The sequence below is a fragment of the Arthrobacter hankyongi genome (assembly GCF_022012395.1).
In the GTDB taxonomy this organism is placed as follows: domain Bacteria; phylum Actinomycetota; class Actinomycetes; order Actinomycetales; family Micrococcaceae; genus Crystallibacter; species Crystallibacter hankyongi.
This window is the reverse complement of record NZ_JAKLTQ010000023.1, coordinates 1-57,671: the sequence shown is the minus strand read 5'-3', so window position 1 is coordinate 57,671 and position 57,671 is coordinate 1. Positions and strand designations below refer to the sequence as shown.

Sequence of the window (57,671 nt, the reverse complement as noted above, 5' to 3'; positions counted from 1 at the left end):
ACCTGGGGCGGTAGCAGCGGAACTCTTGACGTTGCCGTTGGCCCGTCCAGTCCGGGATGCACGCCATCCAGCCTCGACCCCAGCAAATACAACGGGCGCACCTTCGAGGTCGTCAAGGCAGAACTGGAAGCGAATGGTTGGCGCGTCGAGGCCCACGAGCAGTCCGCGGCGGAGGCGCCGGGCGTGGTGCTGGCCGTCAGCGCAAACTGTACGTCGGATGGCGAGGCAGTCGCGACGGTCGTCTATTCCACCGGACCAACAGGGCCTCAGGTGCCAGATGTCATCGGGAAGTCTGTGGCCGATGCTGAAGTTATCATATCCGGTCAGGGCCTGGTACCACTGCGAGGCGAGGACCAGTTCTCTGGGGCGCCCCAAGGTACGGTTGTCGACCAGAATCCGAAGGCAGGTACCGCAGCTCCTCCTCAGAGCACTGTGACCTACTACGTCTCCGCAGGGCCTGGCACTACTACGCCAACCTAAACACCTGCTCGGGAACCGGCCAACGTCTTCGGCAGTGGGCCAGCATGCCGGCGTCGCCCGGGAGACTTTTCGTTGTGAGCGCTGACGGTGTTGCGGTGCCCTGTTCAGCCCGGACAGGGAGGGGCATCATGGTGGCATCTGTCCTGCGCCGGCCGGGTTGGCCGGTAAGGGACGGGCAGCCGGATGACGGAGGTGCATGGTGGATGCTGCCGTGGGCTTGGCGGAGGCGATCGATGCGCTGCGGGAGGAATTGTCCGCTGCCGCGGCACGCAGCGAGGGGCAGGCAATGCGGTTCGGCCTGGAGCCGGTGGAGTTAACGCTCCAGGTGGCGCTGACCAGGACTGCCGCCGGCAAGGTCGCCTGGGTGGTCGTTGACTCCGGTGCCGGGCATCCCGAGGCCGTTACCCAGATGCTGACGCTGAAACTGGTGCCTCTCTGGAAGACAGCGGAGGGGTCCTTGACCACGGACTTCACCATCGCGTCACCGGGCGCCGCCGACGACGGCACCGGACGTGGCCATGATGTCCAGGATTCTCCGGCGGCCCCGGCCGGCGACTATGTCAGGCCTGAACCGGGCGAAGACAAGGCCATGGACCGCGCTCCCCTCGATAGCCCGCCTGTCGTCTTCCGAGGAGGGTTGCTCGGGGCGGAGCAAGAGGAATCTTCGGGTCCGGCCTGGGATGAAGAACCGCAGCGGGACACGTCGTGGTCCGAGCCTGAGGGGCCCGCGGCTCCCGCTGCGAGTGGAGAAGCCGATGACCGACGCTGGGTCAGCGCCGAACTGGAGGACCATGACCCCGCGGCGCCGTTGCTAAGCGGAGAGACGTACACCCTCGCCTTTGGCGTGGATGTGGAGGAGAATCCCCGGGCCGCGGCCAACACCCTTCTGGGTTACACCTTCGCCGCGGGGGAGAACCTGGCTGTGCTCTCCGTCCACGTCGAGAGCGATGACTTTGACATCGGCGATAACAGCCGTCCGCTCCGCCTGCCCCGCAGTGGACCATCGAAGGGCAAGGCGCGCTTCGACATCACCCCGCTCAGGGACGGGCCCTGCGTCGTGACCGCGACCATCCATAAGGAGGGGAATTTCATCCAGGAAATGGAGATCACGTTCCATGTGGGCCTTACCGCCAGGCCCGTGCAGGTCACGGCCCGGGGGCGCCCTTCCCAGGCTGCGTTCGTGCTGCAGCCGCGGGACATCGGGCTGTCCATTGAACCTGCGCCGGGCGGCGGCTTCCGCTGCGACGTCCGGGGAGCGGTGTATGGGCGCGCCCATCTCCCCATCCAGGACGCCGAACTAGCCGATGCGCTCAAGCAGCTGCGGACGGAACTGCTGAAGGTCGTGACCCAGACGGACGACGCTGGCACGCCTGTCTTCCAGCAGCGCCTGGACATCGCTGACGCTGACCGCGATCGTGCCCTGGTGGTCCTGGCGAAGGCGGGGTACGGGCTGTACCGCAAGATCTTCTATCATCCGGCGGCCGATGCCCAGACCAAGCGCATCGGCGACTGGCTGCGCGAGCAGACCGCCCCGGAAAGCGGCGTCACCACCCTCCAGGTGGTCTCGCAGGGCTTTCCCATTCCCTGGGGTCTTCTTTATGTCGCAGACAAATGGGATGAAAACGGTGTCCAATGGGAACGCTTCCTGGGGATGGGCCACGTCATCGAGCAGATTCCCCTGCAGAATGACATGGCCACCCCGGATGGCGTGATTGCCACGGACCGGCCGGATCTGTCACTGAGCGTCAATATTAATGACGAGATCGATACCCAGATGCGTGCGGATTTTGTTGCCCGCCAAGGCCGGTACTGGGCGGACACCTGCCGGTCCCGTGCCGGTATCCGCCTGACCACGCGCAGACTGGGGAACGAGGTCATCAGGGCCTTGCAGAACGAGGCGACCGATGACCAGATCCTGTACCTGTACTGCCATGCCGGGGCTGCCGGCCTCGACGATCCCGGCGGCCCGGACGCCTCTTGGCTCAAGTTCTCCGGCAACGAGAAAGTCCGGCTCGAAGACCTCAACCTGACAGCTCCTACGGATGTCCCGCTGCGCGGCCACCCGCTCATCTTCATCAATGCCTGCGAATCCGCTGAGCTCTCGCCGTTGTTCTATGACGGGTTCGTACCGTATTTCATGGCAAAGGGTGCCCGCGGGGTTATCGGCACCGAATGTAAGACCCCGGCACTTTTTGCGGCCGAATGGGCGAAAAGGTTCTTCGACATGTTCATGGATGGTGTGCCGTTGGGCGAACTGTTCCTGAAGCTGCGGCGGGAGATGTACCTCGACCACGGAAACCCCCTCGGCCTGCTGTACGGCGTGCACTGCGACGGGGACACCTACCTGAAACCGGCTGTGCCGTCGCTGCCAGCCGTTGGGCCGGGGTGAAGCCCGACGGCGGCGAACGGATGTCCCGCCGACGACTCATGAGCTCCGCAACTATCAAAAGGACGGGCAGCTATGACACTCCGCCAGGTACCCGGCACCGACGTGACTTACCATCTGGTGTGCTTTGACAAGGAAGGCAGGGAACGGCCCGAGGGCGCCGGCACACTGGCCAGCAGCACGCTGCGCGCGCTCGCCGCGGTGCAAGGGACGGATGAAAAAATCAGCGATGTATTTTTCCTCAGCCACGGCTGGCAGGGGGATATTCCGGCAGCGATCGACCAGTACGATCGCTGGCTCGGCACCATGGCCGCACGCGCCGAAGACCGCCGCTCCGCCAGGACTCGCCACCCCGGATTCCGTTCTCTGGTTATTGGCTTGCACTGGCCGAGCAAGCCATGGGGAGACGAACGTGTGCCATCCCCGTCCGCCAGCGGTCTGCTCTCCGACGAAGCTGAACCGGCTGCGCCGATGAGCATCGACGAGATGGTGGACGTCAACGCTGAGCGCCTCGCCGATACACCGGCAGCCCGCGCCGCCCTGCACACCATCCTGGAAACCGCCCGGCGTGACGAGGATGCAGACAGCCTTCCCGAAGACGTGCGCCAAGCCTACGAAACGCTGCGCATCGAGGCAGGCCTGACTTCGGACGGGGACATGCTGCCTCCGGCGGCAGGCGGCGTCGAGGCCTGGGACGCCCAAGCGGTCTATCAGCAGCTGCGCCAGGAGCAGGACGGGGAATCCCAGGGTCTGCTCGGCGGCAACGCCGGTGGTGCCGGCGTGTCCAGCAATATCCTCTCGCCGCTGCGGCAGCTCTCGTTCTGGAAAATGAAAGACCGCGGGCGGATCTTCGGTGAGACCGGCGCCGCTGACCTGTTGCGTCTCCTGCAGGAGTCCGCACCGCAAACGACGCGCTTCCACCTGATGGGGCACAGCTTCGGCTGCATCGTGGTCTCCGCCGCCGTGGCAGGAACGGCCCGGAGCAGGCTACTGCGGCCTGTCGACTCACTGGTCCTAGCCCAGGGGGCGCTGTCCTTGTGGGCGTACTCTGCGAACGTTCCCGATTCTCTAGGCAAACCGGGGTACTTCCACCGCATCGTCGACGAAGGCCTGGTCCGGGGGCCGATCGTCACGACGCGGTCCCTCCACGACACGGCCGTCGGCAAATACTATCCGCTGGGGGCCCAGCTGGCCTCCCAGTACCTGCTCGGGGACCTGCCCAAGTACGGCGGCATTGGAACCTACGGCATTCAGGGGCTAAACACGGTCAGCGATGATGTGCCCATGGCCCCGACCGATTTCAATTACGCCTTCCGGCCGGGGCGGATCTACAATCTGGACGCCCGGAACTTCATCTCCCACGGGGACGGGCCCTCCGGCGCCCACAATGACATCGCCCACCCAGAGGTCGCGCACGCCGCGTGGCAGGCCGTCTTGGCCGTACCTGAACAGACTTAATTGCCTTACGTAGACATCCTTGCCGGTGCATCGTCGTGCCGATTCCGGAGCGGAAGTGCTCCACCCAAGCCTTCGACGGCGGCCGCCACCCTTCACGCGTTGCGGGCCATCTCAAGGCAGGGGAGGGAGTATCGCAGCGCCGGGTGCCACGGTGCGGACGACGACGCCGGCTGGCCGTGATTGATAGGCACCTCCGATGCTTGACAGCAGATCAGGAAGCCTTTGCCAAGCGGGCGGTAATGGCGCGGTCAGATGACCAATCCCAGCACTGATCCTTCCCGGATGGTAAGGGCTTCGATCGCCAGATCCTGGAAGATGACGGTGATCAACTACAGGCTCCCGGCGTTGAGATTTCCCTGCTCAGGTCCGCGGTAGCGCCAGCCGAAGACATGAGGATCTCGCCGGGGTCGTTCGCCTGGACGCAGAAATGATGTGCATGTCCCGCCACGAGGTGCCCGGCCTCTGTCGAAGCTAGGTACCGCGCCTCAGGTCGCCGAGCCAGTCCGTGTGCCTACCCTAATCGGGCGGTCCATCAGCGGACTGAAGCTGGCAACGATAGTCCGGCCACGCGATGGATGCTGTCGGATTGCCGTGCAGATGGTTACTAGTGTTCGCTGGAGTGCTTGTTGAAGACGATCCTGCAGTATTTTGCGTCCTCGGGATCGTACTTGCAGCCTTTAAGCGCGGCCTCGCCTGCCAGGCTCGCGTATCTGGCGGCCGCCGAGCCCCAACCGCGGTAAGGCTTTGAAAGGGCGACTGCCAGATACTGGTTGAGGGCGACTCCGGCCGAGACGCAGTCGTAGGCACCATTCGACTGGTAGAGGTTGCATCGGTCGAGGGCGCCCCATTTCGCCTTTTCCGCGTCTGACGACCAGGCGCCGTACCAGTCCTGGGTGGACAGTGAGAAGGCCATGGAGACGTAGCGGTTGGCCTGCGGGACCGGCGCCGCGGACGCCGCCAGGCCGACTGTCGTCAGTGGGGCTGTCAGCAGCAGTGCTGCCAGGGCTAGACGGGGGCGGTTTCTCGTTTTCATGATGGGACTCCTTGGATCCCGCCCCGGTTTGGCGGAGCGGCGAAACAGGTCACCTTGGATCTTGTGAATGTCGGGCCAGAACGGCGGGGCGGGTATCAGCGCCGTCCGCTGTGACACGTGGCCGCGGCGTGCCTGCAACGGTCCTTGCTACAAGCCCTACATCCCGTCCGGGGCTGCGGCCATAATGTCCGGCAACAAAAATCGTTCCGTTCCGTTGTGGGGCCGCAGCGCTCAAGCGCCGAACCGGCACAGTGTTTGAGGCCCTTGGGGGAGGGTCAGCGGATGCCCCTGACCTCGTGAACGGAGTACTCTAACGGCCTCTGCGATGACAGGTACAGCTGATGATCAGTTCCAAGCGACCACCAGGCGGGCGGCCTGGGCAGGCACGGTGGGGTCCATTCCGGTCAGTTCGGTAAACCGCCGCAGCCGGTTCATCAAGGTGTTGCGATGGCAGTACAGGCGGGCCGCGGACTCGGCAATGCTGCCGGTGGACAGGTAGGACTGCACGGCTTCCATCAGGCGCTCCCGCTCCACGCGTCCGCAGCCGGCCAGCGCCGTATCCACCTCCGGCGCGATCGGCAGGCCTGCGGCGGTCAGGCGGAGCCGGGCGATGCGCGGCCAGGCCCGCCCGAGTGTGAGCGCTCCGCCGTCCGCCGGCTGCACCAACTGCGCGAGGTCGCGCGCGATCCTGGCTGCTTCCCAGAGTCCGTCGAGCCCGTCCACGCGCTCGACCTGCCCGCAGTGGAGCCGGCTGATCCGGTCCGCCGCTTCGTGCAGGGGTGAACCGGCGCGTTCATCCAGCGTCCAGAAGGCCACCAGGGCATCCGGCAGTGGGTGGGTGAAGACTTCGGCGCCGCGGCGGGCGGCCTGGGCGACGACGACGCGCAGCGCCGCGGCGTCTTCGGCGGCAGCCACGGCCACGCCGAGCGGCGCCGTCCGGTCCAGTCCGAGCTCGCCGGCGATACGCTCGACCAAGGCAGGCGCCGGTGTCGCCGGGCCGAAGATTGCCGCAACGTAGCCCTGCCGCACCGAGGACGCTTCATGGGCCATGCGCTGGCGCTCGGCCATGTAGGTAACCTGGGTCTGGGCCGCATAGGAGTCCACCACCTGCCACACCGTTTCCGCCCGGTGCACGAGCAGCACCGCATCCTCCGGACCGGCCAGCCCTATCAGTTCGCTCCACAGCACGGTGAAATCCAAGCGGATAGCCGTCATCAGCGACTCCACCGGGATCCCGGCCCGGGCTCGGGAGACGCCCACTTCCAAGGCAATGTTCTGCCGCTCGGCCAGCAACCGATTGTTGTCGGTTCCGGGGCGCAGGCTCTCGATCAGCGCTTGGAACGATGCGGCCCCGGTGCGGCGGATTTCGCTGGCCGGCAGCGCTCCGTCCCGGTAGTCCTCCAGCTGCAACACGCGGTCAAGGAAGGCATCGGTCAGCACGTCCACCGAGAGCCGGTCCAGCAGCTGGTTCCAGCGGGCTACTGCGACTGAGTCGTTAAATCCCTGTTTCTGAAGTGTTTCCACCGTGATCCAACCCCCGATAAATGTGCTTTTGCCCATTCTAGCGGTTGAATTCCGCGAGGATCCGTCAGTGTGTGATGGGCGCCACCCTGCCATGCTGTTGGATATTCACCCGAAGCCACGGCGATCGCCTGACGCCGGCTGGCTACAGCACGAAGTGCGGAGGCAGCATGAGCCAGACCCTGAACCTCGAGGCCGGGGCAACCCGGTCCATCACCGACAAGGAGGCCATGAAGGTCTCCATCGGAGCCCTGATCGGCACCGCCATGGAGTGGTACGACTTCTTCCTCTTCAGCGCGGCCGCCGCCCTGGTCTTCAACGTCCAGTATTTTGCCAATGAGAACGCCACCGCCGCGGCGCTGGCCTCCTTTGCTACCTTCGGCGTGGGCCTGGTGGCCCGTCCGCTGGGCGGCATGATCTTCGGCGCCATGGGCGACAGGATCGGCCGGCGTAAGACGCTGATGGTCACCATCGTGGGCATCGGAGCGGTCACCGGCCTGATCGGCCTGCTGCCGACCTACGCAGCCATCGGCATCGCTGCGCCGGTGCTGCTTGTGCTGCTGCGCGTTGCCCAGGGCCTGTTCGTCGGCGGCGAATGGTCCGGTGCCATGACGATCGTCGTCGAAAACGCTCCGCTCGAGCGCCGCGCCCGCTACGCCGCGCTGCCGCAGGTCGGCTCACCGATCGGCACCATCCTCTCCTCCGGCGGGTTCTTCCTGATGACGCTCTTCTTCTCGCAGGAGAACTTCGACGCATTCGGCTGGCGCATCCCCTTCCTGGCCGCCATTCCGATGCTGCTGATCGCCCTGTACATCCGCAGCCGGCTCGATGAGTCTCCAGTCTTCACCGAGCTGATGGAGCACGACCAGGTGGAGAAGGCTCCGATCCGCACCACCTTGGCCCAGTCCTGGAAGCAGATCATCATCGGCATGGCTGCCGCACTGCTCGGCGTCGGCGGTTTCTACCTGGTCACCGCGTTCGTGGTCTGGTACGGCGTGAACGTCCTGGGCTACTCCTCGCGGCTGATGCTGCTGGGCGGCATGATCGCCGCGATCGTGGAGATTCCGGTGCTGATTGCCGGCGGCCGGCTGGGCGAGCGCTTCGGCGCCAGCCGGGTCATCCTCTGGGGTGGACTGGCCTCGGCCGTCGCCACCCTCCCGTCCTTCCTGCTGATCACCAGCGGAAACGAGGTCCTGGTAGTGGTCGGCATGACGCTGGCCGTGGCAACGCTGTCCTTCCCGTATGCCGCTTCGGGTACCGTGCTTACCGGTCTGTTCCCCGCCCGTACCCGGTACACCGGCGTCGGTTTCGCCCAGAACACCGCCGGCATGCTTTCCGGTTTTGTCCCGCTGCTGGCCACCGGACTGGTCGCTTCGGCCGGAAACCACTGGTGGCCGGCCGCCGCGATGCTGGTGTTCCTGAGTGTCTTCACCGCCGTCGCCGGGGCGGTCGCCCCGCGGCTGAGCGTGAACCTGCCGGGCTTCAAGCACTAGCCAGGACCATCCACATCCGGTGCCGCCGCCGAGCGGCGGCGGCACCGTTCCTCCACCATCGAATCGAAGGAAACCGCAGCCCATGCCCCGCACCGCCGGCCACCTGATCGTCCGCCAGCTAGAGCAGCACGGCGTCCGCCGCGTCTACGCCGTACCCGGGGAGAGCTTCCTCGACGTGCTCGACGGGCTCTATGACTCACCCATCGAAACCGTGGTCTGCCGGCATGAGGGCGGAGCGGGGTTCATGGCGTTGACCGAAGCGCGGCTGACCGGAACGCCGGGGATCGCCATGGTGACCCGCGGGCCCGGCGCCGCCAATGCCATGATCGCCGTGCATACTGCCTGGCAGGACGCCACCCCGCTGGTGCTCTTCGTCGGACTGGTTCCGGTGGCCGACCGGGAGCGGGACGCCTTCCAGGAGTTCAGCCTCTCCGGCTGGTTCTCCACCACGGCCAAGCGGGTGATGGTGCTCGACGACGAACGCCGGGCCGCGGACATGGTCGCCGAAGCGATGCGGCTGGCTGCCAGCGGCCGGCCCGGCCCCGTGGTGGTCGGCCTGCCCGAGGACGTCCTGGTGCGGCCCACCGCTGCCGCACCGGTGACGCCGCATGCACTGCCGTCCACGGCCCCTTCGCCGGCTGCCACGGACAAACTGGCAGACCGGCTGGCCGCCGCCGAGCGGCCGCTGCTGGTGGTTGGCGGCGACGGCTGGTCCGGATCTGCCGCGCGGACATTGGCCGGGTGGGCCGAGCAGGCGCATCTGCCGGTGGCTGCGGACTGGCGGGCGTACGACGCCGTTCCCCACTCCTCGGCTGCCTGGGCCGGCTGGCTCGGCTACGGCCGCGCGGACACCCTTGCCGCCCGGCTGGACGAAGCGGATTTGCTGATCTTCGCCGGCTGCGGCCGCTCCGATGTGCTCAGTGACGGGTATACCCGGGGACTTCAGGCGCCCACCGTCGTCGTGCTGTCCGATCCGGAAGCCGCCACCCACGCCGGCCGGATCGACCAGCACATCCTCGCCGGTCCGGACGCCTTTGCCGCGGCTTTGCCGGAGAGCGGGAAGGCACGGGGCCCCCGTGGACCGGAGTGGATGACGGAGCTGGCAGCCGACCAGCGGCGGTATGCCACTGCCCGCCCGGACTACGGACCCGGTTCCGGCGCCCGCGGCGTCGACCTGGGTGAAGCGTTCGGTGACCTCGAACGCCTGCTGCCGGCAGACAAGATCGTCACCTACGGGGCCGGCAATGCCACCTTGTGGGGACACCGCTACCTCACCCACGCCGGGCCGGGGACGCTGGTGGGACCGCGCAACGGGGCCATGGGCCTGTCCGTTCCCGCGGCCGTGGCCGCCGCGCTCGTGCACCCGGACCGGCAGGTGGTGGCGGTCTGCGGCGACGGGGACTTCCTGATGAACGCCCAGGAACTGGCGACGGCCGCTGCCCAGGGGGCCGCCCCGCTGGTCATCGTGGTGGACAACGGCATCTACGGCACCATCGTGCAGCACCAGCGCGCGCACTATCCGGGGCGTCCGTCCGGGACGGCGATGGTCAATCCGGACTTCGCCGGGTGGATGCGTACCTTCGGCGGGCACGGCGAACGGGTCGAATCCACCGCCGAATTTGTCCCGGCATTGGAGCGTGCGCTGGCCAGCGGGCGCCCGGCCCTGCTGCACCTGCTGCTGGATCCGGAGACCATGCCGCCGGGCACCGCCAACGAAGCGGTCCCCGCGGGCGAGGACGCGCCGGCCACGGTTGTTCCGGCGGGGGCCAGCCGATGAAACTGGACCTGATCCTGCGCGATGCCAACATTCTCACGCTGGAACCGGAACACCCCCGGGCGCACAGTGTCGGCGTGATGCACGGGCGCATCGCCGGTTTCGACGACGACCTGGCCGGCTGCACCGCCACCCGGGACCTTTCCCTTGGCGGGGCAACCGTGGTGCCTGGCTTCATTGACGCGCACTGCCACACCACTTGGTGGGGGCTGGGCCTGTCCGCCGTCGACCTGGAACCGGCCCGCGGGCTCGACGAACTCTACGCCCTGCTGGAGGCCGAGGCACGCCGGCTGGACGCACTGCCCGGCGGGCAGCCGGACGCCTGGATCAACGGCACCGGCTTCAACCACAAGAACCACGGCGGATTGTTCCCGGACATCCGCCGGCTGGACGAGATCACCGGCGACCGCCCGCTCTACCTGCGGCACGTCTCCGGGCACCTGTCCATGACGAACACCGCCACGCTGCGGCTGGCCGGGGTGTTCGAGGACGGCTTCACGAACCCGGTGGGCGGGGCCGTACTGCGCGGAGCCGATGGCTACCCGACCGGCGTCGTCGAGGAATCCGCCCAGGCCCTGATCCAGGACCTGCTGCTGCCGTACCCGGTGGAGCGGATTGTCCAGGCACTGGACGCGGCCACCTCCCGCTACGCCGCCGAGGGCATCACCAGCTTCACCGAAGCCGGAATCGGCGGCGGCTGGATCGGGCACAGCCCGGTGGAGGTCCAGGCCTACCTGGCCGCGCGCCGGACGGGGAAGCTGCACGCCCGCGCCCAGTTAATGCCGGCGCTGGATGCACTGCGTCCGCTGGAAGCCAACGCCCGGGACATGCACGGCACCGGGACCGGCCGCGGCCTGGACTTGGGCGCCGTCGCCGGGTTCGGCGATGAGTGGGTCTCGCTCGGACCCGTCAAGGTGTTCATGGACGGCTCGCTGCTCGGGGCCACCGCAGCGGTGACCGAGGACTACTGCGGGCACCAGCACAACACCGGCTACCTGCTTGATTCCCCCGAGGCCTACCGCGAACGCGTCGACGCCGCCTACCGGGCCGGCTGGCCGATCGCGCTGCATGCCATCGGCGACGCCGCAATCGATCTGGCCATCGAGATCATCACCGCCTGCCAGGACCGTTACGGCCGCAACTTCCTGCCGAACCGGATCGAGCACTTCGGCATCGCCCGCCCGGAGCAGGTGGCCGCCGTCGCCGCCGCCGGGATCGCGGTGACGCCGCAGGCCGCGTTCATCGGTCCACTGGGCGACCAGTTCGCCGCGCTGGTCGGCCCGGCCCGCGAAGGCTGGCTCTACCGCGGGCGCTCGCTGGTGGACGCCGGGGTGCTCCCGGCTGGCTCCTCCGACCTGCCGGTGGCGGACAACAACGTCCGCCGTGCCATGCAGTCCAGTGTGGACCGGCGCACCGACGGGGGACTGGTGCTCGGCGGCGCGGCCGAAGGCCTGACTCCGGAGGAGGCCCTGCGCAGCTACACCGAGTGGGCCGCCATCGCCACCGGGAGCGGCGCCGAGAAAGGCACGCTGCGCCTCGGCAAGCTCGCCGACTTTGCCGTCCTCTCCGGCTCCCCGCTCGACGCGCCGGACATCTGTGCCCTCGACGTCCTGGCGACCATCGTCGGCGGCCGCTTCACCTACAACCAGCTCGATGCCGGCGGCGCCGGCATCCACATCGACCATCTGATCGGAGCACAAGGATGACCAACACCGCCACCACCCGGGCCACCAGCCACCGGAACGACAGCGCCGCCGCCGAACGTGCCGCATTCCTGGCCGACTTCCGCTCGATGAGCAGCTTCGGCGCCACTGCCGGCGGAGGCGTGGACCGGCAGGCCGCCACGGTTGCGGACGGACAGACCCGCAACTGGTTCCGCGGGCTCGTCGAGGGCCACGGCTTCGAGGTCCGCTACGACGCCGTCGGCAACCAGTTCGCGCTGCTCGAACTGGTTCCCGGGGCCCCTTACATTGCCGTCGGGTCGCACCTGGATTCGCAGCCGCTCGGCGGACGTTTCGACGGCGCCTACGGCGTGCTCGCTGCCGCCCATACCGCCATCCGGCTTGCTGCACGGGCCGCCGCCGGCACGCAAGCCCCGAAGTTCAATATCGCCGTCGTCAATTGGTTCAATGAGGAAGGCTGCCGCTTCAAGCCCTCCATGATGGGAAGCTCCGTCTTCACCGGCAAACTGGCCGCAGAGCAGGCGCTGGCCACCACGGACCCGCACGGCATCAGCGTGCGTGAGGCGCTGGAAGCCATCGGGACCATCGGCGATTTCTCGCTGGACGTTGCCGCGTACCTGGAAATCCACATCGAGCAGGGCCGTTCGCTCGAAGACCACGGGCTGACCATCGGACTGGTGGAATCGACCTGGGGTGCCAACAAATACGAGTTCGTGGTCCACGGCGAGCAGGCGCACACCGGCGCCACCGTCATCGCCGACCGGCAGGACGCGCTGCTCGGCGCCTCGCTGCTGGTGGTCGCCGCCCGCGAGATCGCTGATGAGTTCAGCACCCAGGAGCACGCCGTCATTACGTCCTGCGGCGAGTTCACTGTGTTCCCGAATTCGCCCGTGGTCGTGGCCAGCCGGGTGAACCTACTGGTGGATCTCCGCAGCACGGACGCAGAGGTCCTGGCCGCGGCGGACGCGGAGCTGCACCGCCGTGTCAGGGCCATCGAGCAGCGCGCCAAGGTGCGGATCGAGCGCGGCGCCGAGCACATCTGGGCCGCCAAGGCCTACGACGCGGCGGGCATGCAGTTGGCCGCCGAGTGCGCCGAAGAACTGGGCCTGCCGCACGGCGTCGTGCGCACCCTGGCCGGGCACGACTCGACCAACATGAAGGACAAGGTGCCCACCATCATGCTCTTCGTGCCGAGTGTCGAGGGCATCAGCCACAACGAGAAGGAACTGACCAGCGACGAGGACATGCTCGCCGGAGTGGACCTGCTCACCGAATTGCTCGGGCGCGTGCTGGCTGGAGGGTTCGTCGAGGCGTAGGTCCGTGGCGCTTGCTGGGCCGGTGTGACCAATCAGATAGCGATCCGACTGGACAGTACGGTCGGCCTGAATGCTTGAATGGCACGGGGGCAATCGACGCTGACACGGAGCGGCAGGGGCTGGGCCGTCCAGGTTCCGGGCGTTGATCCGTGAGCCGGGCATCCTCGCAGGCCTGCAGGATTGCCGGCCCCCTCGATTCCCTGATCCTTACCGTGCCAGGAGCATATTCATGAGTTCGATGCAGTACGACGACAGCCCCATCCGGACGTTGTCCGGCCCGGTGCGGGTTTTCCGGGACGTGGCGCCCACCCCGCGGACTCCTGCCCCCCAACGGTGGAACCACCCGGTGGGCGTCCTGCTTGCCATGATGGGTCTTGCGGTCCTGATCACCTTCGTCCCGGTCCTGCCGCCCACGTTTGGTTTGTTCACCGGCCTGGCCGGCTTCGTCCTTGCGGTCCTCAGCATGGTCAGTCGTTGGTGGTGGTGGGCCGACAGCCGCGAGCGTGCGGTTGCCGAGGCGGTGTGGGTGGCCAGGCAGTCCGGCTACCGCATCGACGCTGACGGCGGCCAGCTGCGCTGGCTCGATCAGGATGGCAGGGTGAAGCGCGCTGCGGTCGTCCGCGGCGACGGCGGTTGGAACCTGATGCTCTGCCGCCTCGCCGCGTAGGGTATCCGCTGCATCCAGTTGGCCGCCTCCGAGCATCCTCATCCAGGCCACACAGGTATAAAATCCCCCTAGGGATTCGAAGCGCGGCCGGCCCAGCGGAAATGCCGGGACGTCCCCGCCTTGGTTCTCGGCAATACATGTCCTCCTGGCGTCGGTGCTCCGTGCGGCGGCAGGCACAACGGTTCGCTCAGCGAGCAACGCGGCGGGGTCCGTCTCCGGGCTGGCTTCCTCGCATGAAGTCGAGTACTCGTCACGATCGAGGATGATTCGGAGAACCTCGAGGTGCACGTCGTCCGGCTGGAACACCACTTCCGGCCGGCCTCCGGCCGATGGTGCGGGGGTACGGCCTCCTCATAATTGGACATCCCATGCGACCTCTCGTCATTCGCAGTGCCATCGTCGCCTCGCTCGGCGGTCTGATCTTTGGTTTCGACACCGCCGTGATCTCAGGGACCACCACCTACCTGGCCCTGGAGTTCAACCTCAGCCCGGCGGGCCTCGGATTCACCGTGGCCACCGCGCTCATCGGCACCATTCTGGGCGCCCTGACTGCCGGGATACCGGCGGACAGGTACGGACGCAAGAAGATGCTTTTCCTGATCGGCGCGTTGTTCGTGGTCGGTGCAGTGGGCTCTGCGCTGGCGACGAACCAGATCGTGTTCATCATCTTCCGGTTCCTTGGCGGTGTCGGGGTGGGGATGGCCAGCGTGTGCGCCCCGATCTACACGGCCGAGATCTCTCCGGCCGCCCACCGAGGACGTCTGGTGGGCCTGGTGCAGTTCAACATCGTGCTCGGCATCCTGCTGGCGTATCTGTCCAACTTCCTGATCCGGATGGCCCTGCCCGCCGATGTGGCGTGGCGCTGGATGTTCGGTGTGATGGCGATTCCAGCGATCGTCTTCCTGTTGCTGCTGTTCACCGTGCCCGAGACGCCGCGCTGGTTGTTGAGCGCCGGCCAGGATCAGCAGGGAGCCGAGGTCGCGCGCCGGCTGTGCGCCACCCAGGCCGAATTCGACCTGGAGATCAGCGAGCTCCGCGCCTCGCTGGCCGCAGCCGAGAATGCCCCCACGGTCCCGTTCTTCACCGCCCAGCACCGCAGGGTCATCCTGATGGCCGTGGCCATCGCCGCATTCAATCAGTTATCAGGCATCAACGCGATCCTGTACTACGCCCCCGCGGTGCTCATCAAGGCGGGTGCGTCCACGGACGCCGCCTTCCTGATGGCGGTCGCGGTGGGGCTGATGAACCTGGTCGCCACCATGGCTGCGCTGGCGGTTATCGATCGGTTCGGACGGCGCCGGCTGATGCTGGTCGGTTCGATCGGCTACCTGATCAGTCTTGGCTTCCTCGCCGGCGTGATGTTCTATTACGAGCCGGTCTTTACGCCAACCTCCAGCATCCTCGTGCTGGTCGGTCTGCTGGTGTTCATCGCTGCCCACGCCTTCGGCCAGGGCGCAGTGATCTGGGTGTTCATCTCCGAGATCTTCCCCAACCGCATCCGCGGCCGCGGCCAGTCGCTGGGCAGCCTGACCCACTGGGTGTTCGCGGCAATCACCTCCTGGGCGTTCCCTCCGGTGATCGCGATACTGGGCGGCGGCTGGGCCTTCTCGCTCTTCTTCATCTGCATGATCGGGCAGCTCATCTGGGTCCTGAAGGTGATGCCGGAGACCAAGGGCGTGCCGCTGGAGGAGATGGAAGAACAACTCGGACTCTCGCACTGGCGTACCTCCGCCTGAGCGAACCGCAAGGAGGCAAGCCATGAGCGGTCCCAAGGTCCTGTCCCTCGGCGAGGCGCTTGTCGACGTGGTGCACCAGGACGGGAATTCGGCGGAGCACGTCGGAGGCAGCCTGCTCAACGTGGGGTGCGGCCTGGCCCGGCTGGGCCACGATGTCACCATCGGTACCTGGTTTGGCCGTGACGAGAGGGGCGGCCGGATCGTCGAGTGGGCGCGCACCGCGGGCGCACGACTGCACGAAGGCAGCGACGGCGCCGAGCACACCTCGGTGGCCTATGCGACCCTGGACGCCGCAGGCAGCGCCTCCTACGACTTCGACCTGACCTGGAAATTGCCGGCCTTGGCCGACCTCGACGACGTCAACCACCTGCACACCGGAAGCATCGCGGCCACGCTCGAACCGGGCGGCACCCAGGTACTGGAGGCGGTTCGGGCGGCCCGGGACCATGCCACGGTCTCCTACGACCCAAACGCCCGCCCCGCACTGATGCACTCTCCGCAGGCCGTGATGCAGCGCATCGAGGAACTGGTCTCGCTCGCGGACCTGGTCAAGGCGTCCGAGGAAGACATCGAATGGCTCTACGGCGACAAGCCGCTGCAGGCGGTCATGCGGCACTGGCGCGCCCTGGGACCTGCCATGGTCGTCATCACCCGCGGCCCATGGGGAGCGTGGGCGACGCTGGGTTCGGACCGCGACATGCTGGTCGTGGACCAACTGAACGTCAAGGTCGCCGACACCGTCGGCGCCGGCGACTCGTTCATGGCCGGGCTCATCTCCGGGCTGCTGGAAGCCGATCTGCTCGGCGGGGCCCGGCAACGCGGCAGGCTCCGCCAGGCGCGCTGGGCCGATGTCCAGCCGGCCCTCCACCGGGCCGCCGTCACCTCGGGCCTGACAGTCAGCCGGGCCGGGTCCTACGCCCCGGACCGGGCCGAGGTGGAGGCCATGCTCGCCCATCCGCCGGATTTCGACTGAACTGCAGGCGGTGTCATCATGCGGGATAAGGGCAGTGCGAAAGGCGCGATGACGGGCGCCGGCAATGAATCGGTGAATCACCCGTCATCGGCCCGCCGTTGGGTCCACCGTGCAGCCCCCAACATCACCAGGCCCGCGGTCGTCCTGCTGAATGCGTACCAAACCGAATATGCGATCTATGGCACCGTACTCGTGAGCGCCCTGATCGCCATCGGCTGGAAGTACAACACGGACCTGGAAGTGTTCTTGTTCACGCTGGGAACGGTCGTCGTCTTCTGGCTGGCCCACATCTACTCCGGCGTGGTCGCCAGCAACCTGTCAGCAGAACACCGCGGCAAGGCGGTTTGGGCCGCGGTGCTCGCGTCCGCCCGGCATTCCGTGGGCATGATGCTCGCGATGCTCCTGCCAGCCGTGTTCCTGCTGCTGGCAACTGTTGGTGTGCTCGACGAGTACGTCGCCTACTATCTGGCGCTGTGGGTTGGCGTCGTGCTGCTCGCGGTGTTGGGGTGGGTCAACGCTGCCAGGCGCAGCAGCCACTGGACCCTCCGCGTCCTCAGCTCGGCCACTACCTCAGCCTTGGGCCTGGGCATTATCTGGCTCAGTACGCTCGTGCATTGACGCGAGGCCTCTGGCCCGGTCAGGCAGGAACGGGTTGGTCCGGGACCGTGGCAGTCTCCTTGGGGCGCAGGGCCCGCAGGACGAGCTTGCCCAGCTCACCGAGCAGCAGCAGGATTACTGCCGGCAGCAGGCAGACGACCCACTGGGGACCGGTGAGCGGTTCGGTACCGAACAGGTCCTGCAGCACCCGCATCTGGGTGATCAGCATCGAGCCGACGACGGCCCAGGCGAACGCCCAGAGCAGCTTCGGGTTGGACACCGTGGAAGGTCCGAAGGCGCTCTCTTCGGGATAGCGCAGGTTGAGCGCGAGGGCGATGTTCATCAACGCCAGGCCCACCACAGCCATGGTCTGGCCAGTCTCAAGCGAGTCGTAGCTGGTCTTGCCGATCTGCACGAGGAGCAGCGTCGAGGCCGCCATGAACAGACCGGCGACGAACAGGCGCACCATCATCGACCGGACGATGATCGGCTGGTTGAACGGCCGGGGCTTGCGCTCCATGATGCCCGGCGTCGCGAGGTCCAGTCCCATCACAGCGCCAATGGGTGCGACGACCGCCATGTGGATCCACAGCACCTGGGCCGGACTGAGCAGGGCCGTACCGGCGATCGCGAATGCCGAAGATCCGATGAACGCCAGGATGAACATGAACAAGTTGGCGACCTGGATCCGCACGAACTTCTGCAGGTTGTCATAGACCAAACGGCCCTGCTCGACCGCGCTCACGATAGTGGCGAAGTTATCGTCGGCCAGGATCATCTTTGCCGCGCCCTTGGCGACGTCGGTGCCCGTGATGCCCATCGCGATCCCGATGTCGGCTGCGGCGATCGCCGGCGCGTCGTTCACTCCGTCGCCGGTCATCGCGACGATGTTTCCCTTGCGCTTAAGCACCTCGACCAGTCTGACCTTGTGCTCGGGTGCCACCCGGGCGATCACCCCGATGCCGTCGATCTGGACGTCGGCCTCCGCATCACTCATGGCAGCGAACTCGGCGCCCGTCACCGCGCGGCCCTCGATGCCCAGCTCATCGGCGATTGCCGCTGCGGTGATTGCGTGGTCGCCGGTGATCATCCGGACCCGGATGCCGGCACGCTTCGCCTCGGCGATGGCGGCCACCGCCTCGGCACGCGGCGGGTCGACCTCGCCGATCAGCGCGGAGATCTCCAGGTCCTGCATCAGCGCCATGAGGTCAGCCGACGGATCGAAGGTCGCCGGGTCGAACTCCCGTTGCGCCAGCGCAAGCACCCGCCGGCCCGTGCCGGCGATGTGCTCGTTGGCTGCGAGCACCTTCGCCCGCATCTCCTCGGTGAGGGGCTCGGCACGGCCGCCCGGCATCCGGCCGAACGACGATCTGTCGAGCAGCACGTCGGGCGCCCCCTTCACGTAGGCCCTGATCACGGGCCGGCCGTCGGCACCCGGCATCAGATGGAAGGTGGCCATGAACTTGTAATCGGAGTCAAACGGGACCGAGGCCACGCGCGGATTGTTCCTGCGGAACTCCTCGACGTCGACTCCGCCCTTCTGCGCGAGCACGTACAGCGCGCCCTCGGTCGGGTCGCCGACGACTTCGCCGTCCTGGATATCGGAGTCATTGCACAGCGCGCACGAGAACATCACGTAGTCCAGGTCACGCTCGGCGTCGCCGCTCGTGCGTTGGACCTGGCCGTCGAAACTGTAGCCCTCGCCGCTGACTGTATAGCGGTGCTGCACGGTCGCGATCTCGCGCACCGTCATCTGGTTCAGGGTCAGGGTACCGGTCTTGTCGGAGTTGATCGCCGAGGTGGAACCCAGCGTCTCGACCGCCGGCAGGACCTTCATGATGGCGTTCTTCCGGGCCATGTTTATCGAGCCAACGGACAGGATCGTGGTGACGACGGCGGGCAGCGCATCGGGGATCGAGCCGACGGCCAGCGCCACGCCGATTCCGAAGAGCACGGCGAAGGATTCGCCCTGGGCCAGGCCCATGACCACGATCGCGGCGAAGGCGAAGAGGGCCGCGATGATGATGAAGATGGTGAGCCGGTCGACCTGCTTGGTCAGCGGGGTCTTCTCCGCCTTCTGCCCGGCCAGCATGCCGGCGATGTGGCCGACCTCCGACCCCATGCCTGTGGTGGTGACGAGGATCTCGCCATGGCCCCGGGTCACATTGGTATTCATGAACGCCATGTTGAGCCGGTCGCCGAGGGCTACATCGGCGCGGGCGACGGGCTCGGTGTCCTTCTCTACCGCAACGCTCTCGCCCGTCAGGGCGCCCTCCTCGATCTGCAGGGTTGCCGCCAGGATGACCCGGCCGTCGGCGGGGACGCGGTCGCCGGCGTCGACCACCACAATGTCGCCGGGCACGATTTGCTCGGCTCCGACCTCCATGATGCCGCCGTCGCGGCGCACCTTGGCCACCGACTTCATCATCTTCGCCAAGGACGCCGCTGCCGCTTCGGCCTTGCCTTCCTGGTGATAGCCCAGCCATGCGTTGAACAGCGTCAGCAGCGCGAGCCCCACGGCCGTGCCGTATTCCTGGATCAGCAGGCTGACCACCGCGGCGACCACGAGCACGATCTGCATGTAATCCAGGTAATGCTTGAAGAACCGTTTCCAGACCGGCTCCCGCTTGGCCGCGGCCAGAACGTTCGGACCGTGCTGCTGCAGCCTCTGCTGTGCCTCGGCTGCGCTGAGTCCCTGCACCGGGTCCACGCCCAGGCTGCTGGCAACGGCTTCGGGCGCAAGGGTGTACCAGGCCACGTCTGCGGCGGCTTGGTCCGCCACCGCCGAGGCTTTGGCCTTGTCGTTCATGACTTCCTCCTCATCCTGGGGCACCGCTCCGAACGGTGCGGCGGTTCGATGTCGGGTCGCCGGGTCTTCTCCTGGGCGCTGGCTTGGACCGGCGGAGCCACCCGGAGGAAATACGAGGTCGGATCGGGCGTGCGGAACCCGATCCGCGCTTGATCGTGGCGGCCCCGCGGCATGGTTTTGGTCCCGACCTGTCTGTCGGCGCCTTTCGTCTTGCCCACGAGCGGCCTCCTCGTCGACTACATCCGAGGTCGAATCAAGCAGCCGCACCACGTCATCCGAGCGGACCGACTCTTTCGTCCGTGGAATGGGGAAGAGCCTACGTACTCTCGTACGGCGTCGTGCCACTTTCAGTGTTGCCACCGGCCGCAGCCAGGTCAACCGAAGAAGGCGGAAAGCGCAGCGGTATTCAGTCGGGGCGGCAGCGGTGAACTCCGTGGAATGCAGCGTCCGCCGGTTAGCCGGACGTTTCGTCACGCCCCTTCGCTGCCGCTGCCTGCTCCGCCTTCACGGCCCGGTAGATATTGCCGTGGATCATCTCTGCGCCAAGGAGCTCGATCACCCCGTCCCTGCCCAAGGTCGCCCGCACCGCGGGCTTAAGCCGGGCGATTCGCAGGTTGACGCCGGACTCCCGGGCAAGCTGCACGATGTCCGTCATCTTGGCTGCGCCTTGGGAGTCGACGAAATTGATCCCCTCGCAGTCGAGCACGATGCCGGTGAGGTCCGGCGTCGAGTGGATGACCTCACGCAGACGGTCCTCCAACGCGTCGGCGGTGGCGAAGAAGAGGCCGCCGTCGAGGCGGATCACGGCCACGCCTGGAAACACCTCGTCGCCGGGATGCTCATCGGTTTCACGGAAGACCTGGGTTCCCGGTTCGCGGCCGAGGGCCGGCATGTCCGGGTGGGTGGCCACCCAGACCAGCCAGAGGAGCGAGAGCCCGATCCCGATGGCAACGCCCGCGAGCACACCGAAGACGAGCGTGCCAAGGATGGCTGCAACCGCTACCCAGAAGTCGAACCTCTGCACCCGGGCAAGCCGCCGCATCTCGTGCACGTTCATCATGCCCATGACAACGGCTTCGATGATCAGGGCCGCCAGGACCGGCTTGGGCAGGTTCGAGAAGAGCGGCGCCAGGACGAGCAGCGTGAGTAGAACGGTGACACCCGAGGTGATGGAGGCCAGGCCGGTCTTCGCCCCGGAGTGGTCGTTCAGCGAACTCGCGGACAGACTCGTCGAGACCGGCATCCCCTGAAATACTCCTGCGGCCGTATTGGCGAACGACTGGGCCGTTGACTCCTGGTTGATGTCGATCTGGTAGCGGTGCTTGGCCGCGAACGCCCGTGCGTCACCGGCGGTTTGGGAGAAGCCGATCAGGACCAGCGCCACCGCCGCCAGGGCCACCGTGCCCGCGTGGTCCCACAACAGCCGGCCGTCCGGAATCGCCAGCGATGGCAGCCCCCTGGGCACATCACCGACCAGCGCCACCCCCTTGGCCCCGAGATCGAACAACGCCGCAGACAGCAATCCACCCACGACCAGGACCAGGGCGCCGGGGACTCTGGGCGCGATCGCCCTCAACCCGAAAACGACGACCAGCGCGATGACGCCCACGATCACGGTCGCCTGCTGCGCCTCACCCAAGGTCCCGAGCCAGGACCGCAGTTCCTGGATCGGATTGGAGCCGGTGACCTCGGTACCGGTCAGCTTCGGGAGCTCGCCAATGACCACGTCGATCGCTGCGCCGAAGAGGAATCCGGTCACTACGGCCCGGGAGAGGAACTGCGCAATCCAGCCCATCTTGAAGACGGCAAGAAGAAGGAAAAGTATCCCTGACGCGAGCGTGATCCCGGCAACGAACGAGGCGACATCGTGCTCGCTGGTGATGCCTGCTGCGAGCACGGCACTCGCGGCCACTGCCGCCAGGCCTGAGCTCGGACCCATCGAAATCTGCCGGCAGGTGCCGAAGATCCCGTACACGATGGCGCCGGCAGCAGCCGCATACAGGCCGTTCTGGAGCGGAATCCCGGCAATGCCGGCATACCCCAGGTTCTTCGGAACGATCAGGGCCGCGACGGTGGCCCCGGCGATCAGGTCGCTCCGCAGCCACACGCGGCTATAGGAACGGAACTGGCCGGCGAGGGGCACAAAGGCCGCGCTCCGTCGCTGCGACTTTTTCATGCCCTAGTCATACTCTCCGGCAAGGTTGTTCTACCAGAGTCCCTCATTCACTGGTTGTCCCGCTCCGGAGCGCATGTGTCCGGCCTCGGCGCCGTGTTGGAGCTTGCCGGCCGGTGCAGCGCTCAGGTGGCGGGCATCGCCGTCCGGACGGCGTCCTCGGGCTCGGGGTCGATATAGGTGATGCGGCGTGGCGGGGGCGCCAGCCTGGCTTTGAGCTGCTGGTTCTCTGCCTCCAGGGCTTCGGCATGGTCGCAGAGGTCCAGGATGATCGTGGGGTCTTCCGCGAGCAGGCGCGGTGCGGTACGGCGGATTCGTTGGGTCAGGGCGCTCATGGTTTCTCCAAGGAATAGGAGCGAGTGGCGATGGTGGGGCGGGTCCGGACTGGCTCTGTTGCTGCGTCCCGGCCGGTATTCACGGGTGCTGTCGGCTCAGTCTCCGGAGGAAGCGGCTGCGATTGCCGCTGCCTCTACGATGCCGCCTCGAGGTGATTGCAGTCCAGACCGGCGGGCAGTGAATTGGGTCACAGGGCTGATGCACCCCGGTGGCCGCAGTGATTCCTGCGGACGGACCCTTGCCCTGCGGCCGCCTTAGGGTGTCGAATCTGATAACAACGGCGGGGACGATGGCGACGATGCCAGGAGGTATTCATGTCGGTGAAAGGCGCGGGTGGACCGGGGAAGGGTCCGGGCCGGGGAGGTTCTGATCCGAGACGGGCCGAGGCGTCTGCCGGGGCACCGGTCGACCAGCCGGACAAGATCCGCAACGTCGCCCTGGTGGGCCGCTCCGGCGCGGGCAAGACGACGCTGGTCGAGGCGCTGCTGGCCGCCACCGGCGCCATCGGGCGCATGGGATCGGTTGCCGACGGGACCACGGTGAGCGATTCGGATCCGTCCGAAATCAGGCAGCATCGTTCCGTGACGCTCTCGGTGGTCCCGCTGGCGCTCGACGACGTCAAGGTGAACCTGCTGGACACTCCCGGCTATGCGGACTTCACCGGTGAGCTGCGGGCTGGGCTGCGCGCCGCGGACGCGGCGCTGTTCGTGGTCTCCGCCGTCGACGGCGTCGACGCGGCGACCACCGCGCTGTGGGGCGAGTGCGAGCGGGTCGCGATGCCGCGCGCGGTGGTGATCAGCCGGCTGGACCATCCGCGGGCGGATTACGACGGCGTCCTGGCCGCCTGCCGGCGGGCCTTCGGCGACTCGGTGCTGCCGCTCTACCTCCCGGTGCGCACCGGCGGGGCCGTGACGGGGCTGCTGGGCCTGCTGTCGGGGACGGTATCGGACTACGCCGAAGGGGATCCGCAGCCGGCCGTGCGGCAGGCCGACGACGGCGAAATGGCCGCCGCTCAGTCCGCCCGGGGCGCGCTCATCGAAGGGATCATCGCCGAGAGCGAAGACGAGACGCTGATGGACCGCTACCTCGGGGGCGAGCAGATCGCCTTCGACGTGCTGGTCGGCGACCTGGAGACCGCCGTCAGCCGCGGTTCCTTCTTCCCGGTGCTGGCCACGTCGGCGGAGGCCGGCGTCGGCATGGCCGAACTGCTGCAGATGCTCACCCGGGCGTTCCCGTCACCGCTCGAGCGCGAACTGCCGGAAGTGGCGGGGATCGACGGCACCCCTGCCGGGCAGCTGGCCTGCGATCCGGAAGGACCGCTGGCCGCCGAGGTGGTGCGCACTACCGTCGACCCGTTCCTGGGCCGGGTCTGCCTGGTCCGGGTGTTCTCCGGCACCCTGCGTGACGATGCCGCCATCCACGTGGGCGGACACGGGCTGGCGGACCGGGGCCATCCGGACCACGACAGCGACGAGCGCATCACCCACCTGCATTCCCCGCTGGGCTCCGGCCTGCGGCCGGTCCCGTACTGCGTTGCGGGGGACATCTGTGCCATCACCAAACTGGCCAGTGCCGAGACCGGGGACACCGTGTCGTCGCGGGAGGCACCGTTGCTGATCGAGGCCTGGGAGATGCCCGAACCGCTGATGCCGGTCGCCGTCGAGGCCGCTTCGCACGGCGATGAAGACGCGCTGGCCAGGAACCTGTCCAGGGTGGCCGCCGGGGACCCGACGCTGCGGGTGGAGCGCAATGCCGAAACCCACCAGTTGATCCTTTGGTGCATGGGCGAGGCCCACGCCGAAGTGGTGCTGGACCGGCTGCGGGACCAGGGCGTGAAGCTGCAGACCGTCGAGGTGGTGACGCCGCTGCGGGAGACGTTCGCCGCCGGTGCGGCCGGCCATGGGCGGTACGTCAAGCAGTCCGGAGGCCACGGCCAGTACGCCATCTGCGACATCGAGGTCGAACCGCTCGGGCGCGGGGCGGGGTTCGAGTTCGTCGACAAGATTGTCGGCGGAGTGATCCCCGGGCCGTTCATCCTTTCGGTCGAGAAGGGCGTCAGGGCGCAGATGCAGAAGGGCGTCGCGTCGGGCTTTCCGGTCGTGGATATCCGGGTGACGCTGGTGGGCGGCAAGACCCACAGCGTGGATTCATCCGATGCGGCGTTCCAGTCGGCCGGGGCACTGGCCTTGCGGGAGGCGGCCTCCGGGGCGCGCATCCAGCTGCTCGAACCTGTCGCGGCGGTGACCATCAGCGTCCCGGACGAGTATGTCGGGGCGGTGATGAGCGATCTGTCCTCCCGCCGGGGGCGCCTGACCGGGACCGCTCCGGTCGACGGGGACCGTACCGAGATCAGCGCCGAAGTTCCGGAGGCAGAGCTGCTGCGGTACGCCGTCCAGCTGCGGGCGCTGACCGCCGGTACCGGCCGCTTCCGCCGCAACTACCTCAGGCACGAGCCGGTTCCCTCGAACGCGGCCCCGGCCGCCGCCAACGCGTGAGTCCGCCGAAGCCCACCATGGACCAGATGCCGGAGGGTGCCGGTCAGCCGAGCAGGTCGTCCACGTAGCACCAGCGCCAGGACTCGCCGGGTTCGATACTGCGCATCACCGGGTGGCCCGATTCGTGGAAGTGCCGGGTGGCATGCAGGCCGGGGGAGGAATCGCAGCAGCCGACGTTGCCGCAGTCCAGGCAGAGGCGCAGGTGTACCGGCGTGGTGCCCTCCCGCACGCAGTCCTGGCACTGAGGGGAAGCCGGAACCGGCTTGGCGGAGGCCTGCTGCAAGTGCCAGCAGCCGCCGGCCAGGCTCGGGGGAGCGGCCAGCGACGCACCGCTGCGGATGCCGCCGTCGAGCGCGGCGTCGATCATGGATTCCTCGACGTCGAGCCGTTCCAGCACCTCGTCCACCACCTCGGCCGGGTAGGCGCCGGTGCGCCTCAAGTCCAGGACCTCGGCGCGTTCGGCGTCCAGCATGGCGGCCCGGAGCTGGGCATAGCGGCGGCTGGGGGTGCGGGTTTCGTCTTCCGGACGGCCGAGGCGCTCCCACGCGGCCAGGCTGCGTTCCTCGGTCCGGCGCTGCAGCATGGCCAGGACTTCCGGCGGGTCCTCGGGCACGGTCATGGTTTGGAGCCGCTCGATGCCGGCCGCCGTGGAGCGCTGCAGCAGGGTTGCCTGGACCAGTGCATCCTCCAGCGGGTCCGGGCCGCGCAGTCCCAGCCTGCGCACCAGCCACGGCAGGCTGAATCCCTGGAGGACCAGGGTGCCGGCCACCACGACCAGGGCGGCGAGGACGAGGACCGGCCGGTGGGGCAGGTCCGGCGGCAGGACCAGCGCCGCGGCCAGCGTGACCACGCCGCGCATGCCGGCCCAGGATACGACCGCCGGCACCCGCCAGGACGGCGCCGGGTCCGCCCTGCCGACGGCCGGAATGAGCCGCGGAAGGTAGGTCGCGGGAAAGACCCACACCGGACGCAGCACCAGGACGGCCAGCAGGATCGCAGCGCACGTCCACCCGGCCCCTGCCGGGCCGAGCGGGTCCGACCAGGCGGCATCGATGATGGACCGGACCTGCAGGCCGATCAGCAGGAAGACCGCATTCTCCAGCAGGAACTGGACCGTCGCCCAGTTGCTGCGCTGGCTCAGCCGGGAAGCGCCACCGGGCATGGCGGGCGTCCGGGTGCCGATCACCAGGCCGGCGACGACGACGGCGAGCACGCCGGAGGCGTGGATGGCTTCGGCAGGAATGAATGCCACGAACGGAGCGGCCAGGGACAGGGAGGTGTTGATGGCCACGTCGCGCACCTTGCGTCGGATACGCAGCAGCAGCCAGGCTGCCGCCGCACCGCAGGCGACTCCGCCGGCGACGGCCAGCACGAACGCGGCGGCGACCTCGGCCACGGCGACGCTGCCGGCGATGGCGGCAATCGAGGCCCTGAGCAGGACCAGTGCGGTCGCATCGTTGACCAGGGACTCGCCTTCCAGGATGGCCACGATCCGGCGCGGCATGCCCACCCGCCGGGCAATCGACGTGGCAGCGACCGCGTCCGGCGGCGCCACCACGGCGCCGAGGGCGAAGGCGGCGCCCAGGGGAATGTCCGGCAGCAGCCACCAGACCACCAGCCCGACGGCGATGGTGCCGAAGACCACGTAGCCCACGGAGAGCAGCGCGATCGAGCGCTTGTTGGCTTGGAACTCCACCACCGACGTGCGCAGTGCCGCTGCATAGAGCAGCGGCGGAAGGATGCCGATCAGGACCAGCTCGGGAATCAGGGCCACCGGGGGGATGAAGGGCAGGTATGAACCGGCGATTCCGGCCAGCACCAGCAGCAGCGGAACGGAGATGTTGAAGCGGCGGCCCAGGGCACTGCCGGCGCAGACCACCACGACCAGGACCACCAGCCCGACGGCGACTTCCATCCCTCCATTCTGGCAGGAGTCCTGCGCCGGGGGTCAGCCGTTCCTGCGCAGGAATGTCGAAACCCGTTCCGCCAGCGATGCCCCCACTTCCTGAGCCCCGAGCTTCACACCCGCGACGGCGAAGGAATGGTCGCCACCCTCGCGCCATTCCAGGGCCGCGTTCGGGCCGATGCGGGCGACCACGCTCTCGAGCAGGGCTGGGGTCGCGAACGGATCCCGTGTGCCTTGGAGGAAGAGCATGGGCAGCCTCAGCCCGTAAAGGTGTTCATCGCGGAGCTTCTCCGGCTTGCCCGGAGGGTGCAGCGGGTAGCCGAGGTAAACCAGCCCGGCCGCGGGCATACCCTCTGCCACCGCCATCGAGGCCATGCGTCCGCCGAAGGATTTTCCGGCGGCCCAGACGGGTCCGCCGCCTGCCCGGGTTATGGCGGCGTCCATTGCCGCGCGCCAGGCGGAAATGGCTGCCGGTGGCCGGTCGGGAAACTTCCTGCCCGCTTCGCGGTACGGGAAGTTGAAGCGGAGGGTGGCCACGCCGTCGTCGTTCAGGGCCCGGGCGAAGCCGGCCAGGAACGGATGGTCCATGCCGGCTCCGGCTCCATGGGCTACTACCAGCGTGGCGAACGGACAGTCCGGCCGGGCATAGACGCCGGACACCGCGGTGACGCCGACGGTGATGGTAACGGGTGACTCGCTGGCAGGCATGTATCAATCATGCCCGGACCGCTAGGATGCACGGTCATGACCTACATCAGGCAACTGGGCGAGGTCGGCCGCGGCGACCTCGCGCTGGCTGGCGGCAAGGGCGCCAACCTGGGCGAACTGGTGCAGGCGGGGCTGCCGGTACCGGCGGGCTTCGTGCTGCTCACTACCGCCTACGAGGCCTTTATCGAGGCGAACGGGATCGCGGCGCAGATCCTCGAGCTCGCGGCGCTCCCGCACGGCGCCGCGCTACAGGACTATGAGCAGGCCGCGCTGCGGATCCGGGAGCTGTTCACCGGAGGCAGGCTGCCCGCGGACGTCGACGTGGCACTGCGCGCAGCCTATCGCGGGCTGGGCGGGGAGGGCGCCGCGGTGGCGGTGCGCTCGTCTGCCACCGCCGAGGATCTGGCCTCCGCCAGCTCCGCCGGCCAGCAGGACACGTACCTGAATATCCGCGGGGCCGAGGCCTTGGCGGCGGCGGTCACTGCTTGCTGGGCGTCCCTGTGGACCGCCCGGGCGATGGCCTACCGTGCCCGCGCGGGCATCGACCCGGCCGCGGTGCGCCTGGCCGTTGTCGTGCAGGACATGGTCGACGCCGAGGCTGCCGGGGTGATGTTCACCGCCAATCCCGCGAACGGGCGCCCCGACCAACTGGTCATCAGCGCGGCGTGGGGGCTGGGGGAGTCGGTGGTGGGCGGTTCGGTGACCCCCGACGATATCGTCGTCGAGGCCGGTACGGGCCGCATCCTCTCGCGGCACACCGGCGACAAGCAGGTGATGACGGTCCGCGTCGAACGCGGCACCGCCGAGCAGCCGGTGCCGGGCGAACGCCGCCGGCAGCCGGTGCTGGACGATACTGCGGCGGCCGTCCTGGCGCGCCTGGGCGAACAAGCTGCCGGCCGGTTCCAAGCTCCGCAGGATATCGAGTGGGCGCTGGCCGGCGGAACCTTCTGCCTGCTCCAGTCCCGGCCGGTCACCGCGCTGCGCGCGCCCAGCGGAGAGGTTCCCACCGAGTGGCCGGTCCCGTATCCGAAGGGGATGTATTTCCGTGCGAGCATTGTCGAACAGCTCCCGGACCCGCTCTCGCCGCTGTTCGCCGACCTGATCGAGGGTTCCGTGATCCGGTCCCTGCGCGCCCTGATGACGCGGTCCTTCGGCGGCAAGCCCCTGCATGAAGGCGATCTGGGATTCCCCACGGTCAACGGGTATGCCTACTACTTCTACAGCACCACCGGGATGCTGCGCATGCTGGGCAAAACGCTGCCGGCGGTCCGCGCGCTGGCTCGCGGGGACGCGCAGCTGGGCATCGCGGGCTGGCGGGACTACGCCCATCCGCGCTACGAGCAGCAGGTTGCGGGCTGGGCCGCGCAACCGGCAGGGGACCTGTCCGGGTCCCGGCTGCTTGAGGGTGTCTCGGCCCTGCTGGACGCCGGCACCGCGTACTACACCGCGGTGCAGTCGGTCATCCCGGCCGCGGCCACCAGCGAGACCTGCTTCCGGCAGTACTACGACCGCTGCGTCCGGCGCGAGGGCGACCCGCCCGCGCAGACCTTCCTGCTCGGTTTTGACAGCGAGCCCATCCGCGCCGAGAAGTCCCTGTTCAGCCTGGCGGCGTGGACCCGGGACCAGCCGCGGCTGGCCGAGGCTCTTCGGGACATGCCGGCGGCCGCGCTCGCCGACGTGCTGCGCGGCGGCACAGTGCCGGACGGGCCGGAGCTGGAATGGCGGCAGTGGCGGGAGCGGTTCGTCCGGCACCTGGACCGCTTCGGCCACGCCGTTTACAACCTGGACTTCCTTACCCCGGTGCCTGCCGACGATCCGGCGCCGCTACTGGCGACCTTCAAGTACTACTTGGATGGACTCGGCAGCAACCCGCACCTGCGCCAGCAGCGCTCGGCCGACCGCCGCGAGGAGGCCACCCGGGACGTGCTGGCCCGGCTGGGGCCGGCACGGCGGGCGGCGTTCACCAGGCTGCTGCGCTGGGCCCAGTCCGCCGCCCCGGTGCGCGAGGACGCGCTGGCCGACATCGGCCTGGCCTGGCCGCCGATGCGGCGGATGCTGCGGGAGCTGGGCCGGCGGCTGGTGGACGCCGGTGTCATCGCCGAGCCTGCCGATGTCTTCTGGCTGCGTCTGGCAGAACTGCGCAGCGCCGTAGACTTCGGTCTGGCCGGCACGGACGGGACCGGGCCGGCCATCACCGGGGCGCAGCGCCCGGTGATGGTGGACGCCGTCGAACGGCGCAGGATGCGCTGGCGGGGCCAACGCCAGGCCGCGGCCCCGCAGATGCTGCCCATGATTCCATGGCTGGAGCGGGCCGTCGCCGGGCTGATGCCTGCGGGCTCCCAGCGCCAGAGCGGCGACGTCATTCACGGCGTCGGGGCCAGCGCCGGGCGGGTGAGGGCCCCGGCGTGCGTGCTGGCCGGCCCCGAGGACTTTTCGCGGATGCGTCCGGGGGATGTGCTGGTAGCCCGGATGACGACGCCGGCATGGACCCCGCTGTTCGCCATCGCCGCGGCCGTGGTGACCGACGTGGGCGGGCCGCTGAGCCACAGCTCGATCGTCGCCCGCGAGTACGGCATTCCCGCGGTGTTGGGCACCGGCGTGGCCACGCAGCGGATCGCCAGCGGCCAGCAAGTCGGCGTCGACGGTGACGCCGGCACCGTGACGACCGCCGGGCCCGTTTCCCACAGCGCGGAAGCAACGCCGCAGTAGCCACTCAAGAAGCCTGCCGCTACTCGAACGGGGCGGGGTCCCCGGCCCCGCGGCGTACGATCTCCGGGTAGCCGCTGGAGAAGTCCACCACTGTGGTTGGGTCGGGACCGCACTCGCCGGAATCCACCACGGCATCCACTTGGTGGTCGAGCCGCTCCTTGATCTCCCAGCCCTCGGTGAGCGCTGTCTCCTCGCCGGGCAGCAGTAGGGTGCTGGACAGCAGCGGTTCCCCGAGGCCGTCCAGCAGGGCCCGGACGACCCGGTGGTTTGGAATCCTGACGCCGACGGTCTTCTTTTTCGGATGGAGCATCCGGCGGGGCACTTCCTTGGTGGCCGGCAGGATGAAGGTGTAGGCGCCGGGCGTGGCGGCCTTGATGCTGCGGAAGATCTTGTTGTCGATATTGACGAACTGCCCCAGTTGGGCGAAGTCCTTGCAGACCAGCGTGAAGTGGTGCTTGTCGTCGAGCTGGCGGATTGTCCGGATCCGGTCCAGCGCCTCCTTGTTGCCCAGTTGCGCGCCGAGGGCGTAGCACGAGTCCGTGGGGTAGGCGATCAATCCGCCGGCCTGCAACAGCTCGACGATCCGGCCGATGGTGCGCGGCTGGGGATCCTGAGGGTGGACGTCGAAGAATCTGGCCATGGCACGAGCGTACGGCCCGGCACGGATTCGTGCATCGGGTAACTGGTTTCGTGCGTCTGATCAGGCGTTTTGTTTCACTGGGCTTGGCATCCCGGGACAGCAGGTAGGATGGATGAGGGCCTTCCGCCAACATTGTGCCGGCGGAAGCGCCCCGAGCAGCGTCCTGAATGACGCGCTGGCACGGCGCCTTTGCGCCGCAATGGCCTCCCCGCGGTGCGGGAATGCATCGCCCGTCGGCGGCTTCACCGCACCGGTGAAAACTACCTGCGCCCAGGTCGTGCGCGCCCAAAATGCGCCGCGCGCCGGCCGCTCAGCGCTGCCCGGGCCGCAGTACCGGGCAGATAGCCGGCATGGATGTGTAACTGGATGGATGCGTAACTAGTGAGGAAGAGAGCTTATTTGTGGTGGATTTCTTATCGGACAGGCTCAGGCCTATCCTGTTCGCCGGCTGGCAGCATTTCAGCCTGGTGGTGCAGTGCCTGATCCTGGCCACCATCCTGGCGGTACTGATCGCCACCTTGGTGTACCGGAACAAGGCGATGGTCTCCGCGGCCAATTCCGTGTCCGCCATCGGGCTGACCATTCCCTCATTTGCCCTGATCGGGCTGCTGGTCGCGCCCTTTGGCTTCGGCGTGACCCAGGCGGTGATCGTGGTCGCGTTCTATGCCATGCTGCCGATCCTGCGCAACGCCGTCGTCGGCCTGTCCGGAATCAGCCCCAGCGTGGTTGAGGCCGCCCGCGGCATTGGCATGAGCCGGCTGCGCACCCTGGTCCAGGTGGAACTGCCGATGGCCTGGCCGGTCATCCTCGCCGGAGTGCGCGTTTCGGCCCAGATGGTGATGGGCATCGCCGCCATCACCGCCTATGCCCTCGGGCCCGGGCTGGGCGGTTTCATCTTCTCCGGCCTGTCCCGGCTCGGCGGTGCCAACGCGCTGGAGTCCGTCGTGACCGGCGTCGGCGGCATCATCATCCTGGCCCTCATTCTTGATTTCCTTCTGGTCGGCCTCGGCCGGCTGACGACCCCGCGAGGTATCCGTGTCTGAATCCGTCATTACTTCCACTCCCGCTCCGGCCGCACGCCCGGAAGGCGTCACCGGCGCCAGCATCCTGCTGGACCAGGTCACCAAGCGGTATCCGGGCCAGAAACGGCCTGCCGTCGACGGCCTCACGCTGGAAATTCCGGCCGGGAAAATGGTGATGTTCGTCGGCCCGTCCGGCTGTGGCAAGACCACCACACTGAAGATGATCAACCGGCTGATCGAACCGACCGAAGGCAGCATCATCATCAATGGCGAGGACGTCACCCGGATGAACGGTGACGAGCTGCGCCGCAAGATCGGCTACGTGATCCAGGCCGGCGGTCTGTTCCCGCACCTGAGCGTGGCCGCCAACATTGCGATCGTGCCGAAGATGCTCGGCTGGGACAAGGCGCGCATTGCCGCCCGCGTGGACGAGCTGCTGGAGATGGTGTCGCTGGATCCGGCCATCTACCGGAACCGCTTCCCGAAGGAGCTCTCCGGCGGACAGCAGCAGCGGGTCGGCGTGGCCCGGGCCCTGGCCGCGGACCCGCCCGTCCTGCTGATGGACGAGCCCTTCGGCGCCGTGGATCCCATTACCCGCCAACGCCTGCAGGACGAGATGCTGCAGATCCAGTCCGAACTGCACAAGACCATCGTCTGCGTCACCCATGACTTCGACGAAGCGGTCAAGCTGGGCGACTGGATTGCCGTGTTCGACGCCGGAGCACAGTTGGTCCAGTACGACACGCCCGAACGGCTGCTGGCCGACCCGGCCAACGAGTTCGTGGAGAACTTCATCGGCTCCGGCGCGGGGCTGAAGCAGCTGACCTTGTCCCGGGTCAGCGACGTGGACCTGGCCGAAGCAATCATCGGCCGGCCGGGGGAGCGGGCGGCCGACGTCCTGGAACGCATCACTGCGGCCGGACACGGCCATGCCGTCATCGTCGACGACCGCGGCCGGCCCCTGCAATGGCCGTCGCGGCGCCAGCTCGGCCGGATGGAGACCATCAGCGCCGCGGCCGACCCGCAGCTTCCGGTAGTCGGCATGCGCGCCACGCTCAATGACGCCCTGGACACCATGCTCGTGTCCAGTGCCGGGGCGGCGCTGGTGACCGGACGGCGCGAAACCTTCCAGGGCGTCATCGATGTGGGAACGGTGATGGACGCCATCAACAAGGCCCACGAACTGGCGGCGATCGAGCCCGAGAACGCCCCGGTGGGAATCAATACCGGCAGCCTCCAGACGACGGCGGCGGCCGGGACCGGTGCCGGCGGCGAACAGGCGGGCCGGTGAAGGGCCCCGGGGCATTCGCCGGGTCCACTGCGGCGCCCCAGGCGCCGGAACTGGACACCGCGGAGCTGGACGGCGGGACCGCCGCGGCAGCGGACGCCGGTCTCGAGGCCGGCACGGCGTGGCGATCCTGGCGCGGCCTGATCTTCCAGCTGGTGGGCATCGTGGTGGTGCTGCTCGCGGTGATCACCTGGCTGCTCACCGCGCCGCTGTCGCCGACGGAGCTGACCACCCTGGCACCCGCGGCGCTCTGGACTCATACCGTCGAGCATCTGCAGCTGACGCTGCTGTCCGCCGTCATCGTGCTGCTGGTGGCCATTCCGCTGGGGATTGCGCTGACCCGGCCGCGGCTGCGCTTCCTGACCGGCCCGGTCCTTGCGGTCGCCAATATCGGCCAGGCTGCACCCTCGATCGGACTGGTCGTGCTGTTCGCCTTCTGGCTGGGCTTCGGGTTCCGGGCCGCCTTGCTGGCCCTGGTCCTGTACGGCGTGCTGCCCGTGCTCCGGAATACCATGGTGGGCCTGCAGCAGGTGGACCAGCGGCTGGTCGAAGCCGGACGCGGCATGGGCATGAGCGCTGCCGCGGTCCTGTTCAAGGTGGAGCTGCCCATGGCCGTGCCGGTCATGCTGGCCGGCATCCGTACCGCTCTAGTGCTGTTGGTGGGAACCGCCGCTCTGGCCGCCTTTGTCAACGGCGGCGGACTGGGGCTGCTGATCACCACGGGCGTTCAGCTGAACCTGCCGGCCGTCCTGGTTGCCGGGGCGGTACTGGTGGCATTGCTGGCGCTGTTTATTGACTGGGCGGGACGGGTGGTTGAACACCTGGCCCGGCCGAAAGGACTGTAGATGCTGGACTCTTTGTTGAACCGCCGGGCGCGATCATCCAAGGCTGCCGGCCGGCGGCGGGCCGGAACAGTGGGCCTGCTGGCCGCCGCCGCCCTGCTATTGTCCGGCTGCGGGCTGGCCCCGGCGGCGTCCTACGTGCCGGAGGCGGCGCCGGGCAGCATCCAGCCGGTACCAGGCGCCGAAGGCGTTCCGGTGAAGGTCACCGGCCGGAACAATACTGAAAGCCTGATCCTGGCCAAGATGGCTGTGCTCGCTGCCCAGGCAGCCGGCTTCGAGGTCTCGGACCTCAGCAATGTTCCGGGCAGCCAGCCCACCCGGTCGCTGATGCTCGCCGGCAAGGCGGACATCATCTGGGAATACACCGGGACGGCCTGGCTGTCCTTCATGGGGCACGACTCCGGCATCCCGGACCAGAAGGCCCAGTGGCAGGCGGTTCACGACGAGGACCTGGCGAACGGGCTGACCTGGGGTGCCAAGGCACCGCTGAACAACACCTATGCCCTGTCCGTCACGAACGAAACAGCGAAGAAGTACGGCCTGAGCAAGCTCTCGGACATCGCCAAGCTGCCGGTGGACCAGCGCACCTTCTGCGTCGAGCCGGAATTCAATTCCCGGCCTGACGGCTTCGGACCAATGCTCAAGCATTACGGTTTGGACCGCGGATCGGCCAGCGGTGTTCCGGAAGGCAATATCGGCGTCTACGATGTCGGGGCCCTTTACACTGCCACCGACAGCGGCCAGTGCACCTTCGGGGAGGTCTACGCCACGGACGGCCGGATCGACGCGCTCGGACTGACCGTGCTGAAGGATGATCAGCAGTTCTTCCCGGCCTACAACGTGGCGCCGGTCTTCAACTCCCGGACGCTGGCGGCGCATCCGCAGCTGGCGGGGATCTTCGAGCAGATGTCGCCGCTGCTGACGGACCGGACCATGCGGAAGCTGAACCTGAAGGTCGACGTCGAGGGGCAGGAGCCGGCGGACGTTGCCTTCGAATGGATGAAGGAGCAGGGCTTCCTCAGCGACGCCCAGCGCTGACGCCCGGCCCGCCGCGGACGCGCGGAAACAGCGGGACCCCCTCCACCGGAGGGGGTCCCGCTGTGCTGTCGGGTGCGGCCGGAGGCGTCAGTAGGCCTTGACCCGCTGCTCCACGATGAGGTGGATCAGGGCGAAGGTCTTGTCGTCGTCGATCGCCTTGAGTGCTGCTTCGAGGGCGGCGGGGACTTCGGCGTCGGTTTCGACGCGGATGCCGTAGCCGCCGAAGGCCTGGGCCATCAGGGCGAAGTCGGGGTTTTTCAGCTGGGTGCCGGAGATCCGTGCCGGGTAGTGGCGTTCCTGGTGGGTGCGGATGGTGCCGTATTCCTGGTTGTCCATCACGATCACCAACGGGGTGGCCCCGTACTGGGCGGCGGTGGCCAGTTCCTGGCCGTTCATCAGGAACTCGCCGTCCCCGGCGATGGTGACCACGCGGCGGCCGGGGTTCGCCAGCGAGGCGGCGACGGCGGAGGGGATGGAGTAGCCCATCGAGCCGTTGCGGGCCGAGAGCATCGAGGCGTAGGCCTGGGTGGGGAAGTAGCGGTGGGCCCAGTTGGTGTGTTCCCCGGCGCCGAGGGTGACCATCGCGTCCCCGGGCAGGGTGGGGACCAGGTTGGCGATCAGGGTGTCCATCCGGGCCTTGCCGGGAGAGGGTTCGGCCGGGGGCAGGGCGGCGAACTTTTCCTGTTCGGTGCGCATCCGTTCGGTGAAGGCCCGCCAGGAGTCCTTGGCGGGCAGTTCCATGGTGAGCAGGTCGCGGACGAACACGTCGGGTTTGGCCACGATCTGGTGGGAGACCGGGCCGGAGCGGCCGCGCAGCGAGGGGTCGATGGTGACCAGGAAGTTCTTCTTGGACCAGTCCTGGCGGACCAGGAAGCCGTCGGTGATCACATCGCCGGGCACGGTGCCGACGAAGACCAGCAGGTCGGTTTCCTCGAGCAGGTCGTAGGTGGGTTTGGGCCGCCCGTAGCCGATCGGGCCCACGTAGGAGGGGGAGTCGAAGGGCACGGTGCCCTCGCAGCGCCATTCGGCGGCCGCGGCGATCTTGTGGTCCTCGAGCCAGTGGGTCAGGGCGGTGGCGCCTTCGGCGGTCCAGTCGTTGCCGCCGACGACGAAGAGCGGCTTCTCGGCCTCGAGCAGGGCCGCCTTCAGGGCCTTCCAGTCCGCGACGGTCATTCCGCCCTGCGCGACGGGGATCACCGGGTGCAGGGCGGCGTCGATGGTTTCGCGGATGATGTCCTCGGGCAGGCCGACCACGACCGGGCCGGGGCGGCCGCTCATGGCCGCGAACATGGCCTCGGCGACGATCTCGGAGGCGCGTTCGGGGTGGTCCAGGACCATCACGCGCTTGGCGCCGGTGTCGAACCAGGCCTTGATGTCGAATTCCTGGAACGCCTCGCGGTCCCGGTGCTCGAACGGGATCAGGCCCACGAACAGGACCATCGGGGTGGAGTCCTGCCAGGCGGTGTGCAGGCCCACGTGCGCGTTGGCCGCGCCCGGGCCGCGGGTGACCATCGCGACCCCGGGGCGCTGGTTCATCTTCCCGTCGGCCTCGGCCATGTACGCCGCGCCGCCCTCGTGCCGGCAGACAACGGTCTCGATCTGCGAGTGGTGCAGCCCGTCCAGCACGTCCAGGAAGGACTCCCCGGGCACCACATAGGTCCGCTCCACCCCGTGGGCCACCAGCGAATCGACAATCACATGCCCGGCCGACTTCAGCGTCTTCTCCCCGGACGCCGGATTGTCCGGCGCATCAACTTGAACCTGTGTCATCTGGTGTCTACTTTCCCGTACAGATCTGTCATGGCCACCGGCGGCGCGGCATAGTGCGAGTGCATGAATTCGAACCACCGTGATTGAGCAAAATTACATGATCGAATGTGGTAGGCGGGAGCCGGGCAAGAAACACAGTGGTAATGAATGTGACCCGATTCATAGGTGTGATCCGGGTCCTGCGCGAAATTCCATCCCCTTCGGTGCCGCTACGGGACTTCCCAGGCCACCTCGCCGGGGTCCTTGTCCGGCCGCCAGCCGCGCCAGACCGGCTGCCGCAGCCGGCCCTCGGCGGTGCGCCCGGTGTGCTTCACCTCGCCGACCAGCCGCGGGGACACCCATTCGGCGTCGCGCTGGTCGGCGGCCGGAACATCCTGCACGGCCGGTGTTTTGCGGGCCAGCGGCACCAGCCGGTGCGCCGCGTCGTCCAAATCCGCCCTGCTGAAGCCGGTGCCTACCCGTCCGGCGTAGGCCAGACGCCCGCCGTCGTTCACCGCCAGCAGCAGTGATCCGATACCGCCGGCGCGGTTGCCGGCGCCGTGCCGCCAGCCAACGACGACCACCTCCTGATGGGTCTGGTTCTTGATCTTGATCCAGGTGTGGGCGCGCCGGCCGGACAGGTAAACGCTCGACAGCTTCTTTGCGATGATGCCTTCCAGGCCAAGCTGGTCCGAGGCGGCCAGGGCTTCCCGTGCGGTGCCGGTGAAGGCTTCGGGCAGCTGGACGAAGCGTCCCGGTGCCACCGTGTCGAATAGTGCCTGGCGCCGCATCGTATAGGCCGAGCGCATCAAGGCCTGGCCGCCCGCGTACAGGGCATCGAAGAGGATCAGGTACACCGGTGTGGTTTTGGCGGCGGCGGCGACCTCCGCATCCTTGGCCAGGTTCATCCGGTTCTGCAGCCGGCCGAAATCCGGCCGGCCGCCGGGCGCGAGCGCGACGATTTCGCCGTCGAGGACCGCCGGGCCGTCCACCAGGCCGGCGAGTTCCTGCAGTTCCGGGTAGGTCCCGGTCCGGTCCAGACCCTTGCGGGTGACCAGGCGGACCGCGCCGTCCTGGACCGTGGCGATGACCCGGACGCCGTCCCACTTCATCTCGCAGGCCCAGTCTTCCTCCGGATCGAGGTCCGTCAGGATTCCCGTCGTGGCGAGCATGGGGGAGGCATCGGGCAGGTCCCCCCGGATGCGCGGCTCGTCCCGGTCGCCGAGGGCCGGCTGGTCCTTCATCAGGTGGATCAGCCAGTTGTTGCCGGATTTCCCCATGCCGGGCGCGTTGATCAGCGCGTAGCGCCGCGGCAGGGAGCCCAGTCCGCCGCCGTCGCGCCCGTGCAGGACGGCAATGACTTCCTTGCCCTCGCGCCATTTTTCGAGCTCGTATGTCCCGCTGTCCCAGATCCTGACCACGCCGGCACCATACTCGCCCTTGGGGATGGTGCCCTCGAAGCTGCCGTAGTCGAGCGGATGGTCCTCGGTCATCACCGCCAGCCGGTTCTCCTCAGGATCCAGCGGCGGCCCCTTCGGCACTGCCCAGGACACCAGTACGCCCGAATGCTCCAGCCGGAAGTCCCAATGCAGCCTGCGGGCATGGTGCTCCTGGATCACAAAGCTGGGTGCGCCGCCGGCAGCCTGGCTTTGCCCGGTGCCGGAGCCGGCTTCGGGGACCGGTTCGGGCGTCTTGGCGGCGTCCCGCATGCGCCGGTACTTGGCCAGCTGGTCGGAATCCAGGCCAGCGTGCCCGGCCGGAACGCCGTCATCCTTCCCGCCGGACGTTCCGCTCCAGCCCTGCGCAGCGATCGGGTCGATGCCGGCCGCCACCCGCTCCATGACGTCGCGGTAGTCCAGCTGCGCCAGGCCCGGATCCTCAAGCTCCGCCCAGGTCCGCGGTGCCGCCACGTTCGGATGCGGCCGGCCCCGGAGCGAATACGGACAGACGGTGGTCTTGGAGCCGTTGTTCTGGCTCCAGTCCACCAGCACCTTTCCCGTCCGCAGGGCCTTCTTCATGTCGCTGACTACCAGCGTCGGATGCGAGGCTTCCAGAGCACGCGCCAGTTCGTGCGCGACCTCGGTGACCTCGGCGCTGGTATGCCTGCCATCCAGTGGGGCATACAGGTGGATGCCCTTGGATCCGGAGGTCACCGGCACCGCATCGAGCTCCATCCCCTGCAGGATCTCCCGGCACAGCAGGGCCACTTCCACGCATTCCGGCAGGCCGGTGCCTTCGCCCGGGTCCAGGTCCAGGACCAGCCGGTCCGGGTTCCGCGGCACCAGATCCGGGCCGAAGCGCCACTGCGGGACGTGGATTTCCAGCGCCGCCACCTGTCCGAGCCAGGCCAGCACCGCCGGATCGTTCACCAGCGGATAGGTGTTGACGTGGTCCTTGTGGCGGATCTCGGCCCGCGGCACCCACTCGGGTGCGGAATCCTCCAGATCCTTGCGGAAGAACGGATGGCCCGGCTTGCCGGCCGTGCCGACGCCGTCCACCCAGCGTTTGCGGGTCGCGGGCCGCCAGGCGGCCTGGGGGATGAGCACGGGTGCCACTGCGGCGAGGTACTGCAGGACATCGGCCTTGGTGGTGCCCGTTTCCGGGTACAGCACCTTGTCCAGATTGCTGACCTTCAGTCTCCGGCCGGCCACAGCGACCAGCTGTTCGTGAGCGCGGGGCGACATCGTGGTGGGACTCCTTTCCTGCCCTCACTGTGCACTCTGCTCCTAAACCGGCCGTGAGGCTAGTGCAACTGCCGCCCTGGTGCTTGAATGATCACCATGAGGGCGATCTGGACGGGAGCCGTCACCTTCGGGCTGGTCAATATTCCGGTGCGGCTCTACTCCGCCACGGCTGACCATGACATCGAACTGCACCAGGTGCACGACGCCGACGGCGGACGCATCCGCTATGAGCGCCGCTGCGATGTCTGCGGGCGGAAAATCGACTATGAGCATATCGACAAGGCTTTCGACGACGGCGAAAACACCGTGGTGCTCACCGACGAAGACCTGGCCGTGTTGCCGGCCGAACGCAGCCACGAGATCGAGGTGGTCCGGTTCGTGCCCAGCGAGCAGATCGACCCGCTGATGCTCGAACGCAGCTACTATCTGGAGCCGGATCCCAATGCGGTCAAGGCCTATGTGCTGCTGCGCCGGACGCTGGAGCAGACGGACCTGACCAGCATCGTCAAGTTCGCCCTGCGGCAGAAGACGCGGCTGGGGATCCTGCGCGTGCGCGGCAACGTGCTGCTGCTGCAGTCGCTGCTCTGGGCGGACGAGGTGCGCGAAGCCCAGTTCCCCGCCCTCTCCTCCCGGGTGCGGGTATCGGCACAGGAACTGGAGATGTCCGCCGCCCTGGTCGGCCGCTACTCCGAGGATTTCGACCCGGAGGACTTCCAGGACGACTACCAGGTGGAACTGCGCCGGCTGATCGACGAGAAGCTGAAGCAGGGTGCGGCGCTGGATACGGAGGCCACCTTCGGAGCCGCCGAGGAAGAGGAAGGCGCCGGGGACCTCGTGGATCTGATGGAGGCGCTGCGCAAGAGCCTGGAGCGGCGCGGGGCCGGCGCCAAGGAGCGGCCTGCTCGGAAATCGGGGGCGCCCAGCCATACGAAGGGTGCGGCCGCCCGGCGCAAGGGCGCCTGACGCCTGCCTGACCGGTTGCCTTCGGTGGCCGGCCGGCATCATGCTGGTCACCACATGATCGGCAGGCTGACCACCCGGCAGGAGGAACCGTGAAGAACGTGCTGCCTTTCAAGGCCATCGAGCGGCTGGAGTCCCTGGACACCCTGGATATGCCGGCGATCGGCGTGCAGCGGCTCGTCCATGCTGTCCTGCCGCCCGGGTGGCTGAAGGACGTGCTGCACGGGGTGCCGCAGGGACATCCGTTGCATCCGGTGGCCGTCCAGCTGCCGCTCGGCACCTGGAGCTCGGCCGCGGTGCTGGACTTCTTCCCCGGCACGAAGCGGGCGGCCACGATCCTGCTTGCCGCCGGGCTGGCCGCCGTGCTTCCGTCAGCGGTATCGGGACTGGCCGACTTCGCCGACCTGCATCCGCAGCAGGCGCGCGTGGGGCTGGTCCATGCCTCGGCCAACATCCTGGGCACTTCGGCGTTTGCCGCTTCGCTGGTGCAGCGCTCGCGGGGAAACCTGCAGGCGGGCAAGTGGCTTGGCCGCGCCGGCCTGCTGCTGGTGCTGGCCGGCGGCTCGCTCGGCGGCCATCTGGCGTACCATCAGGCCGCCGGGGCCAACCATGCCGAATCCGTCCCGCACCGCGTCCCGCCCGGCTGGCATCCAGTCGGCGGGCTGGATGAGTTCGCGCCGGGACGGCTGGCGGGCAGGATGGTGGGCGAGGTTCCGGTGCTGGTCTGGCGGCCGGCGGAGGGCAGCGGGGTCTTCGCCATGGCCGCGGCCTGTTCACACCTGTCCGGCCCGTTGCCCGATGGGGCGGTGACGGGGCCTGCGGGCCGGGAATGCGTGGTGTGCCCCTGGCACAAGAGCACCTTCGAACTGCGCACCGGCGAAGTGGTCCACGGTCCGGCAACCGTTTCCCAGCCACGCTTCCGCACCCGCGTGGTGGACGGACAGGTCGAGGTTTGCCTGCCGGGCGCCGGATGAGGTCTGGACGGGCCGTTGCCAAGGGGCTTGCGAGGAGGTGGCAGCATGGGTGTGGCGGTACTCGTGATCGACATGCAGAAGGGCTATTTCGAGAATCCGGAGCTGGCCGGCAGGCAGCAGCACCTGGTGGGGCAGTGCAACCAGCTGATCCTTCAGGCCACTGGTGCCGGCGTTCCGGTGCTGCTCGTCTGCACCGTACATCAGCGCGACAAGTCAACCTGGACTTTGAACATGCTCGAGGACGACCAGGGCTTCGCTTTCGAGGGAGGCGAGACCGGTGAGCTCGTGCCCCGGCTGGCCGCTTCGGGCCTGCCGAAGCTGGCCAAGACCAGGGACAGCGCCTTCATGGGCACCGACCTGCTGATGCGGCTGCGCAACTGGGGAACCGACACCCTGGTGCTGGCCGGGGTGTCCTCCCATAACTGCATCGCCCAGACCGGGGCGGATGCGTTTGCCCACAACTTCCGGGTGATCTATGCCAAGGATGCGATGGCCTCGACCAACGAGGAGTATGCCGACCGGATGCTGGCCATCCTGTGCGACGAATACCGGCAGGAACTGGCGGATTCGGTGACGGTCAAACGGTGCCTGGCCGGTGGAAACACTGTCCAGTGACCGCTTCCGCCGGCTGCGGGCTGCTTGCCCGGCTCCGATATTCCACTTACGCTGTAAATACACAGTATGCTTAGGAAGTTGCGAGGGCGGTTCCGTGAGGAACGCCCGGCGGCGTTCCTGGACGGTGTAAACGAGCGACGACAGTTGGAGGATTGTTGAAGGCATCAAAGCAGCTGAGCGAAAACCTGCAGAAGGTCCTGGTCGATCTCGTCGAACTTCATGTCCAGTGCAAGCAGGCGCATTGGAACCTGGTAGGCAAGAACTTCCGCGACCTGCACCTGCAGTTGGATGAGATCATCGCCGATGCCCGCCTGTTTGCGGACGAAGCGGCCGAACGGATGCGTGCCCTGCACGCGGTGCCGGACGGGCGCAGCGGCACGGTGGCCAAGACCACGAGCCTTAAACCCTTCCCGATGGGACTGGTCTCCACCGCGGACACCGTGGAACTGGTGGTCGGCATGCTGGAGGCCAGCGTGGGGACAATGCGCGACGTCCACGACCAGGTGGACGAGGAAGATCCGACCACCGCGGACATCCTGCACGGCTTCATCCAGAAGCTGGAGCAGTACGCCTGGATGGTGGAGGCCGAGAACATGGCGCCCACCGCCAAGATCGAAGCTGCAAAAACCAGGAAAGCGTCCTGATAAACACATCCACAGCCTGCACCGCAGGCAGAAAGAAGGTTGATCATGGGACTGGATGACAAGATTGACGCCGCCACTGACAAGGCCAAGGGTAAAGTCAACGAAGCCGTCGGCAAGGCCACCAACGATTCGTCGCAAGTTGCCAAGGGCAAGGCCCAGCAGGCCGAAGGCGAAATCAAGGACACTGTGGCCGATGCCAAGGCGCACCTGCGCGAAGACACGGAAGACGCCAAGGACCGCCTGGACGATACCGAAGGCGGAACCCGCATCTGATTCCCCGGCCGGCGGCCTCAGGCCGCCGGCGCTACTGCCGCTGCCGCCCGGAGCATCCTCCGGGCGGCAGCGGCAGTGTTCGGACATTCGCCCGGCACCGGACCGAAAGGCCAGCAGACCAATGAATCCCATTGACCATGTGGCAGTTGTGGTACCCGCCCGGAACGAGGAGGCATACCTGCCCCGCAGCCTGGCCTGCCTGGGCCGTGCGGTCGATGAATTGCTGCGGTGCGCCTCGTCCAGGACGGCATCCCTGACCGCTTCCGTGACGGTGGTGCTGGACGGTTGCACGGACGGCTCCGCGGAGCTGCTGGCCGGCTGGCCGGGGGTCGGCATCCTGGAGATCGACGAAGGCAACGTCGGAATGGCACGGGCTGCCGGGGTCGGCCGGGCACTGGCCCGGCACCGGGGCCGGCCCGGGTCCCTGTGGCTGGCCAACACCGACGCGGACACCATGGTCCCGCCGCACTGGCTGACCGCCCAGCTGGCGTATGCCGCCACCGGCATTGAAATGGTCCTGGGCACGGTGATGCCGGATCCGGACGAGCTGTCCGCGGCGGCGCTGGACCGCTGGATGCGCCGGCACCGCCTGGCCGTCGGACATCCGCATATCCACGGGGCGAACCTGGGCCTGAATGCCGACCTGTACCTGCGTGCCGGAGGCTACCGCGGACAGACGGTGGGGGAGGACCGGGACCTGGTGGCCCGGGCCAAGGGACTGACCTCCCGCTGGGTGGCCGCCGACGACGGCAGGGTGGTCACGTCCGCCCGCACCACCGGCCGGGCGCCGGACGGCTTCGCCCGCTACCTGGCCCTGCTGCCGGAGAGCAGCCCGCGGCCGGTGGCCGCCGCGCCGCTGGACGGATTTGTCCATGCCGGCTGAGCACCTGCTGCCGGTCTTCCTTGGCCCAGGGAGGCAGGCCGGTGAGGCCCTGGACCTGCTCCACGATGCGGCGGCCCGTGCCCGGTGCTCCGCGGGGGATGCCGGCGCCGCCATTGACGCCGCCCTCGCACTGGGTCCCCGGGTCCCGCTGCCGGGCAGCGGCCAGACACTGCTGCTGTGGGAGGTGCTGGCCACCCTGGGCGCCGCGGACCTGACAGCTGCCCGGGTCGTCGAGCCCCACCTGGATGCACTGGCGATCCTGGCCCAGGACGGCAGCGAGGCTCCGCCCGGCGGCAGCTGGGGCGTCTTTGCGGCCGAGGCCGGGGGCGTCCGGCTCGAGGCCACCGAGGGCGCCGGCGGCTGGCGGCTCTCCGGCCGCAAACCCTGGTGCTCGCTGGGGGCACAGCTGTCGCACGCCGTGGTCACGGCACACCTTGCCGACGGCGGGCGCCGGGCCTTCGCCGTCGACCTGCGGCAGGCCGGTGTGGCTGCCGCCGCGGACGGATGGATCAGCAGGGGACTGAGCGCGGTGCGTACCCAGAGCCTGGATTTTGACGGAGCCGATGCCGTTCCGGTGGGCCCGGCCGGCTGGTACCTGGACCGTCCCGGCTTTGCCTGGGGCGGGATGGGCGTGGCCGCCTGCTGGTACGGCGGCGCCGCCTCAGTGGCGCGCCGGCTGCTGCAGGGCTGCCTGGAGCGGGAACCGGACCAGTTGGCGCTGGCCGCCCTGGGCCGCGTGGACACCGCGCTGCATGGGGCCCGGACGGCCCTGGCCGAAGCGGCCGATGCCGTCGACGCGGGCGAAGCGGCGGGAACTGCCGGAGCAGTGCTGGCCTATCGGACCCGCGGTACCGTCCACGCTGCGGCCGAGCTGGTGCTGCAGACGGCAGCCCACAACCTCGGTCCGGCACCGCTGGCGTTCGAGGAGGAGCACGCCCGGTGTGTGGCTGACCTGCAGATCTACCTGCGGCAGTACCACGGCGCCCGGGACCTGGCCGCCTTGGGCCGGATGCTGCTGTCCGGTCCGGGGGAGAAGGTCCCGTGGTGAACTTCCGACACACCGACCGCACCAGCAGCGAGGACGCCTGGCGGCGCTGGCCGCTGTGGCAGGCGGCACCGCCGCTGCCCGTCACCGGGCTCGGGCACCTGATTGTGGTGTCCGCGCATCCGGATGACGAGACGCTCGGTGCGGCCGGGCTGATCCTGCAGGCGGCCCGGTGCGGCGCCCGCATCAGCGTGGTGGTGGCTACCGATGGCGAAGCGTCCCATCCGGCTTCCCGGACCTGGACTCCGGACCGGCTCGCGGCGGCCCGGCGGGCGGAACTGGCCCACGCCGTCGGGCTCCTGGGGCCGGCCGCCGACGTGCGTTTCCTGGGTCTGGGCGACGGACGGCTGGCGGCCCGGGCACAGCGGCTGGAAGCCGTACTGCAGGCAACGGCCGGCGGCCGGACCGGGCCGGGCTTCACCGCGATTGCCGCTCCCTGGCGGGGTGACGGCCATCCTGACCATGCGGCAGCAGGGTCCGCTGCCGCCGCCGCGGCCGCCGGGACCGGCGCGATGCTGCTGGAATACCCGGTGTGGCTGTGGCACTGGGGTGCGCCGGGACAAACCGGCGTGCCGTGGGACAGCTTCCGGATCCTCCGGCTGGATGCGGCCATGCACCGGCTCAAGGCAGCCGCGATGGCCGCACATGTTACCCAGGTTGTGCCGCTGTCCGGGCTGCCCGGGGACGAGGTGCTGCTCGGCCCGGAGGTGCTGGAGCATTTCGGCAGGCAGTTCGAGAGCTTCATCCTGACCAGGCCTGCTGCGGCCGGGGGAAACGGGGGAGGCTGAGTGGACGAGGACGGCAGGACCGGCGGGGACGGCCGCCGGGACGCTGCGCGGCAGCCGGAGCTGACCGCGCGCCTGGATGCGCTCCATGCACGGAATCCGGATCCTTGGGGGTTCGAAACCCGCTTCTACGAAGCGCGCAAGCGTGCCTTGACCCTGGCATCGCTGCCGCGGGCGGCCTTCGTCTCGGGACTGGAGGTGGGCTGCTCCATCGGTGTCCTGACCGCGGAACTGGCCGGCCGGGCGGAGCGGCTGCTCGCCGTGGATGTCAGTGCCCACGCCGTAGCGGCCGCCCGGTCCCGGCTGGCCGGCCACCGCCACGTGCGGGTCGAGCAGCTCCAGGTGCCCGCTGCGTGGCCGCCGGGCGGCTTCGACCTCGTGGTGGTTTCCGAGGTGGGGTACTACCTGACCGAGCAGGAAATCCTGGCGCTGGCCGACAGGATCCTGGCCAGCCTGGAACCGGACGGTGTGGTGGTGTTGTGCCACTGGCGGCATCCCCTTGAGGACTCGGCACTGGACGGCGACCGCGTCCATGAGCTGCTGCGCACCCGGACCGGTCTGGCGGTGCTGGCCGAGCACTGCGAGGAGGACTTCCGGCTCGAGGTCCTGGTCCGGCCGCCGGCCATCTCGGTGGCCCGCCGCGAGGGCCTTATTTGAGCCCGGCCGCCGAGGCGAGAAGCCCTGACGCCTGCTGCGGCGCCAGCGGCAGGGCCGCCGAGCTGGCCAGCGCGGCCAGATGATGCTCCCCGGCGGGGACCCAGCCAACGTGCAGTCCGTCCAGCTCCGGTACGGACGGGCAGACCGTGCGGGCGCTGAACGGCTGGTCCGTGCCGGCGCCGGCCGGTTCGACGCTGAGCTGCACCGGTTCGACCGTGAGACCGTGGCCGGTTGCCTTCAAGGCGGCCTCCTTGGCTGTCCAGAGCCGCATCCGGTCCAGCGTCCCGGCCCGGCCGCGCCCGGTCCTGCGCCGTTCGGCGGGGGAGAGGACCGTCTGGTCGAAGCCTTCGAACACTTCTTCCGGGACGAGTTCGACGTCGGCGCCGAGCCGGATTCCGGCCGGCCCGGCTGCGGCCAGCACCATCGTCCGGGTCCGGGACAGGCTCACCTCCAGCCCTGCCACTTGTGGCTTGCCATGGTCCGTGCCGCCGCAGCTGGGGCAGTGGCGGGTAACCTGCAGCGCGGCGGCCTGGTCCGGCGGCACGGCGAGCAGATGGGCCGCGAGCAGCCGCAGCAGGGCGCGGGAGGCAAGGAAGGCCGCGGCGTCCTCAGGGTGCCGATAGCGCCCGGACTGCTCCGCCTCCGCACCAAGCAGCGCCTGGTAGCCGCCCGCCGCGGCCGCCAGCCGGCTCATCTCGCCGGGCGAGGCAAGCGCGTACAGGATGACCCCGGCCCGGGGATCAGCGGGTGATGACGACCTTGAGCGCGTTGGTCTCCGCCGCCCTGGCAAAGGTGTCATAAGCCTCCATCATCTGGTCGAAGCTGAAACGGTGCGTGGCGAACTTCTCCGCCGGGATCTTGTGCTGGGCCACCAGCCTGAGCAGCATCGGCGTGGTGTTCGCGTTCACCAGCCCCATGCTGATGTTGATGTTACGGATCCACAGGTCTTCCAAGTGCAGTTGGACCGGCTTGCCGTGGACTCCCACATTGGCCACGTTGCCGCCCGGCCGGACCAGGTCCAGGGCCATCTCGAAGGTCTGCGGGATGCCCACCGCTTCGATGGCCACATCCACGCCGCCGCCGTCGGTGAGTGCCAGCACCTGCTCCTTCCAGTCCGCTGCCGACGTGGCAACGGTGTCCGTGGCGCCGAACTCCCTGGCCCGTTCCAGCCGGTTCTCATCCAGGTCGAGGGCGATCACGGTCGCTGCCCCGCACAGGCCCGCCGTGGCGATGGCCGCCAGCCCAACCGGACCGGAGCCGACGACGGCGACCGTGTCGCCGGGCTTGACCCGGCCGTACTGCACACCGATTTCGAAACCGGTCGGCAGGATGTCCGACAGCATGACCGCCTGGTCGTCACCGACCCCCGCCGGCAGCAGGTGCAGCGAGTTCTCCGCATAGGGCACGCGCACATACTCGGCTTGGGTGCCGTCGATCAGGTGCCCGAAGACCCAGCCAATGCCGGAGGCGCCCTCGTCCCCGAGGCAGTGCGAGAACAAGCCGGTGCGGCAGTTGGCGCAGTGCCCGCAGGACTTGATGCAGGAGATGATCACCCGGTCGCCCACCTGCAGGCCGGTCACCGACGGGCCGGTTTCGGTAATGGTCCCGACACCTTCATGGCCCAGGATGCGCCCCGGCTGCACCGCGGGCACATCGCCCTTGAGAATGTGCAGGTCGGTGCCGCAGATCGTGGTGGTGTCCAGCCGGACGATGGCATCGGTGGGATGTTCGATCTTCGGGTCGGGAACTTCCTGCCAGGACTTCTGTCCGGGCCCGCGATAAACCAGTGCCTTCACGATGACTCCTGAGGGTGGATGCTTGCCGATGGTGGACGCCCCCTCCCGATCATCAGGTGGCGTCCCGCCGGTGTCAACAAGCTCCGGATCCGGATGTGTCCACCGGGCCGGAACCCATCTACAATCGTAGGGCGTGTGGCCGGACGCTGAATTCCTTGCGGCTTGCCGGTGAACGCCAGCTTAACGTTCTCCCTCACCAGATTGGTAACTTGGTGGATCTCACCTTCATGGTCGTACTTGTCATAGTGCTGGCCCTCTTTTTCGACTTCACAAACGGCTTCCATGACACGGCCAATGCGATGGCCACGCCGATTGCCACCGGCGCCATCAAAGCCAAGACGGCCGTGGCCCTTGCAGCCGTGCTGAACCTGGTCGGCGCGTTCCTGTCCACCGAGGTGGCCAAGACGATCTCCGGCGGCATCATCCGCGAGGGCGGCGGAGGCCTGGCCATTTCCCCGGAGATGATCTTCGCCGGCCTGATGGGCGCCGTCGTCTGGAACATGCTGACCTGGCTGCTGGGCCTGCCATCGAGTTCCTCGCACGCCCTGTTCGGCGGGCTGATCGGCGCGGCCATCGTCGGTGCCGGTTTCGGCGTGATCAACTACGACGTCGTGGTGTCCAAGGTGCTGCTGCCGGCGGTGCTCGCGCCGTTGATCGCCGGCACCGTCGCGTTCCTCAGCACCCGGCTGGCGTACCGGATCACCACCCGCAAGGGCGCCGTCGCCAATCCCAAACGCGGTGGCTTCCGCTATGGCCAGATCTTCTCCTCCTCCCTGGTCGCGCTGGCGCACGGCACCAACGATGCACAGAAGACCATGGGCGTCATCACCTTGGTGCTGGTCGCTGCCGGTACGCAGCCGGCCGGCTCCGGGCCGCTGCCCTGGGTGATCGCCGCGTGCGGCCTGGCGATCGCCATCGGCACCTACACGGGCGGCTGGCGGATCATCCGCACCCTGGGCAGCGGGCTGACCGAGGTCAAGCCCGCCCAGGGTTTCGCGGCAGAATCCTCCACCGCCTCGGCGATCCTGGCCTCCTCGCACCTGGGCTTCGCGCTGTCCACCACGCAGGTGGCCTCCGGGTCCGTGATCGGCTCCGGCCTTGGGCGCAAGGGCGCCCAGGTGCGCTGGAGCACCGCCCGGCGCATCGCCGTCGGTTGGGTGCTGACGCTGCCCGCCGCCGCGGTCGTGGGCGCCCTGGCCGCCGCGGTGGCACACCTGGGCCCGGCCGGCGTCATTATCGACGCCGTGGTGGGCACGTTGGTCATTGCGCTGATGTTCCTGGTTTCCCAACGCAACCGGGTCAGCCACGACAATGCCATCAGCGGCCTGGACCATGCCGGCGAGGTCGTGGAGATCAAGCGCCGGAAGAAGAAGCGGAAGAGCGAAGCGCAGCCGGAGGAGAAGATGGCAGAGCAGCTGATGGAGGCAGGCGAGTGAGCATCGATTGGTTGGCCTTCGTGCTGGTGGCCGGCGCCACCTTGGCAGCGGCCATGGTCCTCGTCGGCACGTACGGGCTGGGCGTGCGGCTGCTCGCCGTCGCCGCGGACTCGGCGGGGGCGCGCCAGCGGATGGTGCGTGCATCGGCCTTTGCCTGCTTTGGCGTCTGCGCCGCGGCCGTGCTGTACGGGATCTACCTGATCGTCCCGGCGTTCCATTCCTGAGCAACTTGGCTAGCATGGCCACATGGCACGGACTGTTTACTATGTGGCAAGCACACTCGATGGCTTCATCGCCGATCCGCAGGACAACCTGGACTGGCTCATGCAGTTCAATGACGCCGATGGCGTCCAGGACACCTACCGGGAGTTCATGGCGAATGTTGGGGCCATTGCGATGGGGTCGGCCACTTACCAGTTCCTGCTCAAGGCCGGCGGCTGGGAATACGGAGACACCCCGGCGTGGGTCTTCACCCACCACGAACTGCCGGGTATCCCCGGCGCGGATGTCACCTTTGTCCGCGGCGACGTCGGACTGTACCAGCCGTCCATCCTTGCCGATGCCGGCGGCAAGGATGTCTGGGTGGTCGGCGGCGGCGCACTGGCGGGGCAGTACCTGGAAGCCGGGCTGCTGGACGAAATGATCCTGACGCTGGTCCCGGTGACGCTGGGCCGCGGCAAACCACTGCTGCCGATTTCGACGGCGGAGGCGCCGGCCGAACTGCTGGGCACCAGGACCCTGGGCGGTTCCATGGTGGAACTGCACTACCGCTTCGGGCAGAGGCCGGCCGGCGCCTGAAGCCGCGCCGCGTTAGCCTGCGTCCCGGATCAGGTTGGTGATCCGGGCCGTGCACAGGCGGCGGCCGGCCTCGTCGGTCATGACCACCTCGTGGACGGTCAGGGTACGCCCCAGCTGGATCGCCGTGGCGGTTCCGGTGACCAGCCCGGAGGTGGCGGAGCGGTGATGGGTGGCCCCCACTTCGATGCCCAGCGCCACGCGGTCCGGACCGGCGTGGATGGCGGCGGCGAAGGAGCCCAGGGTCTCGGCCATGACCACGTGCGCGCCGCCGTGCAGGATGCCGAAGGCCTGCGTATTGCCCTCCACCGGCATCGTGGCGACCATGCGCTCCGGTGTCATTTCCAGGAACCGGATGCCCATCTTCACCACCAGGGCACCGACCCCGGCGTCGGCCAGCCAGGGACGCAGGTGCTCCGGGACACCGGCGTCGGCCAGTTCCTGCAGCCGCCCGCCGGTGCCGGCGGGGACGGTGTCCGGAATGAATTTGTCGCTCATGGGAACTAGGCTGGCATCTGTGAGTGAAACAAACAAACCGGATTCCGTAGCCACTATCGAGCGCCCTGCAGAGGCCGAAACTGCCAACGGATCAGAGTGCCGGCTGTTGGTCATCGACGGGCATTCGATGGCATTCCGGGCGTTCTATGCGCTGCCGGCGGACAAATTCGCCACCGACACCGGGCAGCACACCAACGCGGTCTATGGTTTCATCTCAATGCTGCTGGCCATGATCCGGGAGCAGCAGCCCACGCACGTCGCCGTCGCCTTCGACCTGGACACCCCGACCTTCCGGTCCGAGGAGTACAGCGAGTACAAGGCCGGCCGCAATAAGACGCCGGAGGAATTCCACGGCCAGGTAGATCTGATCGTCAAGGTCATGCAGGCCATGCGGATTCCCACCATCACCATGGACGGGTACGAGGCGGACGACATCATCGCCACCTTGAGCAGCCAGGGCGAGGCCGCCGGATGGCGGGTGCTGGTGGTGTCCGGGGACCGGGACGCCTTCCAGCTGATCACCGAGAAGGTCACCGTGCTCTACCCGAAGAAGGGCGTCAGCGATATTCCGCCGATGGACGCCGCCGCGGTGGAGGCCAAGTATTTCGTCGGCCCGCAGCACTACTCCGACCTGGCCGCGCTGGTCGGCGAGACCGCGGACAACCTGCCGGGCGTGCCCGGCGTCGGGCCCAAGACGGCCGCGAAGTGGATCAACCAGTACGGCGGGCTGGAGGGAATCCTGGCGCACCTGGACGCCATCGGCGGCAAGGTCGGGGATTCGCTGCGCGCCAATGTGGACCAGGTCAGGCGCAACCGGAGGCTGAACCATCTGCTGCGGGACCTGGACCTGCCGGTGGACCTGGAATCGATGATCCTGCAGCATCCGGACCGGGCGGCCGTGGAGGAACTCTTCGACTCGCTGCAGTTCAACACCCTGCGCAAGCGGCTCATCGACCTGTTCGAGGAAGAGGAGGCGGCCGAGGAGGTCCAGGTCCATGCCCCGGCGCACGTCCAGCTCGGCACCGCGGCGGAGCTGGAGGACTGGCTGGACCGCACCAACCAGCTCAATGTCGCGGTGCAGCTGGTGACCGAGGGCGCCGGCAGCACGGAAGACGCCGTCGGGCTGGCACTGGTCACCGGAACAGATGCCGCTTACATCGCCCTGACGGAACTCGACGAGGACGCCGAACGGGTGCTGGCCGGCTGGCTGGCGGACCTGGACGCACCCAAGGTGGTCCACGACTTCAAGGCCGCCTACAAGCTGCTGGCCCGGCGCGGGCTGACGCTGCTGGGCGTGGTGGACGACACGGCGGTCTCGGCGTACCTGATCCAGCCGGACCGGCGCAGCTATGAGCTGGCAGATCTGGCCCAGTACCACCTGAAGCTCTCCGTGGCCGCCGCCCCGGCGGCCGGCGGGCAGCTGGAGCTGGGCCTGGAGGAGGACCAGGCCGGTCCGGCGGTCATGAAGGCCTTCGCGGCCCTGCAGCTGAGCGAGCATTTCGCCGGCCAGCTGGTGGACCGCGGGGCCAACCAGCTGCTGGGCGGGCTGGAACTGCCGCTGTCCCTGGTGCTGGCCCGGATGGAGCTCACCGGCATCGCGGTGGATACCGCCAAGCTGGACACGCTGCTGGACGACTTCACCGCCACCATCAACGCCGCCAGCTCCGAGGCCTTCCGGATCATCGGCAAGGAGATCAACCTGGGATCGCCCAAGCAGCTGCAGGCGGTGCTCTTCGACGAGCTGGGGCTGCCCAAGACCAAGAAGATCAAGACCGGCTACTCCACCGACGCGGATGCGCTGACGGACCTGGTGGTCCGGACCGGCCATCCGTTCCTGCTGCAGCTGCTGGCCTACCGGGATGCCACCAAGCTGCGCCAGACGGTCGAGGGCCTGCGCAAGGCCGTGGCCGACGGCGGACGCATCCACACCACCTATGCGCAGACGGTGGCCGCCACCGGGCGGCTTTCGTCGCTGAACCCGAACCTGCAGAACATCCCGGTGCGCAGCGAGGAGGGCCGGCGCATCCGCGAGGTCTTCGTCGTCGGCCCCGGCTATGAAACGCTGCTGACCGCGGACTATTCGCAGATCGAAATGCGCATCATGGCGCATCTGTCCGGGGACCAGGCCTTGATCCAGGCGTTCCGCGACGGCGAGGACCTGCACCGCTTCGTTGGTTCGCGCATCTTTAATGTCGCGCCGGCGGACGTGACCAGCGAGATGCGCTCGAAGGTCAAGGCCATGTCCTACGGACTGGTGTACGGGCTGAGCTCCTTCGGGCTCTCCAAGCAGCTGAACATCCCGGTGGACGAGGCCCGGACGCTGATGAAGGACTACTTCAACCGCTTCGGTGCCGTGCGCGACTACCTGCGTTCGGTGGTGGACCAGGCGCGGCAGGACGGCTTCACGTCCACCATCGAAGGCCGCCGCCGCTACCTGCCGGACCTGAACAGCGACAACCGGCAGCTGCGCGAGATGGCCGAACGGGCCGCGCTCAACGCGCCGATCCAAGGCTCCGCGGCGGACATCATCAAGAAGGCGATGCTGGGCGTGGACCGGGCGCTGGCCGAGCAGGAGCTGAAATCGCGCATGCTGCTCCAGGTCCACGACGAACTCGTGCTGGAAGTGGCCCCGGGCGAACGCGAGGCGGTGGAACGGCTGGTCCGCGAGCAGATGGCCGGGGCGGCGGAACTCACCGTCCCGCTGGACGTCTCGGTCGGCGTCGGGCAGGACTGGCAGGCGGCCGGGCACTAAGGGACCGGACGCTCCCGGGCGCTTCCGGGGCGTTCAGGAGACTGCGGCCGCAACCTGGCCGGCTTCGGTGAGCACGGCCAGCACCGCTATGGCAATCGCTTCGACGGCCAGCAGCGAGACGAGCACGATCAGCTGGACCAGTCCCGCGTCCAGCGGTGAGGCGCCGCCCAGGATCAGGCCCACGAAGGCGCCGGGCAAGGTGACGGTGCCCACCGTGCGGGTCTGGTCAAGTGCCGGAAGCAATGCCTCGTGTGCCACCGGCCGGGCCACCAGGGCCCGGGCGGCGCGTGGCTCGAAGCCCAGGGCAAGTCCGGCTTCCACCTCGCCGCGGCGCAGGGTCAGTTCCGCGCTGATCCTGCGCCCGGCCAGGTTGGTGGCGGTCATCGCGCCGCCGATCAGCTGCCCGCAGACCGCCAGCCAGGCAAGTGGCTGCGCCGGCAGCACACCGGTGGCGAACATCAGCCCGGCCACCGGGGCGACGCCGGCTAGGATCGGCAGCGCCGCGGCGGGCACGCCGGTCCCGGCGCCGATCCGGCGGGCGGCGGTCCAGGCTGCCACCAGCAGCATGAGCAGCAGGAAACCTGCCGCAAGTACTGCCGAACGGCTCAGCGCCGCCACGGCCAGCGACACGACCGCCAGCTGCAGCAGCGCCCGCAGGCCTGCGGAGAGCAGTTGCCGGGCAGGCATCCCGAGTGCGCAGCGGGAGACCGCGGCAGCCGCGGCCAGCAGGACCGCGAGCAGGAGCCAGACGGCGGGGCCAGTGTTGAGCAAGGTGGAGTTTTCCGGCACCTGCCCATCCTCGCACCGGAGACCGTGCCGGTACGTGCCCGGATGCTAGGCTCGGCAGCGTGAACACCGCCGCCAACGTGTCCGGTCCGGCCCTGCGCACCGAACGGTTCGCCGCCCTCCGCGAGGACGGCCTGGCCGACCAGCGGCTCGAGGGTTGGTTCGACGCCGTGAAGTTCGGCTTCCACGATGCCAAGGCCGATCCTGTCGATGTTGCCCGCTACGCCGAGTCCTATGACTTGGACGCCCGCGTGCTCACCGCGGTGTACGACGACACCGTGCGGCCCGGGGTCTGGGATCCGGCGGTCCCGGTGGCCACCTATGCCACGATGCAGAACACGATCAACATCGGCGGCGGGGTCCTGCTGCCGGCGCACCTGGTCACCGCGGTCACGGTCCGGGCCACGCACCGGCGCCGGGGCATCCTCCGCCGGTTGATCACCGAGGATCTGTACCGTGCCGCGGACGAAGGCCTGGCCTTGGCCGCGTTGACCGCTTCCGAGGCCACCATTTACGGCCGGTTCGGCTTCGGTGCGGCCGCTTTCGGGCGCACGGTCCAGGTGGACGTGCGCGAACGTTTCGGGCTGTCCGTCCCGGCGGATGATGCCGGCGGCGTGGAGGTTGCGGATCCGGACCTCCTGGCCGCGCTGGGACCGGAGGTTTTCGCCCGCTTCCACGCCCGTACGCGCGGGTCGGTGGGCCGGCAGTCCTCGTATGCGCAGGTGGTTTCCGGGCGCTGGGGACAGCACAAGCCCGAACCGGACAGGGCGCTGCGGGCCGCCGTGTATCACGGAGCGGACGGCGCCGCCGAGGGCTATGCCTGTTACAAGTTCGCCGGCTGGGACGCCTCCCCGCGTGCCGTCAAGGTGGTGGACCTGGTCGCGGCCACGCCTGCGGCCTACCTAGGCCTGTGGGCCTATCTGGGGTCCATCGACCTGGTCGAACGGATCGAGTACCCGCTGGCCGCGGTGGAGGACCCCTTGCCGTGGGCGCTGCGCGACGGGCGCGGCTACCAGGTGACCGGTGAGGAGGACACACTGTGGCTGCGGATACTGGACCCGGTGACGGCGCTGCAGTCCCGCAGCTACGCCGGGGCCGGCTCGGTCAGCTTCGAAATCGCCGATCCGCTGGACCTGGCCGCAGGACGCTGGCGCCTGACGGCCGGCGGCGGCGAGGCCTCCGTCGAGCCGCTCGCGGCGGACGCCGCCGTCGATCTCCGGCTGGGTGTGGAAGCGCTCGGTTCGCTGTATCTGGGCGGCACCACGGCACACACCCTGGCGGCGGCGGGCCGGGTCGCCGGGGAGCCCGGCGCGGTAGCGCGGTTGGACCGTCTGATGGCACTGCCGGAGCGCCCGTACTGCATCACGCACTTTTGACCGGAGTTGCCTGCACCGGCTAGACTTATCGGGCGCGTAATGCGTATGCAATTTCCAAAAAGTCCACTTCCGGGCGGCCGGGGCACTTTGCTGTGCCGGGCGTCCGGAACCAAGAAAACTATCCACATCGGAGCCCCTACTACATGACCATCACCTCCACCGAGAAGCCCGGTGCCCCCCAGGTCGCCATCAACGACATCGGCACCGCCGAGGACTTCCTCGCTGCCGTCGACGCCACCATCAAGTACTTCAACGACGGTGACCTCGTCGAAGGTACCGTCGTCAAGGTCGACCGCGACGAAGTCCTGCTCGACATCGGTTACAAGACCGAAGGTGTCATTCCCTCCCGCGAGCTCTCCATCAAGCACGATGTTGATCCCGGGGACGTTGTTGCCGTGGGCGACCAGGTCGAAGCCCTTGTCCTGACCAAGGAGGACAAAGAAGGCCGCCTGATCCTGTCCAAGAAGCGCGCCCAGTACGAGCGCGCCTGGGGCGACATCGAGAAGGTCAAGGAAGAGGACGGCGTCGTCACCGGTACCGTCATCGAGGTTGTCAAGGGCGGCCTCATCCTCGACATCGGCCTGCGCGGCTTCCTGCCCGCCTCCCTCGTCGAGATGCGCCGCGTGCGCGACCTGGCTCCGTACATCGGCCAGCAGATCGAAGCCAAGATCATCGAGCTGGACAAGAACCGCAACAACGTGGTGCTGTCCCGCCGTGCCTGGCTGGAGCAGACCCAGTCCGAGGTGCGCTCGAGCTTCCTCAACAAGCTGGAGAAGGGCCAGGTCCGTCCGGGCGTCGTGTCCTCGATCGTCAACTTCGGTGCCTTCGTGGACCTGGGCGGCGTCGACGGCCTGGTGCACGTCTCCGAGCTGTCCTGGAAGCACATCGACCACCCGTCCGAGGTTGTCGAGGTCGGCCAGGAAGTCACCGTCGAGGTGCTGGAAGTGGATCTGGACCGCGAGCGTGTTTCGCTGTCCCTGAAGGCTACGCAGGAAGACCCCTGGCAGACCTTCGCCCGCACGCACGCCCTGGGCCAGGTTGTCCCGGGCAAGGTCACCAAGCTGGTTCCGTTCGGTGCGTTCGTCCGCGTCGAAGACGGCATCGAGGGCCTGGTCCACATCTCCGAGCTGGCCGTGCGCCACGTGGAGCTGGCCGAGCAGGTTGTCTCCGTGGGCGACGAGCTGTTCGTCAAGGTCATCGACATCGACCTGGAGCGCCGCCGCATCTCGCTGTCCCTGAAGCAGGCCAACGAGGGCGTCGACCCCGAAGGCACCGAGTTCGACCCGGCGCTGTACGGCATGGCCGCCGAGTACGACGAGCAGGGCAACTACAAGTACCCGGAGGGCTTCGATCCGGAGTCCAACGAGTGGCTCGAGGGCTACGAGGCACAGCGTGCCGCGTGGGAGCAGCAGTACGCCGACGCCCAGGCCCGCTGGGAAGCCCACAAGAAGCAGGTTGCCGCGGCGATGGCCGAGGACACCGCTGCTGTTGCCGGCCCCGGCGAGTCCGCCCAGACCAGCTACTCTTCCGAGGCTCCGGCTGCCGAGCACGGCACCCTGGCTTCCGACGAGGCCCTGGCCGCCCTGCGCGAAAAGCTCACCGGCAACTAATTGCCGCAGATCGGACCGGCTTGCTGAGCAGGCACCGGCCTGAGCACAGAGGGCCCCGCACCGAATGGTGCGGGGCCCTCTGCCTTTTTCCTGCCCGTTGCTGCCGATTGGACAAGTTGCCCGGGATTCCGGGCGGGTACAGTACCGCAGCCGGTGCTTTGAGTCTTTGGGGGCGTGGGAAATGGGCGGCCCGGGGTGGTGTCCGGGCCGCCCGGTGGCCGGTGCGGGGCGGGTCAGCGGGGGAGCAGGCTGGCTGCTTCCTGCCGGGTGG

Annotated in this window: 46 protein-coding genes (1 of these 46 running past the window's edge); 32 read left to right on the top strand and 14 right to left on the bottom strand. The window is 68.4% G+C overall.

What is annotated here, in order from left to right; all coding sequences use genetic code 11:
• The 3 genes from LVY72_RS20820 to LVY72_RS20810 all read left to right on the top strand — a co-directional run.
• Positions 1-480: the 3' end of an Ig-like domain-containing protein gene (locus tag LVY72_RS20820; protein ID WP_237826114.1), read on the top strand. 963 nt of this gene lie to the left of the window's left edge; 480 of the gene's 1,443 nt are visible here — the last part of the coding sequence; its start codon lies off the left edge, out of view; its stop codon occupies positions 478-480.
• Positions 481-676: 196 nt separating this feature from the next.
• Positions 677-2,869, top strand: coding sequence for a trypco2 family protein (locus tag LVY72_RS20815; RefSeq protein ID WP_237826112.1), 2,193 nt, complete (start codon positions 677-679; stop codon positions 2,867-2,869).
• A gap of 72 nt (positions 2,870-2,941) precedes the next feature.
• Positions 2,942-4,324: a hypothetical protein gene (locus tag LVY72_RS20810; protein ID WP_237826111.1), complete on the top strand. Its 1,383-nt coding sequence runs from the start codon at positions 2,942-2,944 to the stop codon at positions 4,322-4,324.
• Positions 4,325-4,928: 604 nt separating this feature from the next.
• Here the strand turns inward: LVY72_RS20810 and LVY72_RS20805 are convergent.
• Together LVY72_RS20805 and LVY72_RS20800 are read right to left on the bottom strand one after the other, a co-directional pair.
• Positions 4,929-5,357 carry a DUF4189 domain-containing protein gene (locus tag LVY72_RS20805; RefSeq protein ID WP_237826110.1) on the bottom strand — a complete coding sequence of 143 codons (429 nt, stop codon included), beginning with the start codon at positions 5,355-5,357 and terminating at the stop codon, positions 4,929-4,931.
• A gap of 345 nt (positions 5,358-5,702) precedes the next feature.
• Positions 5,703-6,881: an RsbRD N-terminal domain-containing protein gene (locus LVY72_RS20800; RefSeq protein ID WP_237826109.1), complete on the bottom strand. Its 1,179-nt coding sequence runs from the start codon at positions 6,879-6,881 to the stop codon at positions 5,703-5,705.
• Between the two features lie 167 nt (positions 6,882-7,048).
• Between LVY72_RS20800 and LVY72_RS20795 the strand changes: the two genes are divergently transcribed.
• The 8 genes from LVY72_RS20795 (at position 7,049) to LVY72_RS20760 (ending at position 17,137) form a co-directional block, all read left to right on the top strand.
• Complete coding sequence (locus tag LVY72_RS20795) at positions 7,049-8,371, top strand: MFS transporter (protein ID WP_237826102.1); 1,323 nt, start codon at positions 7,049-7,051, stop codon at positions 8,369-8,371.
• A gap of 82 nt (positions 8,372-8,453) precedes the next feature.
• The gene (locus LVY72_RS20790) at positions 8,454-10,148 is read left to right on the top strand and encodes a thiamine pyrophosphate-dependent enzyme (RefSeq protein WP_237826096.1); all 1,695 of its coding nucleotides are present in this window, start codon (positions 8,454-8,456) and stop codon (positions 10,146-10,148) included.
• Complete coding sequence (locus tag LVY72_RS20785; protein ID WP_237826094.1) at positions 10,145-11,851, top strand: amidohydrolase; 1,707 nt, start codon at positions 10,145-10,147, stop codon at positions 11,849-11,851. Before LVY72_RS20790 ends, LVY72_RS20785 begins: the two co-directional genes overlap by 4 nt.
• Positions 11,848-13,143 (top strand): M20 family metallo-hydrolase, encoded by a 1,296-nt coding sequence (locus LVY72_RS20780; RefSeq protein ID WP_237826093.1) that lies wholly within the window; start codon positions 11,848-11,850, stop codon positions 13,141-13,143. Before LVY72_RS20785 ends, LVY72_RS20780 begins: the two co-directional genes overlap by 4 nt.
• A gap of 229 nt (positions 13,144-13,372) precedes the next feature.
• On the top strand, positions 13,373-13,810 hold the full coding sequence (locus LVY72_RS20775) for a DUF1129 domain-containing protein (protein ID WP_237826091.1): 438 nt from the start codon (positions 13,373-13,375) through the stop codon (positions 13,808-13,810).
• A gap of 368 nt (positions 13,811-14,178) precedes the next feature.
• A complete protein-coding gene (locus LVY72_RS20770; RefSeq protein ID WP_237826090.1) occupies positions 14,179-15,546 on the top strand; it encodes a sugar porter family MFS transporter in 1,368 nt (455 codons plus the stop codon).
• Positions 15,547-15,568: 22 nt separating this feature from the next.
• A complete protein-coding gene (locus LVY72_RS20765; RefSeq protein ID WP_237826089.1) occupies positions 15,569-16,519 on the top strand; it encodes a carbohydrate kinase family protein in 951 nt (316 codons plus the stop codon).
• Between the two features lie 192 nt (positions 16,520-16,711).
• On the top strand, positions 16,712-17,137 hold the full coding sequence (locus LVY72_RS20760; RefSeq protein WP_237826088.1) for a hypothetical protein: 426 nt from the start codon (positions 16,712-16,714) through the stop codon (positions 17,135-17,137).
• A 19-nt stretch (positions 17,138-17,156) separates the two neighbouring features.
• Here the strand turns inward: LVY72_RS20760 and LVY72_RS20755 are convergent, their stop codons facing one another.
• The 3 genes from LVY72_RS20755 to LVY72_RS20745 all read right to left on the bottom strand — a co-directional run bounded on the left by LVY72_RS20755 (position 17,157) and on the right by LVY72_RS20745 (position 22,433).
• Positions 17,157-19,925 (bottom strand): cation-translocating P-type ATPase, encoded by a 2,769-nt coding sequence (locus LVY72_RS20755; RefSeq protein WP_237826087.1) that lies wholly within the window; start codon positions 19,923-19,925, stop codon positions 17,157-17,159.
• A gap of 454 nt (positions 19,926-20,379) precedes the next feature.
• Positions 20,380-22,101: a SulP family inorganic anion transporter gene (locus LVY72_RS20750; RefSeq protein ID WP_237826086.1), complete on the bottom strand. Its 1,722-nt coding sequence runs from the start codon at positions 22,099-22,101 to the stop codon at positions 20,380-20,382.
• A gap of 122 nt (positions 22,102-22,223) precedes the next feature.
• Positions 22,224-22,433, bottom strand: coding sequence for a hypothetical protein (locus LVY72_RS20745; RefSeq protein WP_237826085.1), 210 nt, complete (start codon positions 22,431-22,433; stop codon positions 22,224-22,226).
• Between the two features lie 315 nt (positions 22,434-22,748).
• Here LVY72_RS20745 and LVY72_RS20740 point away from each other — a divergent pair, with 315 nt between their 5' ends.
• A complete protein-coding gene (locus tag LVY72_RS20740; RefSeq protein WP_237826083.1) occupies positions 22,749-24,929 on the top strand; it encodes an elongation factor G-like protein EF-G2 in 2,181 nt (726 codons plus the stop codon).
• 43 nt (positions 24,930-24,972) lie between these two features.
• Here the strand turns inward: LVY72_RS20740 and LVY72_RS20735 are convergent, their stop codons facing one another.
• Both LVY72_RS20735 and LVY72_RS20730 read right to left on the bottom strand, forming a co-directional pair.
• Entirely contained in the window at positions 24,973-26,844 is a 1,872-nt protein-coding gene (locus LVY72_RS20735; RefSeq protein ID WP_237826082.1) for a Na+/H+ antiporter, read from the bottom strand.
• 33 nt (positions 26,845-26,877) lie between these two features.
• A complete protein-coding gene (locus tag LVY72_RS20730; protein ID WP_237826081.1) occupies positions 26,878-27,543 on the bottom strand; it encodes an alpha/beta hydrolase family protein in 666 nt (221 codons plus the stop codon).
• A 36-nt stretch (positions 27,544-27,579) separates the two neighbouring features.
• Between LVY72_RS20730 and LVY72_RS20725 the strand changes: the two genes are divergently transcribed.
• A complete protein-coding gene (locus tag LVY72_RS20725; protein ID WP_237826078.1) occupies positions 27,580-30,252 on the top strand; it encodes a PEP/pyruvate-binding domain-containing protein in 2,673 nt (890 codons plus the stop codon).
• A gap of 19 nt (positions 30,253-30,271) precedes the next feature.
• Here the strand turns inward: LVY72_RS20725 and LVY72_RS20720 are convergent, their stop codons facing one another.
• Entirely contained in the window at positions 30,272-30,892 is a 621-nt protein-coding gene (locus LVY72_RS20720; protein WP_237826071.1) for an L-threonylcarbamoyladenylate synthase, read from the bottom strand.
• Between the two features lie 401 nt (positions 30,893-31,293).
• Here LVY72_RS20720 and LVY72_RS20715 point away from each other — a divergent pair, with 401 nt between their 5' ends.
• From LVY72_RS20715 to LVY72_RS20700, 4 genes are all read left to right on the top strand, one after another.
• Positions 31,294-31,935: an ABC transporter permease gene (locus tag LVY72_RS20715; protein ID WP_237826068.1), complete on the top strand. Its 642-nt coding sequence runs from the start codon at positions 31,294-31,296 to the stop codon at positions 31,933-31,935.
• Positions 31,928-33,205 (top strand): ABC transporter ATP-binding protein, encoded by a 1,278-nt coding sequence (locus LVY72_RS20710; RefSeq protein WP_237826066.1) that lies wholly within the window; start codon positions 31,928-31,930, stop codon positions 33,203-33,205. The genes LVY72_RS20715 and LVY72_RS20710 overlap by 8 nt, the downstream gene beginning before the upstream one ends.
• Before the next feature lie 137 nt (positions 33,206-33,342).
• Entirely contained in the window at positions 33,343-34,047 is a 705-nt protein-coding gene (locus LVY72_RS20705; RefSeq protein ID WP_237826145.1) for an ABC transporter permease, read from the top strand.
• Positions 34,048-35,082: a glycine betaine ABC transporter substrate-binding protein gene (locus LVY72_RS20700; protein WP_237826065.1), complete on the top strand. Its 1,035-nt coding sequence runs from the start codon at positions 34,048-34,050 to the stop codon at positions 35,080-35,082. It begins immediately after the preceding gene.
• Between the two features lie 87 nt (positions 35,083-35,169).
• On the opposite strand, the gene LVY72_RS20695 is transcribed toward LVY72_RS20700, so the two are convergent.
• Together LVY72_RS20695 and LVY72_RS20690 are read right to left on the bottom strand one after the other, a co-directional pair.
• Positions 35,170-36,852, bottom strand: coding sequence for a thiamine pyrophosphate-dependent enzyme (locus LVY72_RS20695; RefSeq protein WP_237826064.1), 1,683 nt, complete (start codon positions 36,850-36,852; stop codon positions 35,170-35,172).
• Between the two features lie 209 nt (positions 36,853-37,061).
• Positions 37,062-39,515, bottom strand: coding sequence for an ATP-dependent DNA ligase (locus tag LVY72_RS20690; RefSeq protein WP_237826060.1), 2,454 nt, complete (start codon positions 39,513-39,515; stop codon positions 37,062-37,064).
• Between the two features lie 96 nt (positions 39,516-39,611).
• Between LVY72_RS20690 and ku the strand changes: the two genes are divergently transcribed.
• The 9 genes from ku (at position 39,612) to LVY72_RS20645 (ending at position 46,351) form a co-directional block, all read left to right on the top strand.
• Positions 39,612-40,478: a non-homologous end joining protein Ku gene (gene ku / locus LVY72_RS20685; protein ID WP_237826057.1), complete on the top strand. Its 867-nt coding sequence runs from the start codon at positions 39,612-39,614 to the stop codon at positions 40,476-40,478.
• An 89-nt stretch (positions 40,479-40,567) separates the two neighbouring features.
• On the top strand, positions 40,568-41,449 hold the full coding sequence (locus LVY72_RS20680; RefSeq protein WP_237826052.1) for a Rieske (2Fe-2S) protein: 882 nt from the start codon (positions 40,568-40,570) through the stop codon (positions 41,447-41,449).
• 45 nt (positions 41,450-41,494) lie between these two features.
• A complete protein-coding gene (locus LVY72_RS20675) occupies positions 41,495-42,064 on the top strand; it encodes a cysteine hydrolase family protein (RefSeq protein ID WP_237826051.1) in 570 nt (189 codons plus the stop codon).
• A 155-nt stretch (positions 42,065-42,219) separates the two neighbouring features.
• Positions 42,220-42,708, top strand: coding sequence for a Dps family protein (locus LVY72_RS20670; protein WP_237826050.1), 489 nt, complete (start codon positions 42,220-42,222; stop codon positions 42,706-42,708).
• Between the two features lie 45 nt (positions 42,709-42,753).
• Complete coding sequence (locus LVY72_RS20665) at positions 42,754-42,981, top strand: CsbD family protein (RefSeq protein WP_237826049.1); 228 nt, start codon at positions 42,754-42,756, stop codon at positions 42,979-42,981.
• Positions 42,982-43,102: 121 nt separating this feature from the next.
• Positions 43,103-43,864 (top strand): glycosyltransferase family 2 protein, encoded by a 762-nt coding sequence (locus tag LVY72_RS20660; RefSeq protein ID WP_237826048.1) that lies wholly within the window; start codon positions 43,103-43,105, stop codon positions 43,862-43,864.
• Positions 43,854-44,912, top strand: a complete 1,059-nt coding sequence (locus LVY72_RS20655; protein WP_237826046.1) for an acyl-CoA dehydrogenase family protein — start codon at positions 43,854-43,856, stop codon at positions 44,910-44,912. Before LVY72_RS20660 ends, LVY72_RS20655 begins: the two co-directional genes overlap by 11 nt.
• Positions 44,909-45,697 carry a PIG-L deacetylase family protein gene (locus tag LVY72_RS20650; RefSeq protein WP_237826045.1) on the top strand — a complete coding sequence of 263 codons (789 nt, stop codon included), beginning with the start codon at positions 44,909-44,911 and terminating at the stop codon, positions 45,695-45,697. Before LVY72_RS20655 ends, LVY72_RS20650 begins: the two co-directional genes overlap by 4 nt.
• Complete coding sequence (locus LVY72_RS20645) at positions 45,698-46,351, top strand: class I SAM-dependent DNA methyltransferase (protein ID WP_237826044.1); 654 nt, start codon at positions 45,698-45,700, stop codon at positions 46,349-46,351.
• On the opposite strand, the gene LVY72_RS20640 is transcribed toward LVY72_RS20645, so the two are convergent.
• Together LVY72_RS20640 and LVY72_RS20635 are read right to left on the bottom strand one after the other, a co-directional pair.
• Positions 46,344-47,045, bottom strand: coding sequence for a 4'-phosphopantetheinyl transferase family protein (locus tag LVY72_RS20640; RefSeq protein WP_237826043.1), 702 nt, complete (start codon positions 47,043-47,045; stop codon positions 46,344-46,346). The genes LVY72_RS20645 and LVY72_RS20640 overlap by 8 nt on opposite strands.
• A 46-nt stretch (positions 47,046-47,091) precedes the next feature.
• Entirely contained in the window at positions 47,092-48,147 is a 1,056-nt protein-coding gene (locus tag LVY72_RS20635; protein WP_237826042.1) for a zinc-dependent alcohol dehydrogenase family protein, read from the bottom strand.
• A 212-nt stretch (positions 48,148-48,359) separates the two neighbouring features.
• Here LVY72_RS20635 and LVY72_RS20630 point away from each other — a divergent pair, with 212 nt between their 5' ends.
• The 3 genes from LVY72_RS20630 to LVY72_RS20620 are packed head-to-tail and all read left to right on the top strand — an operon-like array spanning position 48,360 to position 50,381.
• On the top strand, positions 48,360-49,583 hold the full coding sequence (locus LVY72_RS20630) for an inorganic phosphate transporter (RefSeq protein ID WP_308190853.1): 1,224 nt from the start codon (positions 48,360-48,362) through the stop codon (positions 49,581-49,583).
• Positions 49,580-49,807: a hypothetical protein gene (locus LVY72_RS20625; protein WP_269092768.1), complete on the top strand. Its 228-nt coding sequence runs from the start codon at positions 49,580-49,582 to the stop codon at positions 49,805-49,807. The genes LVY72_RS20630 and LVY72_RS20625 overlap by 4 nt, the downstream gene beginning before the upstream one ends.
• Before the next feature lie 22 nt (positions 49,808-49,829).
• Positions 49,830-50,381 (top strand): dihydrofolate reductase family protein, encoded by a 552-nt coding sequence (locus LVY72_RS20620; RefSeq protein ID WP_237826039.1) that lies wholly within the window; start codon positions 49,830-49,832, stop codon positions 50,379-50,381.
• 12 nt (positions 50,382-50,393) lie between these two features.
• Here LVY72_RS20620 and LVY72_RS20615 read toward each other — a convergent pair whose 3' ends face one another.
• Positions 50,394-50,876 carry a PaaI family thioesterase gene (locus LVY72_RS20615; RefSeq protein WP_237826037.1) on the bottom strand — a complete coding sequence of 161 codons (483 nt, stop codon included), beginning with the start codon at positions 50,874-50,876 and terminating at the stop codon, positions 50,394-50,396.
• Positions 50,877-50,895: 19 nt separating this feature from the next.
• On the opposite strand from LVY72_RS20615, the gene polA reads away from it, so the two are divergent.
• Positions 50,896-53,628, top strand: coding sequence for a DNA polymerase I (gene polA, locus LVY72_RS20610; RefSeq protein ID WP_372463742.1), 2,733 nt, complete (start codon positions 50,896-50,898; stop codon positions 53,626-53,628).
• 33 nt (positions 53,629-53,661) lie between these two features.
• Here the strand turns inward: polA and LVY72_RS20605 are convergent, their stop codons facing one another.
• Complete coding sequence (locus tag LVY72_RS20605) at positions 53,662-54,417, bottom strand: ABC transporter permease (protein WP_237826035.1); 756 nt, start codon at positions 54,415-54,417, stop codon at positions 53,662-53,664.
• 59 nt (positions 54,418-54,476) lie between these two features.
• On the opposite strand from LVY72_RS20605, the gene LVY72_RS20600 reads away from it, so the two are divergent.
• Both LVY72_RS20600 and rpsA read left to right on the top strand, forming a co-directional pair.
• On the top strand, positions 54,477-55,790 hold the full coding sequence (locus LVY72_RS20600; RefSeq protein ID WP_237826033.1) for a GNAT family N-acetyltransferase: 1,314 nt from the start codon (positions 54,477-54,479) through the stop codon (positions 55,788-55,790).
• Between the two features lie 143 nt (positions 55,791-55,933).
• The gene (rpsA, locus tag LVY72_RS20595) at positions 55,934-57,400 is read left to right on the top strand and encodes a 30S ribosomal protein S1 (protein ID WP_237826032.1); all 1,467 of its coding nucleotides are present in this window, start codon (positions 55,934-55,936) and stop codon (positions 57,398-57,400) included.
• Positions 57,401-57,671: the final 271 nt, after the last annotated feature.

What these genes read in the sequence shown, in the direction of transcription:
- rpsA (WP_237826032.1), top strand. Translation starts at nt 55,934, where the DNA reads ATGACCATCACCTCCACCGAGAAGCCCGGTGCCCCCCAGGTCGCCATC.
- LVY72_RS20745 (WP_237826085.1), bottom strand. Translation starts at nt 22,433, where the DNA reads ATGAGCGCCCTGACCCAACGAATCCGCCGTACCGCACCGCGCCTGCTC.
- LVY72_RS20665 (WP_237826049.1), top strand. Translation starts at nt 42,754, where the DNA reads ATGGGACTGGATGACAAGATTGACGCCGCCACTGACAAGGCCAAGGGT.
- LVY72_RS20810 (WP_237826111.1), top strand. Translation starts at nt 2,942, where the DNA reads ATGACACTCCGCCAGGTACCCGGCACCGACGTGACTTACCATCTGGTG.
- LVY72_RS20660 (WP_237826048.1), top strand. Translation starts at nt 43,103, where the DNA reads ATGAATCCCATTGACCATGTGGCAGTTGTGGTACCCGCCCGGAACGAG.
- LVY72_RS20795 (WP_237826102.1), top strand. Translation starts at nt 7,049, where the DNA reads ATGAGCCAGACCCTGAACCTCGAGGCCGGGGCAACCCGGTCCATCACC.
- LVY72_RS20640 (WP_237826043.1), bottom strand. Translation starts at nt 47,045, where the DNA reads ATGAGCCGGCTGGCGGCCGCGGCGGGCGGCTACCAGGCGCTGCTTGGT.
- LVY72_RS20725 (WP_237826078.1), top strand. Translation starts at nt 27,580, where the DNA reads ATGACCTACATCAGGCAACTGGGCGAGGTCGGCCGCGGCGACCTCGCG.
- LVY72_RS20620 (WP_237826039.1), top strand. Translation starts at nt 49,830, where the DNA reads ATGGCACGGACTGTTTACTATGTGGCAAGCACACTCGATGGCTTCATC.
- LVY72_RS20720 (WP_237826071.1), bottom strand. Translation starts at nt 30,892, where the DNA reads ATGGCCAGATTCTTCGACGTCCACCCTCAGGATCCCCAGCCGCGCACC.
- LVY72_RS20690 (WP_237826060.1), bottom strand. Translation starts at nt 39,515, where the DNA reads ATGTCGCCCCGCGCTCACGAACAGCTGGTCGCTGTGGCCGGCCGGAGA.
- ku (WP_237826057.1), top strand. Translation starts at nt 39,612, where the DNA reads ATGAGGGCGATCTGGACGGGAGCCGTCACCTTCGGGCTGGTCAATATT.
- LVY72_RS20735 (WP_237826082.1), bottom strand. Translation starts at nt 26,844, where the DNA reads ATGGAAGTCGCCGTCGGGCTGGTGGTCCTGGTCGTGGTGGTCTGCGCC.
- LVY72_RS20785 (WP_237826094.1), top strand. Translation starts at nt 10,145, where the DNA reads ATGAAACTGGACCTGATCCTGCGCGATGCCAACATTCTCACGCTGGAA.
- LVY72_RS20775 (WP_237826091.1), top strand. Translation starts at nt 13,373, where the DNA reads ATGAGTTCGATGCAGTACGACGACAGCCCCATCCGGACGTTGTCCGGC.
- LVY72_RS20700 (WP_237826065.1), top strand. Translation starts at nt 34,048, where the DNA reads ATGCTGGACTCTTTGTTGAACCGCCGGGCGCGATCATCCAAGGCTGCC.
- LVY72_RS20675 (WP_237826051.1), top strand. Translation starts at nt 41,495, where the DNA reads ATGGGTGTGGCGGTACTCGTGATCGACATGCAGAAGGGCTATTTCGAG.
- LVY72_RS20805 (WP_237826110.1), bottom strand. Translation starts at nt 5,357, where the DNA reads ATGAAAACGAGAAACCGCCCCCGTCTAGCCCTGGCAGCACTGCTGCTG.
- LVY72_RS20750 (WP_237826086.1), bottom strand. Translation starts at nt 22,101, where the DNA reads ATGAAAAAGTCGCAGCGACGGAGCGCGGCCTTTGTGCCCCTCGCCGGC.
- LVY72_RS20770 (WP_237826090.1), top strand. Translation starts at nt 14,179, where the DNA reads ATGCGACCTCTCGTCATTCGCAGTGCCATCGTCGCCTCGCTCGGCGGT.
- LVY72_RS20755 (WP_237826087.1), bottom strand. Translation starts at nt 19,925, where the DNA reads ATGAACGACAAGGCCAAAGCCTCGGCGGTGGCGGACCAAGCCGCCGCA.
- LVY72_RS20655 (WP_237826046.1), top strand. Translation starts at nt 43,854, where the DNA reads ATGCCGGCTGAGCACCTGCTGCCGGTCTTCCTTGGCCCAGGGAGGCAG.
- LVY72_RS20790 (WP_237826096.1), top strand. Translation starts at nt 8,454, where the DNA reads ATGCCCCGCACCGCCGGCCACCTGATCGTCCGCCAGCTAGAGCAGCAC.
- LVY72_RS20695 (WP_237826064.1), bottom strand. Translation starts at nt 36,852, where the DNA reads ATGACACAGGTTCAAGTTGATGCGCCGGACAATCCGGCGTCCGGGGAG.
- LVY72_RS20780 (WP_237826093.1), top strand. Translation starts at nt 11,848, where the DNA reads ATGACCAACACCGCCACCACCCGGGCCACCAGCCACCGGAACGACAGC.
- LVY72_RS20615 (WP_237826037.1), bottom strand. Translation starts at nt 50,876, where the DNA reads ATGAGCGACAAATTCATTCCGGACACCGTCCCCGCCGGCACCGGCGGG.
- LVY72_RS20765 (WP_237826089.1), top strand. Translation starts at nt 15,569, where the DNA reads ATGAGCGGTCCCAAGGTCCTGTCCCTCGGCGAGGCGCTTGTCGACGTG.
- LVY72_RS20740 (WP_237826083.1), top strand. Translation starts at nt 22,749, where the DNA reads ATGTCGGTGAAAGGCGCGGGTGGACCGGGGAAGGGTCCGGGCCGGGGA.
- LVY72_RS20730 (WP_237826081.1), bottom strand. Translation starts at nt 27,543, where the DNA reads ATGCCTGCCAGCGAGTCACCCGTTACCATCACCGTCGGCGTCACCGCG.
- LVY72_RS20815 (WP_237826112.1), top strand. Translation starts at nt 677, where the DNA reads ATGGTGGATGCTGCCGTGGGCTTGGCGGAGGCGATCGATGCGCTGCGG.